The sequence below is a fragment of the Streptomyces tendae genome (assembly GCF_014650435.1).
Classification (GTDB): domain Bacteria; phylum Actinomycetota; class Actinomycetes; order Streptomycetales; family Streptomycetaceae; genus Streptomyces; species Streptomyces tendae.
In genome coordinates, this window is record NZ_BMUY01000001.1 from 1 (window position 1) to 57671 (window position 57671).

Annotated in this window: 50 protein-coding genes (1 of these 50 running past the window's edge); 28 read left to right on the plus strand and 22 right to left on the minus strand. The window is 72.7% G+C overall.

Annotation, left to right across the window (positions count from 1 at the left end):
* The 3 genes from IE258_RS00005 to IE258_RS00015 all read right to left on the minus strand — a co-directional run.
* Positions 1–247, minus strand: a 247-nt coding sequence (locus IE258_RS00005; RefSeq protein WP_189737288.1) for a DUF2637 domain-containing protein, incomplete at its 3' end; no start/stop codon positions are given.
* 88 nt (positions 248–335) lie between these two features.
* Positions 336–1226 carry a DUF3558 family protein gene (locus IE258_RS00010; protein WP_189737291.1) on the minus strand — a complete coding sequence of 297 codons (891 nt, stop codon included), beginning with the start codon at positions 1224–1226 and terminating at the stop codon, positions 336–338.
* Between the two features lie 117 nt (positions 1227–1343).
* The gene (locus tag IE258_RS00015; RefSeq protein ID WP_189737295.1) at positions 1344–2216 is read right to left on the minus strand and encodes a DUF3558 domain-containing protein; all 873 of its coding nucleotides are present in this window, start codon (positions 2214–2216) and stop codon (positions 1344–1346) included.
* 204 nt (positions 2217–2420) lie between these two features.
* On the opposite strand from IE258_RS00015, the gene IE258_RS00020 reads away from it, so the two are divergent.
* A complete protein-coding gene (locus tag IE258_RS00020) occupies positions 2421–3614 on the plus strand; it encodes an RtcB family protein (RefSeq protein WP_189737298.1) in 1194 nt (397 codons plus the stop codon).
* 33 nt (positions 3615–3647) lie between these two features.
* Here the strand turns inward: IE258_RS00020 and IE258_RS00025 are convergent, their stop codons facing one another.
* On the minus strand, positions 3648–4427 hold the full coding sequence (locus tag IE258_RS00025) for an SDR family NAD(P)-dependent oxidoreductase (RefSeq protein WP_127894624.1): 780 nt from the start codon (positions 4425–4427) through the stop codon (positions 3648–3650).
* Between the two features lie 108 nt (positions 4428–4535).
* Positions 4536–4874 (minus strand): YnfA family protein, encoded by a 339-nt coding sequence (locus tag IE258_RS00030; protein WP_007387504.1) that lies wholly within the window; start codon positions 4872–4874, stop codon positions 4536–4538.
* A 95-nt stretch (positions 4875–4969) separates the two neighbouring features.
* On the opposite strand from IE258_RS00030, the gene IE258_RS00035 reads away from it, so the two are divergent.
* Positions 4970–6100, plus strand: a complete 1131-nt coding sequence (locus IE258_RS00035) for an LLM class flavin-dependent oxidoreductase (protein ID WP_189737301.1) — start codon at positions 4970–4972, stop codon at positions 6098–6100.
* Entirely contained in the window at positions 6097–6750 is a 654-nt protein-coding gene (locus tag IE258_RS00040; RefSeq protein ID WP_189737304.1) for an FMN reductase, read from the plus strand. Before IE258_RS00035 ends, IE258_RS00040 begins: the two co-directional genes overlap by 4 nt.
* Positions 6751–6841: 91 nt before the next feature.
* Here IE258_RS00040 and IE258_RS00045 read toward each other — a convergent pair whose 3' ends face one another.
* Positions 6842–8302, minus strand: a complete 1461-nt coding sequence (locus tag IE258_RS00045; protein WP_189737308.1) for an AfsR/SARP family transcriptional regulator — start codon at positions 8300–8302, stop codon at positions 6842–6844.
* An 89-nt stretch (positions 8303–8391) separates the two neighbouring features.
* On the opposite strand from IE258_RS00045, the gene IE258_RS00050 reads away from it, so the two are divergent.
* Positions 8392–9348 carry a macro domain-containing protein gene (locus tag IE258_RS00050; RefSeq protein WP_229891888.1) on the plus strand — a complete coding sequence of 319 codons (957 nt, stop codon included), beginning with the start codon at positions 8392–8394 and terminating at the stop codon, positions 9346–9348.
* Between the two features lie 256 nt (positions 9349–9604).
* Here the strand turns inward: IE258_RS00050 and IE258_RS00055 are convergent, their stop codons facing one another.
* From IE258_RS00055 to IE258_RS00065, 3 genes are read right to left on the minus strand one after another with little or no spacing between them, the layout of a single operon-like run.
* Positions 9605–10354, minus strand: coding sequence for a TIR domain-containing protein (locus tag IE258_RS00055; RefSeq protein ID WP_189737310.1), 750 nt, complete (start codon positions 10352–10354; stop codon positions 9605–9607).
* Positions 10351–11955 carry an AbeC-like domain-containing protein gene (locus IE258_RS00060; protein WP_189737313.1) on the minus strand — a complete coding sequence of 535 codons (1605 nt, stop codon included), beginning with the start codon at positions 11953–11955 and terminating at the stop codon, positions 10351–10353. Before IE258_RS00060 ends, IE258_RS00055 begins: the two co-directional genes overlap by 4 nt.
* 6 nt (positions 11956–11961) lie before the next feature.
* Complete coding sequence (locus tag IE258_RS00065) at positions 11962–12681, minus strand: hypothetical protein (protein WP_189737315.1); 720 nt, start codon at positions 12679–12681, stop codon at positions 11962–11964.
* A 592-nt stretch (positions 12682–13273) separates the two neighbouring features.
* Here IE258_RS00065 and IE258_RS00070 point away from each other — a divergent pair.
* Both IE258_RS00070 and IE258_RS00075 read left to right on the plus strand, forming a co-directional pair.
* A complete protein-coding gene (locus tag IE258_RS00070) occupies positions 13274–15307 on the plus strand; it encodes a flotillin family protein (RefSeq protein WP_159328549.1) in 2034 nt (677 codons plus the stop codon).
* 86 nt (positions 15308–15393) lie between these two features.
* On the plus strand, positions 15394–20727 hold the full coding sequence (locus IE258_RS00075; RefSeq protein WP_229891889.1) for a DNA repair ATPase: 5334 nt from the start codon (positions 15394–15396) through the stop codon (positions 20725–20727).
* 76 nt (positions 20728–20803) lie between these two features.
* Here IE258_RS00075 and IE258_RS00080 read toward each other — a convergent pair whose 3' ends face one another.
* The 3 genes from IE258_RS00080 to IE258_RS00090 form a co-directional block, all read right to left on the minus strand.
* Positions 20804–22897, minus strand: a complete 2094-nt coding sequence (locus IE258_RS00080; protein ID WP_189737317.1) for a SpoIIE family protein phosphatase — start codon at positions 22895–22897, stop codon at positions 20804–20806.
* A 131-nt stretch (positions 22898–23028) separates the two neighbouring features.
* Positions 23029–23487, minus strand: coding sequence for a DUF4396 domain-containing protein (locus tag IE258_RS00085; protein WP_189737320.1), 459 nt, complete (start codon positions 23485–23487; stop codon positions 23029–23031).
* 104 nt (positions 23488–23591) lie between these two features.
* Positions 23592–24812 carry a cation:proton antiporter gene (locus IE258_RS00090; protein WP_189737323.1) on the minus strand — a complete coding sequence of 407 codons (1221 nt, stop codon included), beginning with the start codon at positions 24810–24812 and terminating at the stop codon, positions 23592–23594.
* Positions 24813–25110: 298 nt separating this feature from the next.
* Between IE258_RS00090 and IE258_RS00095 the strand changes: the two genes are divergently transcribed.
* Positions 25111–25455 carry an ANTAR domain-containing protein gene (locus IE258_RS00095; protein ID WP_189737326.1) on the plus strand — a complete coding sequence of 115 codons (345 nt, stop codon included), beginning with the start codon at positions 25111–25113 and terminating at the stop codon, positions 25453–25455.
* 114 nt (positions 25456–25569) lie between these two features.
* On the opposite strand, the gene IE258_RS00100 is transcribed toward IE258_RS00095, so the two are convergent.
* Positions 25570–25992 carry an arsenate reductase ArsC gene (locus tag IE258_RS00100; RefSeq protein WP_189737329.1) on the minus strand — a complete coding sequence of 141 codons (423 nt, stop codon included), beginning with the start codon at positions 25990–25992 and terminating at the stop codon, positions 25570–25572.
* 95 nt (positions 25993–26087) lie between these two features.
* On the opposite strand from IE258_RS00100, the gene IE258_RS00105 reads away from it, so the two are divergent.
* Positions 26088–26396, plus strand: coding sequence for an ArsR/SmtB family transcription factor (locus IE258_RS00105; protein WP_189737332.1), 309 nt, complete (start codon positions 26088–26090; stop codon positions 26394–26396).
* Positions 26393–27502 (plus strand): ACR3 family arsenite efflux transporter, encoded by a 1110-nt coding sequence (gene arsB / locus IE258_RS00110; protein WP_189737337.1) that lies wholly within the window; start codon positions 26393–26395, stop codon positions 27500–27502. Before IE258_RS00105 ends, arsB begins: the two co-directional genes overlap by 4 nt.
* Before the next feature lie 31 nt (positions 27503–27533).
* Here the strand turns inward: arsB and IE258_RS00115 are convergent, their stop codons facing one another.
* Positions 27534–27899, minus strand: a complete 366-nt coding sequence (locus tag IE258_RS00115; RefSeq protein WP_189737340.1) for an ArsR/SmtB family transcription factor — start codon at positions 27897–27899, stop codon at positions 27534–27536.
* A 222-nt stretch (positions 27900–28121) separates the two neighbouring features.
* On the opposite strand from IE258_RS00115, the gene IE258_RS00120 reads away from it, so the two are divergent.
* The 4 genes from IE258_RS00120 (at position 28122) to IE258_RS00135 (ending at position 30810) form a co-directional block, all read left to right on the plus strand.
* A complete protein-coding gene (locus IE258_RS00120) occupies positions 28122–29519 on the plus strand; it encodes an NAD(P)-binding domain-containing protein (RefSeq protein ID WP_189737343.1) in 1398 nt (465 codons plus the stop codon).
* A gap of 67 nt (positions 29520–29586) precedes the next feature.
* Positions 29587–29922: an ArsR/SmtB family transcription factor gene (locus tag IE258_RS00125; RefSeq protein ID WP_189737346.1), complete on the plus strand. Its 336-nt coding sequence runs from the start codon at positions 29587–29589 to the stop codon at positions 29920–29922.
* A gap of 2 nt (positions 29923–29924) precedes the next feature.
* Positions 29925–30608 (plus strand): cation efflux transmembrane domain-containing protein, encoded by a 684-nt coding sequence (locus IE258_RS00130; RefSeq protein ID WP_189737349.1) that lies wholly within the window; start codon positions 29925–29927, stop codon positions 30606–30608.
* Between the two features lie 10 nt (positions 30609–30618).
* A complete protein-coding gene (locus tag IE258_RS00135) occupies positions 30619–30810 on the plus strand; it encodes a hypothetical protein (RefSeq protein WP_189737353.1) in 192 nt (63 codons plus the stop codon).
* A 31-nt stretch (positions 30811–30841) separates the two neighbouring features.
* On the opposite strand, the gene IE258_RS41040 is transcribed toward IE258_RS00135, so the two are convergent.
* Complete coding sequence (locus IE258_RS41040) at positions 30842–30991, minus strand: hypothetical protein (protein WP_229891890.1); 150 nt, start codon at positions 30989–30991, stop codon at positions 30842–30844.
* Positions 30992–31221: 230 nt separating this feature from the next.
* Positions 31222–31659, minus strand: coding sequence for a hypothetical protein (locus IE258_RS00145; protein WP_003974483.1), 438 nt, complete (start codon positions 31657–31659; stop codon positions 31222–31224).
* Positions 31660–32177: 518 nt separating this feature from the next.
* Here IE258_RS00145 and hemL point away from each other — a divergent pair.
* The 9 genes from hemL to IE258_RS00190 all read left to right on the plus strand — a co-directional run bounded on the left by hemL (position 32178) and on the right by IE258_RS00190 (position 44837).
* Positions 32178–33494, plus strand: coding sequence for a glutamate-1-semialdehyde 2,1-aminomutase (gene hemL / locus IE258_RS00150; protein ID WP_189737356.1), 1317 nt, complete (start codon positions 32178–32180; stop codon positions 33492–33494).
* Positions 33491–34198 carry a histidine phosphatase family protein gene (locus tag IE258_RS00155; RefSeq protein ID WP_189737359.1) on the plus strand — a complete coding sequence of 236 codons (708 nt, stop codon included), beginning with the start codon at positions 33491–33493 and terminating at the stop codon, positions 34196–34198. Before hemL ends, IE258_RS00155 begins: the two co-directional genes overlap by 4 nt.
* A 224-nt stretch (positions 34199–34422) precedes the next feature.
* On the plus strand, positions 34423–35721 hold the full coding sequence (locus tag IE258_RS00160; RefSeq protein ID WP_189737362.1) for a polysaccharide deacetylase family protein: 1299 nt from the start codon (positions 34423–34425) through the stop codon (positions 35719–35721).
* Between the two features lie 89 nt (positions 35722–35810).
* Positions 35811–36503, plus strand: a complete 693-nt coding sequence (locus tag IE258_RS00165) for a TlpA family protein disulfide reductase (protein WP_189737364.1) — start codon at positions 35811–35813, stop codon at positions 36501–36503.
* Position 36504: 1 nt separating this feature from the next.
* Positions 36505–37275: a cytochrome c biogenesis CcdA family protein gene (locus IE258_RS00170; RefSeq protein WP_127893924.1), complete on the plus strand. Its 771-nt coding sequence runs from the start codon at positions 36505–36507 to the stop codon at positions 37273–37275.
* A gap of 3 nt (positions 37276–37278) precedes the next feature.
* Positions 37279–39024, plus strand: a complete 1746-nt coding sequence (gene resB / locus IE258_RS00175; RefSeq protein ID WP_189737367.1) for a cytochrome c biogenesis protein ResB — start codon at positions 37279–37281, stop codon at positions 39022–39024.
* On the plus strand, positions 39021–40163 hold the full coding sequence (gene ccsB, locus IE258_RS00180) for a c-type cytochrome biogenesis protein CcsB (RefSeq protein WP_189737370.1): 1143 nt from the start codon (positions 39021–39023) through the stop codon (positions 40161–40163). The genes resB and ccsB overlap by 4 nt, the downstream gene beginning before the upstream one ends.
* A 218-nt stretch (positions 40164–40381) precedes the next feature.
* Positions 40382–42496: a serine/threonine-protein kinase gene (locus IE258_RS00185; protein ID WP_189737372.1), complete on the plus strand. Its 2115-nt coding sequence runs from the start codon at positions 40382–40384 to the stop codon at positions 42494–42496.
* A gap of 58 nt (positions 42497–42554) precedes the next feature.
* Positions 42555–44837, plus strand: coding sequence for a protein kinase domain-containing protein (locus tag IE258_RS00190; protein ID WP_189737375.1), 2283 nt, complete (start codon positions 42555–42557; stop codon positions 44835–44837).
* Here the strand turns inward: IE258_RS00190 and IE258_RS00195 are convergent.
* The 4 genes from IE258_RS00195 to IE258_RS00210 all read right to left on the minus strand — a co-directional run bounded on the left by IE258_RS00195 (position 44824) and on the right by IE258_RS00210 (position 49042).
* Positions 44824–46245, minus strand: a complete 1422-nt coding sequence (locus IE258_RS00195) for a condensation domain-containing protein (RefSeq protein ID WP_189737378.1) — start codon at positions 46243–46245, stop codon at positions 44824–44826. The genes IE258_RS00190 and IE258_RS00195 overlap by 14 nt on opposite strands.
* Positions 46246–46420: 175 nt before the next feature.
* Positions 46421–47137: a MerR family transcriptional regulator gene (locus tag IE258_RS00200; protein WP_189737381.1), complete on the minus strand. Its 717-nt coding sequence runs from the start codon at positions 47135–47137 to the stop codon at positions 46421–46423.
* A gap of 200 nt (positions 47138–47337) precedes the next feature.
* Complete coding sequence (locus IE258_RS00205) at positions 47338–48243, minus strand: alpha/beta fold hydrolase (protein ID WP_189737385.1); 906 nt, start codon at positions 48241–48243, stop codon at positions 47338–47340.
* 196 nt (positions 48244–48439) lie between these two features.
* Entirely contained in the window at positions 48440–49042 is a 603-nt protein-coding gene (locus tag IE258_RS00210) for a TetR/AcrR family transcriptional regulator (protein ID WP_189737388.1), read from the minus strand.
* 176 nt (positions 49043–49218) lie between these two features.
* Between IE258_RS00210 and IE258_RS00215 the strand changes: the two genes are divergently transcribed.
* Positions 49219–51081 carry a serine/threonine-protein kinase gene (locus IE258_RS00215; RefSeq protein WP_189737391.1) on the plus strand — a complete coding sequence of 621 codons (1863 nt, stop codon included), beginning with the start codon at positions 49219–49221 and terminating at the stop codon, positions 51079–51081.
* Here the strand turns inward: IE258_RS00215 and IE258_RS00220 are convergent.
* The gene (locus IE258_RS00220; RefSeq protein ID WP_189737394.1) at positions 51078–51971 is read right to left on the minus strand and encodes a LysR family transcriptional regulator; all 894 of its coding nucleotides are present in this window, start codon (positions 51969–51971) and stop codon (positions 51078–51080) included. The two genes, IE258_RS00215 and IE258_RS00220, sit on opposite strands and share 4 nt — an antisense overlap.
* 80 nt (positions 51972–52051) lie before the next feature.
* On the opposite strand from IE258_RS00220, the gene IE258_RS00225 reads away from it, so the two are divergent.
* Together IE258_RS00225 and IE258_RS00230 are read left to right on the plus strand one after the other, a co-directional pair.
* Positions 52052–52597 (plus strand): cupin domain-containing protein, encoded by a 546-nt coding sequence (locus IE258_RS00225; protein WP_189737396.1) that lies wholly within the window; start codon positions 52052–52054, stop codon positions 52595–52597.
* The gene (locus IE258_RS00230) at positions 52594–52956 is read left to right on the plus strand and encodes a DoxX family protein (RefSeq protein ID WP_189737400.1); all 363 of its coding nucleotides are present in this window, start codon (positions 52594–52596) and stop codon (positions 52954–52956) included. The genes IE258_RS00225 and IE258_RS00230 overlap by 4 nt, the downstream gene beginning before the upstream one ends.
* 14 nt (positions 52957–52970) lie before the next feature.
* Here the strand turns inward: IE258_RS00230 and IE258_RS00235 are convergent, their stop codons facing one another.
* Positions 52971–53978: a helix-turn-helix transcriptional regulator gene (locus IE258_RS00235; protein WP_189737403.1), complete on the minus strand. Its 1008-nt coding sequence runs from the start codon at positions 53976–53978 to the stop codon at positions 52971–52973.
* A gap of 107 nt (positions 53979–54085) precedes the next feature.
* Between IE258_RS00235 and IE258_RS00240 the strand changes: the two genes are divergently transcribed.
* The 3 genes from IE258_RS00240 to IE258_RS00250 all read left to right on the plus strand — a co-directional run.
* On the plus strand, positions 54086–54493 hold the full coding sequence (locus IE258_RS00240; RefSeq protein ID WP_189737406.1) for a VOC family protein: 408 nt from the start codon (positions 54086–54088) through the stop codon (positions 54491–54493).
* A 59-nt stretch (positions 54494–54552) separates the two neighbouring features.
* The gene (locus IE258_RS00245; RefSeq protein WP_189737409.1) at positions 54553–56328 is read left to right on the plus strand and encodes a protein kinase domain-containing protein; all 1776 of its coding nucleotides are present in this window, start codon (positions 54553–54555) and stop codon (positions 56326–56328) included.
* Between the two features lie 127 nt (positions 56329–56455).
* Positions 56456–57671: the 5' portion of a serine/threonine protein kinase gene (locus tag IE258_RS00250; protein ID WP_189737412.1), read on the plus strand. Its footprint extends 734 nt past the window's final position; the window shows 1216 of its 1950 coding nt (coding positions 1–1216); its start codon is at positions 56456–56458; its stop codon lies off the right edge, out of view.

The window sequence follows — 57671 nt, forward strand, 5'->3', positions numbered from 1 at the left end:
GCCGCAGCAGCGGGAAGGGGATGCGGATCCAGGTCAGCAGCAGGTCCAGGGCGAGCAGCACGCAGATGCCCGCGTCGATGCCGATCGGGAAGACGTAGCTGAAGTTCCCGAAGCCCTTCTTCAGGGCCAGTTCGCGCACCGCGGCGTACGAACCCGCGAAGCCGATCCCGGCGATGATGACGGCACCGAAGACGACCAGGCCGATGAGGACACGATGCGTCCGTGTCAGCTGAAGTGGCGCGGCCACCCGTACTCCCCTCCCATTGCGTGTTGTTGCGCGCAACAGAGTGGCACATGTGTGCGGGGGACGGGTGGCCGGTGGGTCGAAGAGACCGTCAGCTGTCCTTCGCGGGCGCCTTCGAGGACGACTTCGACGGAGACTGCGACGACTCCTCGGAGGGCGCCTTGGAGGACGACTCGGAGGGTGACGGCGCACCGCTCGACGTGCCGCCGGCAGCCGACCCGTTGGCCTTCGTCACCGCGGCCACCGCCTCCTTGGCCGCCTTCTGCGCGTCCTTCACCAGGTCGTCGGCGTCCGGGGTCTTGTCGCCCGCCAGGCCCGCGCCGTTGAGGTCGACCGTGACGACGACGTTCTCGACCCGTGCCACGACCGTCTGCTGCTTGAAGGTGCCTTCCTTCTTCTTCAGGTCGTAGCGCACCACCGACGCCTCGTCGCCCATACCGCTCACCGGCGCGGTCTTGACGCTCTTCGCGCCCTCGGCGCCCTGCGCGTCCTTGAGCTGCTTCCGGTAGTAGTCACCCGCCAGCTTGTCGCCCTCGCCGCGCGTCACGTCCGACTCGAAGCGCAGCATCGACACGCTCAGCCAGCGGAACTGGGAACCCTTCACGCCGTTGTCGTCGAGGCTGTCCCAGGAGCAACTGGCCCGCATCGCCGTGTCGTTGGACGCGCCCTCCTTGCCGGAGTCGGCCTTCGGCACCAGGTCGTCCAGCGTCTTCTTCGTCACCGCCGAACACGGCTCCGGAAGCTTGCGGAACGCCGCCGCCTGCACCGTCGGGGACGGGCTCGCGGACTTCGACGCGGCGGACTCCTCCGCGGCCTTGTCCTTGCCGTCGTCGGAGCCGGAGTCCGAGGAGCAGCCGGCTGCCACCAGCATCACGGGTACGGCGGCCGCGCCGACAAGGACGCGGGTGAGTCGCTTCGCTCGCTTCGCTTGCGGGTCTCGCTGGTCACGCTGGGCTCGTAGCTGCATGGTTCCTTCACTCATGGCACTCGTGGTTCCTGCGTTCGGAACGGGTCCGAGGGGCCACCGTACGCGGTGAAGAAATCGTGCGGTCCCGCTTCGGGGGCACCGCGCGCGGGCGCGGGCGAGCCCCGCCGGGACTCAACCGCCCAGTGAATCCGCCAGCTGGGAAGCCAGTTTCCGCGCCATGTCCTGCATTTCCTCACTGTCCGGCACGACGCCGAGTGTCGCCGACTGCTCCGCGTACTCGATGGTCACCATGACGTTCGACGTGCGGAACGCCACAGTCACCGTGCGCCGCTTCGCCGTGGAACCGGAGCTGCTGAGCGCGTCGTCGACGAACGCCTCGTCGCCCAGATCGTCCAGGAGCCGGGGCTGAACGTCGGTGGGCGTCGCGTCGGGGGACGCGGTCGACGAGGACGAGGACGAGGAGGACGCGGGGGCGGAGGAGGGCGACGAGGGCGTACCGCCCGCGCCGGCGGCCGGCTCACCGGATTCCCCGGGGGACGCCGACGGGCTGCCGGACGGGGAGTCCGCGCCGGACCCGGACTCGGAGACGACCGGTTCGGGCAGGTCGGCGGCCTCCACCTGCTGGGCGAAGAGCTGCTCGGCCTCGCTGTCGTCGCTCACGGAGTTGTCGTACGACACCACCCGCTCGAAGTCGACGAAGAGATGGTCGGTGGCCTCGGCCGACTCCACCTTCCAGCGGCAGCCGACCTTGCGGTCGGTGTCGTACGCGAGCGTCGGCTCGCCCGCGTACGCCTTCTCGCGCTGCTCCTCGTCGGTGATCTCCTCGATGCCGGGCAGGAGGGAGTCGAGCGTCTTGTGGCCGACCACCGTGCACGGCTCCGGAAGGGTGCGGTACTTGCCGGGCTCGGCCGCCTCGGTCGCGACCCCGGGCTGCCCCGGGTTCGAGTCGTCCGCGGTGGCGCCGCCGTCCGAGCCGCCGGTGCAGCCGGCCAGCAACGCCGCCAGGAGGGCGGCGACGCCGGGTACGTAGGCCTTCCGCTGCACGGTGCGGCTCCTCTCGCCGGTGTGGCTGTGGTCGGTACTCCAGTGTCCCCGCTGGTTATTCGCTTGCCGCGCGGGGGCGTCCCCTGGAGACAATGTGTATCGCACGCGCCGCCGTGAACGCCGGTCAGCCGTCCGTTTGGCTGCCCTTGGCGCCGGTTTTGCGCTTTGAGACTTCTGTTGGTTTTCCGGGGGAATGAGGACGATATGTCGTACGTGGAGATGCCGGGCGCGAAGGTGCCGATCCGGATGTGGACCGACCCGGCGACGGTCGAGGAGGGCGCGCTCCAGCAGCTGCGCAACGTCGCGACCCTGCCGTGGATCAAGGGCCTCGCGGTCATGCCGGACGTGCACTACGGCAAGGGCGCGACGGTCGGCTCCGTGATCGCGATGCGGGGCGCGGTGTGCCCGGCGGCGGTGGGCGTCGACATCGGCTGCGGCATGTCGGCGGTCAAGACCTCCCTGACGGCGAACGACCTCCCGGGCGACCTCTCCCGCCTCCGCTCGAAGATCGAGCAGGCGATTCCGGTGGGGCGGGGGATGCACGACAGTCCCCTTGAACCGGGACGCTTCCACGGGCTGGCGACCGGCGGGTGGGACGACTTCTGGGGGCGGTTCGACGGGGTGGCGGAGGCGGTGAAGTTCCGGCTCGAGCGGGCCGGGAAGCAGATGGGAACGCTCGGCGGAGGGAATCATTTTGTCGAAGTGTGCACGGACGCGACCGGTTCCGTCTGGCTGATGCTGCACTCCGGTTCCCGCAACATCGGCAAGGAACTGGCCGAGCACCACATCGGCGTCGCCCAGAAGCTCCCGCACAACCAGGGCCTGGTCGACCGCGACCTCGCGGTGTTCGTCGCGGACACCCCGCAGATGGCGGCGTACCGCAACGACCTGTTCTGGGCGCAGGAGTACGCGAAGTACAACCGCACGCTCATGATGGCGCTCCTGAAGGACGTGGTCCGCAAGGAGTTCAAGAAGGCCAAGCCGGCCTTCGAGCCGGAGATCAGCGCGCACCACAACTACGTCGCCGAGGAGCGGTACGACGGGATGGACCTGCTGGTGACCCGCAAGGGCGCGATCCGTGCGGGTTCCGGGGACTTCGGGATCATCCCCGGTTCCATGGGCACCGGTTCGTACATCGTGAAGGGTCTCGGCAACGCCAAGTCCTTCAACTCCGCCTCCCACGGCGCCGGTCGGCGGATGAGCCGGAACGCCGCCAAGCGGCGCTTCTCCACCAAGGACCTGGAGGAGCAGACGCGGGGCGTGGAGTGCCGCAAGGACTCCGGCGTCGTGGACGAGATCCCGGGCGCGTACAAGCCGATCGACCAGGTCATCGACCAGCAGCGCGACCTCGTGGAGGTCGTGGCGAAGCTGAAGCAGGTCGTCTGCGTGAAGGGCTGACGCCCGGACGCGCCAGGTGCACCGGGGGCGGGTCTACGCCTCCCGGTGCACCTTCGTGTTCGATGCCTGGGCGCGGGGGCGGACGACCAGGAGGTCGATGTTGACGTGGGCGGGGCGGGTGACCGCCCACGTGATGGTGTCGGCGACGTCGTCGGCGGTCAGGGGGGCGGCGACGCCCTGGTAGACCTTGGCCGCCTTGTCCTGGTCGCCGCCGAAGCGGGTCAGGGCGAACTCGTCGGTCTTGACCATGCCGGGCGCGATCTCGACGACGCGGACCGGGCGGCCGACGATCTCCAGGCGGAGGGTCTCGGCAAGGACGTGCTCGCCGTGCTTGGCGGCGACGTAGCCCGCGCCGCCCTCGTAGGTGGACAGGCCCGCGGTCGAGGAGACGACCACGACCGTGCCGTCGCCGCTCGCCTCCAGCTTGGGGAGCAGGGCCTGGGTGAGGTTGAGGGTGCCGATGACGTTCGTCTCGTACATGCGGCGCCAGTCGTCCGGGTCGCCGGTGGCCACCGGGTCGGCGCCGAGTGCGCCGCCCGCGTTGTTGACGAGGACGCCGACCGTCTTGAACGCGGTCGCGAACTCGTCGACGGCCTCGCGGTCGGTGACGTCCAGGGGGTAGGCCGTCGCCTTGTGGCCGGCCGCCTCGATCTCCTCGGCCAGCGCCTCGATGCGGTCCTTGCGGCGGGCGGTGAGGACCACCCGGTACCCGGCCGCGGCGAGCTGCCGGGCCGTCGCGGCGCCGATGCCGCTGCTCGCACCGGTGACGACGGCGATACGGGAGGCGGCGGACGGGGCGGCTGCGGTGGCCATGGGCTGCTCCTGGTGCGTACGGAGGGCGGTGCGGACGGTCGCCGCCCAGGGTAGTCAGCCGCCGTGGCCGGTCGCCGTGGCCGGTCGACGTGGTTGGTCCCCCGGTGATCAGCCGCCGTTGCGCGGGGCCCACATGATCACGGCCATCCCGGCCAGGCAGACCAGCGCCCCGGCGATGTCCCAGCGGTCGGGGCGGTAGCCGTCGGCGACCACGCCCCACAGGATCGAGCCGGCCACGAAGATCCCGCCGTACGCGGCGAGGATGCGGCCGAAGTGTGCGTCGGGCTGGAAGGTGGCGACGAAGCCGTACGCGCCGAGGGCGAGGACGCCGCCCGCGGCCCACAGCCAGCCGCGCTGCTCGCGCACCCCCTGCCACACCAGCCAGGCGCCGCCGATCTCGAACAGGGCGGCGACGACGAAGAGGGCGGCGGAGCGCAGGACCAGCATGCGGTCAGCCTCGCACGGACCTGCGGAATAACGGGTCGGGGGCCACCGTTAGGCGGGTATAGTTGAACCGTCAACAAAACGGAGGTTGAGCGATCATGCAGTTCGGCATCTTCACCGTCGGTGACGTCACGCCCGACCCGACCACGGGCCGTACGCCGACCGAGCGTGAGCGCATCAAGGCGATGGTCGCCATCGCGCTCAAGGCGGAGGAGGTCGGGCTCGACGTCTTCGCCACCGGCGAGCACCACAACCCGCCCTTCGTGCCCTCGTCGCCGACGACCATGCTCGGCTACGTCGCGGCTCGCACCGAGCGGCTGGTGCTGTCCACCTCCACCACCCTGATCACCACGAACGACCCGGTGAAGATCGCCGAGGACTTCGCGATGCTGCAGCACCTGGCCGACGGCCGGGTGGACCTGATGATGGGGCGCGGCAACACCGGCCCGGTCTACCCCTGGTTCGGCAAGGACATCCGCGAGGGCATCAACCTCGCCGTCGAGAACTACAACCTGCTGCACCGCCTGTGGCGCGAGGATGTGGTCAACTGGGAGGGCAAGTTCCGCACCCCCCTCCAGGGCTTCACCTCCACCCCGCGACCGCTGGACGGCGTCGCGCCCTTCGTCTGGCACGGCTCCATCCGCTCCCCGGAGATCGCCGAGCAGGCCGCGTACTACGGCGACGGCTTCTTCCACAACAACATCTTCTGGCCCGCCGACCACACCAAGCGCATGATCGAGCTGTACCGGGCCCGCTACGCCCACTACGGGCACGGCACGCCCGAACAGGCGATCGTCGGCCTCGGCGGCCAGGTGTTCATGCGGAAGAACAGCCAGGACGCGGTCCGCGAGTTCCGGCCGTACTTCGACAACGCCCCGGTCTACGGGCACGGGCCGTCGCTGGAGGACTTCACCGCGCAGACGCCGCTGACCGTCGGCTCGCCGCAGCAGGTGATCGAGAAGACGCTCGCCTTCCGCGACTACGCCGGCGACTACCAGCGCCAGCTGTTCCTGATGGACCACGCCGGGCTGCCCCTGAAGACCGTCCTGGAGCAGCTGGACCTGCTCGGCGAGGAGGTCGTGCCGGTGCTGCGCGAGGAGTTCGCCAAGAACCGCCCGGCGAACGTGCCGGACGCGCCCACCCACGCGTCCCTGCTGGCCGCGAAGGCCGCCGACCAGGAGAAGCAGGACAAGCAGGACAAGCAGGAGAAGGAAGGAGCGCGGGCATGAAGCTCGTCGTCGTCTCCGCGGGGCTGAGCGTGCCGTCGTCCACCCGGCTGCTCGCCGACCGGCTGGCCGCGGTCGCCGCCCCGGCCGCCACCGCACCCGAGCCCGCCCCGGCCGACGTCCGGGTCGTCGAGCTGCGCGACCTCGCCGTGGAGATCGCGCACACCTTCACCAACGGCTTCCCGGCCCCGGCACTCGCGGACGCGTTCGCCGAGGTCGCGGCGGCCGACGGGCTGATCGTGGTCACGCCGGTGTTCTCGGCGTCGTACAGCGGACTGTTCAAGTCCTTCTTCGACGCGCTGAGCGTCACCGACGAGGACGCCCTCACCGGGAAGCCGGTGCTGATCGCCGCCACCGGCGGCACCGCCCGGCACTCCCTGGTGCTGGAGCACGCGCTGCGGCCGCTGTTCGCCTACCTGAAGGCGGTCGTCGTCCCCACCGGGGTGTACGCCGCCTCCGAGGACTGGGGCGCGGAGGGGCTCGACGCCCGCATCGAGCGGGCAGGGGCCGAGCTGGCGGCGCTGATGGCGGGGCTGACCACGCCGTCGAAGGGGCGCACGCCGTCGCCGAAGCGGGACTCCTTCGAGGAGGTCACGCCCTTCGCGCAGCGGCTGGCCGCGCTAGGTGTCCCGGGCCCGAGCCCGGCACCGTAGGGCGGTCGGCCGCCGGACCGGAAGCGGGCCGGAAGCGGTCGGCCACTGGTGCCGGAAGCGGGACAGCTGATGCCGTAGGAGTATGTCGACGTCACCGGCGGCCGTACGCCCCACCGCTGTCGCCGGCGTCGGCACCGGTGTCCTGGCTCCCGGTGCCGACGTCGGCGCTGGTGCCGATGCCGGTGCTGTCGGGGCTCGTGCGGGAGGCGGGGAGCAGCGCCGTGCGCAGATACGTGCCGAGCACCGACAGGTCGGTCCGCTCCAGGTCGGCCGGGCGGATCACGACGCGCAGCTCCGGGGCGGTCGCCGGATCGCGGCGGCAGTGCTCGGCGAAGCTCTCCACGATCATGAGCAGCAGCCGGGTGCGGTCCAGCTCCACGATCCGGGCGAGCCCGGAGCCGATCAGGGGGATCGCGACCGGCCGGTACATGCCGTAGCGGGCGACGGCCGGCCACAGGGTGTCCAGGCTCGCCCGCAGGTCGGCGGGGCCGGAGCGGGCCACGAGGTCGTTGCCGAGCCGGGAGTAGGCCACGGCGAAGACCCGGCGGCCGTCCACCGTCAGCGGGACGGTGGTGCCGAGGGGGTAGCGGACCCGCCGGCCGCGCGGCTTGTCCTGGACCCGCTCGGTGCGCAGCGGCCGGAACGCGCGCAGCCCGGCCTGGAGCCGGTCGTCCAGCAGCTTGCGCTCGCCGCCGAACAACCGGTCCACCAGCTGCCCCTGGACGCTCTCCCGGCTGATCACCAGGTCCTGCTCGGTGGCGGTGTCGAAGGTGTCGGTGAAGCCGACCACCAGATTGGCGTCCTCCTGGTCGAACAGGTCGCCGCGCACCACCACGAGGTCCCCGGCGCCGGGGAACGGCTGCCGCAGCAGCTCCCGCCCGTGCCGCTCGCGCAGCCGGGCCCGCAGGCTGCCGAGCAGCTCGGCGACGTCCTGGTCGTCGGGCCGCTCCCGGGCCATCCGTTCGGCGACCGGCAGCGCGAGGTCGTGGCGGCCCAGGTCCATCCGGCTGCGGATCAGCTGGCGGCGGGCCGTCTCGTACAGCGCGGTGAGCCGGCGCACCAGCGGCCGGGCGAAGTCCTCGTCGCCCGCCTCGGCCAGCGGGCGGCCGCGCACCAGCGCGAGCGCCGCCGCCAGCCGGTCGGCGGCCGACGCGGGCGCCGCGAGCAGCGCCGAGTCGACCAGGTCGGTGAACTCCGCGCAGTCCAGCTCGTCGGGCGCGAGCACCAGCCGGTACGCCGTCTCGGGCGCCGGACCGGCCAGCAGTTGCTCGGTGCGCAGCACCCGGGCGCCGTCGCCGCGTTGCGCGGGATCGAGGGCGCGGCGCAGTTCGAGGACGCGTTTTTGCACCTCGTTGCGGTGCCGCTGAGCCGCGTGCGGCTGCTCGCCGTCGAGTGCCCACACGTCCCGGTGCAGTCGGCGCACCGGGACGGGCTCGCCGTCGGCCGCCACCAGGCGGACCAGCAGCCGTGTCGTCAGCGGGGTCAACCGGGCGGGTACGCCGTCGACTTCGAGCCTGGCCGGGCCCAGGACGCTCACACGGATGCGCGCCATACAAGTGGTCTCCACTCGCTTCGCCCTCCCTCGACCGGTGGTCGCGGGGCGGGTTTCGGCAGCGTATCAATTGTCCGTTTGGGGGAGTTGTGGTTTCGGTCGGTTCGCGCGGGACCGGTCCGGTCGTCCGTCCGCCGCGGGGGAGCGGGCGGCTGAGCCGCCGGGGCCGGCGCGGCGCGTTCGGCGGCGCGCGGACCCGGCGGCTGTTCGTCGGCAGCCTGATGGCGGCCTTCGGCGGGGTGTCGGCGGTCCTGCAGTTCGTGGGGCAGCTGTGGCCCGCGGCCATTCCCGGCCCGGCGCCGGTGACCGCGGCGTCGGTGCTGCTGTGCCTGGCCTGGGCCGTGGTGCGCAGCAGGCCCACGGTGGTCGTGCACCAGGAGTTCGTACGGCCGCGGATGTCCGTGACGGTCGGCCCGGGCGACCTCTTCGACGAGTCCGCCCACCTCGTCGTCGGGTTCTCGGACACCTTCGACACGGACGTCCGCGACGGTGTGGTGATCAGCGGGACCAGCGTGCAGGGGCAACTGCTGGAGCGCCGCTACGACGGTGACGTGCGGCGGCTGGACGACGAGCTGGACGCCGCCCTCGGCGCGGCCGTGCCGGTGGCCAGGGAGACGCGCGCCGACAAGCCGTACGGCAAGCTCGACCGCTATCCCGTCGGCACGGTGGCGGTGCTCGGCAGCCGGCCGCGGCTGGTCTTCGGGGTCGCCCACAGCAGGCTGGGCAACGACTGCGTGGCCCGCTCCAGCACCGAGGAGCTGTGGCTGAGCCTCGGCCGGGTCTGGGACGCCGTCTACCGGCACGGCCAACTGGACCGGGTCGCCGTGCCGTTGATCGGCTCGGGCCTGTCCCGGTTGCACGGGCTCGACGAGGAGAGCCTGCTGCGTCTGATCCTGCTGTCCTTCATCACCCACTCCCGGGAGCGGGTCATCTGCCGCGAACTGCGGGTCGTGCTGCGCCCCGCCGAGCTGGAGCGGGTCGACCTGACGGAGGTGGCGGCGTTCCTCGGGGTGCTGGCGGCGGCCGACTCGGGGGCCGCGGGCTAGGGGGTGTCGTATGGATCAGGCCGGCTCCGAGCGACGGCGCCTTGTGGCCGACCCGAGCGGGGCAAGATGCGCGTGCCAGGGCCCGCGACCCCGGCAAGATCCGAACGACACCCCCTGAGGCCCGGCCGGCCCCGGGACGGCGCCGGCCCCCGGGACACGTACCGCGGTGACGGGACGTGCCCCGGGGGCCGGTTGCGCCGGTCCCCCGAGCGGCGCCGGATCCGCCGGACGCGTACGGCCGGCGGTGGCAGGGTGCCTACGGCCGGCGGTGGTAGGCCGACAGGTGGCGGAAGGGGTAGGTCTGGCGCCAGTCCGAGCCGGTGTCGTTGACCGTGCAGCCCGCCAGCTTCAGCCGCTCCACGACCTTGCCGAGCGCGGTGTCGGAGCCGTCGAAGCGGATGACGTTGCGGCCCGCGATGTCGGCGATCGGCCGCACCCCGCCGACCTCGACGATCAGGGTGCGCTCCGGGTAGGCCATCAGCACCATGCCCAGCTCGATCAGGACGTTCGGGCGCGGCTGGCACACCGGCCGGGTCTCGTGGTCGGGTTCGTTGTGGCCGCGCAGCTCGGGGTGGAGGGTGACGACGTCGTCCGGGGTGAGCAGGACCAGTGCCGCCTGCGCCTGGGCGGGGGCGGCGGCGACCACGTCACCGAGGAAGGGGGAGGCCTGGCCGGTCGCCCGGACCAGGTCCTCCCACTCCTTGGGCCGCAGATCGAGCCGGCGCAGCAGCTCGTACATCTCGCGCCGCACCTGGTCGTCGCGGCCGTGCACGACGAAGACGCTCCGGGCCCGCTCGGCGTCCCCGGGTCCCGCGGCCGCCGGGCGCCGCCACCCGTCGGCGTACGGCTGCGCGGGCGGGGTGGCCGGCGCGGGCGGCGCGGCGTGGATCGGGGAGTTGTCGCCGAAGGTCTGGGTGGTGTCGGTGTTGCCGGAGCTCTGGTTGCCGCCGAAGTTGTTGGTGCTGCCCTGGCCGAAGCTGTTGCCGTGGAACTGCTGCCCGCTCATCCTTGCCGTGCCTCCCTGGTGACGCCGGAGTTGTTGCCGAAGGTCTGGGTGGTGTTGGTGTTGCCGACGCTCTGGTTGCCGCCGAAGTTGTTGGTGCTGTTGGCGCCGAAGTTCTGCTGGAGGATGTTGGTCTGGTTCGCGTCGTGCTCACGGGTGTCGACGTCGTGGTCGCGCAGGAAGTCGCCGACGATCTGCAGCAGGTGCCGCTCGATGATCTGGATGTACTTGATCGTGTCCGACTCCTGGAAGAAGTGGTGGAAGTCGTGGTTGGGCGCCAGCTCGCGGACGCTGGTGAGGGCGCCGCAGTCCACCGCGGTCAGGGCGTAGCGGCCGAGCCGGAACTCACTGGTGTCGGCGGGCTGGCCCACCAGCTTGCGCACGGTGTCGGTGCCGAAGCGGCTGGGCAGCCGTTCGCGCAGCGGGTTGGCGATCAGCCGCAGCAGTTCGCCGGGCGCGCTGCGGGTCACGTCCCAGGCGATGCGCAGCATGAGCTTGCCGTCGATCGTGGCGGGCAGCCGGTCGGCGAGGTGGAAGCTCTCCGGCAGCGGACCGAGCACGTAGGTGTAGAACTCGGTGTGCAGGGTGCTGCCCTTGATGTCGAACCCGATGAATACCGAGGTGACCAGCTCCTGTTTCCAGGCGCCGATGCGGACGCACAGGTACTCGCGGCGGGCGTCGTAGTCCTCCCGCCAGTGTCCGGCGGTGTGGTCGGGGTCGCCGGGGTCGGGCGTGTCCAGGAGCACCGCGACGGGGTCGCTGCCCTCGGCGGTCCGCACCGCCTTGGTGAACCGGCGCCGGTCGACGGAGAGCAGCTCGACGCGGTCGCTGGGCGCGGGCTTGTCGCGCAGTTCCGCGAGCATCTCCTCGCAGACCCGGGTGGTGATGTCCTCGACGGTGAAGGGAATGATCGGCTTGCGTTCCGTCCGCCCGGCCCCGCCCGTGCCGTCCGCGTCGTCCGCCGGTCCGTGCTGGGCGGGGACGTGCCCGTTGAGCAGGCCCTGGGCGAACGCGCCGGTCCGGGACTTGGGGACGCCGAGCAGCAGTTCCGCGTTGGCCCACCGCTTGATCGAGTGGCCGGCGCCGACGAACGGCTTGTAGCCGCCGTAGTACACGGTGTCCGATGCCTGCTCCCGGTTGATCTTGCCGACCAGTTCCGGGGTGAGGCGCGAGGTGATCGGGTGGGAGCCGTCGAATGCGGCGCGGTCGTCCGCCCGGTCCTCCGCCGGACGTGCCAGGTGCTCGGCGAGGGTCTGGAGGATGGCGAGCCGGCGCAGGAACATCGTGGCCCAGGCGAGCCAGAAGACGAACAGGGCGGCCGTCCAGCCGCCCAGCACGTCCGCGGCCATGAGCAGCGCGATGACCACCGCGCCCGTCCCGAGGGCGATCAGCTGGTTGCGGCGCAGGTTGTGGGCGGCCAGGGCGTGCGCCAGGACGGGCGCGGCGTCGTAGCCGTAGGAGGGGGCCACCACCCGGTAGCGGTGGGTCAGCAGCTCCCGGATGACCCCCTTGCGGTAGACGGGGTCGAGATAGGTGCCCGCGCACATCAGGCGGGTGGCGTTGCTCGTCGCGTCCGGGGGCGGCGGGGCGGCGTGGGTGGTCATGGCTGCTCAGTTCCCTTCGCGCATGTCGGCCGAGGTGATGACGCCGCCGCTGACCGTGTAGGTGCCCTCGAACGTCGTCTGCGTGCCGTCGGTCTCCCAGGCCACGACCGTGACCGAGACGTCGTCGCCGGACGTGCCGGTCACGGTGAGGTCGTCCCGCTGGGTCGTGGCGAAGCCGGCGACGAAGGTGTCGTAGTCCTGGTTCAGGTTCTTGCCGCCCAGTTCCCACGCGGCCGCGAAGTCGCGGTTGTTGATGGCGTCGAAGTACGCCGTCACGGTCGCCTCCGGGCCGGTCTCGTCGGTGGTGGCCCCGTCGGTGGCCGTGTCGTCGGTCGTGGGGTCGTCCGTGGCGGTGTCGTCCGTGGTGCCGTCGCCGTAGGGGTCGTCGCCGTACGTGCCGCCGTCGTAGGTGTCGTCCGCGTACGGGTCGTCGCCGTACGTGCCGTCGGGGTTGGTGCCGTCGTCCGATGTGCCGTCGTCCGATGTGCTGTCGTCGGTCGTGCCGGATCCCCAGTCCGGCAGCGCGCCGCTGCCGTAGAGCCCGTCGGTGGACGGTGCCCCGTCGTCCGGGCCGGTCGTGGCGAGCACGACCGCCAGCACGACTATGAGGACGAACGGGATCGCGATCACGGTCAGTGCCTGGTTGCGCAGGGGGCCGGGCGTGAGTGCGAGCCCCGGTGCGGGGTAGGAACCCCGGGCGCCGGACGGGACGCGGGTACTGCTCATCTGTCACCTCATTGCCGCCGGTATCCGGCCGGGCGGATACGGCACGCGCCCCGAGTGGGCCGATGTGCCATGTGCATCGACCGATCCGACCAGTGGCGGCGCTTCCGGAACCAGATTTCTGGAGTTCCGATGCGCTTCCGATCGGCTTCCGGTATGGCCTCCCGTCGGCCGGCCCGGAGGCGGCTCACCGGCATCCAAGCCCTGGTGAACGCTTCCGGAAACCGGCAATGCGGATAGGTGGCACCGTCACACATCATGGGTGCACGGGGAGCACTGCGGAGGGGGCCGGACGATGAGGACGATGACGACGCACAGTCCGTTCGTCCGGCCCCTCCACCGCCTGCGCCCCCGCCCCGACGAACCCGGCCGCGCCCCGCGCGCCGCCGGTGCCGCGGCCTGAGCCGCCGCGCCGTCCGGAAGCCGCATCCCGCCCCTCTGCCGGGGCCCGGCAGGGGCACGGTCCCTCCGAAGACCCGCCCCCCCCGGCACCACGCCCGTGCGTACGGGCGCCACCACACCCGCACCCGCGTCGGCCGGCCGCGCTCGTGACCGGCCGCCGCGACCGCCGCCTCATGCCGTAAGGACGTATGCCATGGAAGTCATCGGTGTCCTCGCCGTCGTCTGCTTGCTCCTCGTCGCCGTCGTGCTGTTCGGCGTCTCGCGGCTCTTCCGCAAGGTGGAGCAGGGCAAGGCGCTGATCGTCTCGAAGATGCGCAAGGTGGACGTGACCTTCACGGGCCAGGTGGTGCTGCCGGTGCTGCACAAGGCCGAGGTGATGGACATCTCGGTGAAGACGATCGAGATCACCCGGGCCGGCAAGGAGGGGCTGATCTGCCGGGACAACATCCGGGCGGACATCCGCATCTCGTTCTTCGTCAAGGTCAACAAGACCGCGGAGGACGTCGTCAAGGTCGCCCAGGCGGTGGGCACGGCCCGCGCCAGCGACCGGGACACGCTGCAGGAGCTGTTCCACGCGAAGTTCTCCGAGGCGCTGAAGACCGTCGGCAAGCAGCTGGACTTCACCGACCTCTACACCAAGCGCGAGGAGCTGCGGTACCGGATCATCGAGGTCATCGGCGTCGACCTCAGCGGGTACCACCTCGAGGACGCGGCGATCGACTACCTGGAGCAGACGCCGCTGACCCAGCTCGACCCGGCGAACGTCCTCGACGCCCAGGGCATCCGGAAGATCACCGAGCTGACGGCCGTCGAGCACGTGCGCACCAACGAGGCCAGGCGCACCGAGGAGAAGGAGATCACCCGGCAGAACGTCGACGCGCGCGAGGCCGTACTGGAACTGGAGCGCCGCCAGGCGGACGCCGAGATCAAGCAGAAGCGCGAGATCGACACCACCCGGGCCCGCGAGGAGGCCGAGACGGCACGGGTGGTGGAGGAGGAGCGGCTGCGCGCACAGACGGCGTTCCTGCGTACCGAGGAGCAGCTCGGCGTGCAGCGCGAGAACCAGGCCCGGGAGGTCGCGGTCGCCGCGAAGAACCGCGAGCGGGTCATCGCCGTGGAGAACGAGCGCATCGAGAAGGACCGCATGCTGGAGGCCATCGGCCGCGAGCGGGAGACGGAGCTGACCCGGATCTCCGCCGAGAAGGAGGTCGAGGCGGAGCGGCGGGACATCGCCGAGGTCATCCGCGAGCGCGTCGCCGTGGACCGCACGGTCGCCGAGCAGGAGGAGTCCATCAAGAAGCTGCGCGCCGTGGAGGAGGCGGAGCGGGACCGGCAGACCGTGATCATCGCTGCCGAGGCCCAGGCTCAGGAGCGGCTGGTCAAGGACATCAAGGCCGCCGAGGCCGCGGAGGCGGCGGCCACCCACCGCGCCGCCGAGGAACTCACCATGGCCGAGGCCCGGTTGAAGAGCGCCGACCTGGAGGCGCAGGCCAAGCTGCGGATGGCCGAGGGCATCCAGGCCGAGGCGGCCGCGGCGGGCCTCGCGGCGGTCCAGGTCCGCGACAAGGAGGCCGACGTCATCGAGAAGGCCGGCCGCGCCGAGGCGGAGGCCACCGAGGCCCGGTTGCGCGCCGAGGCCGAGGGTGCGCGGGCCAAGGCCCTCGCCGAGGCGGAGGCCATCGGCGGCAAGCTGAAGGCGGAGGCCGCCGGCCTCACCGAGAAGGCCGCGGCGATGGCCGCCCTGGACGACGCCTCGCGCGGCCACGAGGAGTACCGGCTGCGCCTGGAGGCGGAGAAGGACATCCGGCTGGCCGGGCTCGACGTGCAGCGGCAGGTCGCCGAGGCGCAGGCCACGGTGCTCGCCACCGGTCTGGAGAACGCCGACATCGACATCGTCGGCGGCGACACGGTCTTCTTCGACCGCCTGATGTCCTCGGTCGCGCTCGGCAAGGGCGTCGACGGGTTCGTCAAGCACTCCGAGACCGCGCAGGCTCTCGCCGGGCCCTGGCTGGACGGCTCGTCGAGCTTCACCGACGACCTGACCCGCGTACTGGGCTCCTTCTCCACGGCCGACGTGCAGAACCTGACGGTCTCCGCGCTGCTGATGAAGCTGATGAAGTCGGGCGGCACGGACGCCGGGCAGGTGCAGCGCCTCCTGGACCGCGCGGGCGAACTGGGCCTCGCAGACACGCCGCTGACCGCCCTGAACGGCACGGCCAGGGTCTGACCGGCCGCCACCGACCGGGGTGCCGGGACCGCCGTACGGGGGTCGGCGGTTCCGGCACCCCGCATCCTGGAAGGGAACCACCGCTCATGGCCACCGCTCCGGAGACGGCCACGACGTCCGGCACGGGCTCGGCGTCCGCCGCGGCTTCGACGTCCGCCACGGGCTCGGCGTCCGCCACGGTCACGTACGACACCGCCGATGCCGGCGCGTACGAGGTGCTGCGCGACCGTCTCGCCGCGCAGACCGCCGACCTCGCCCGCCGGGCCGAACTCCTCAACGCCCGCCGGGTGGAGGAGTTCGGCTCGGCACGGCTCGAACTGGCCTCCACCGAGCGGCTGCGCACCGAACACCCGGGTGTGCCCTGCGACCTCGCCGCCGTCGGCGACAGCCTGCTCCTGGGCTCCACCGGCCGCCCGGGCGACCGGCGCACGCGGCCCGCGGCCGTGGCCGACGTCTTCACCCTGTACGACCGCGATCTGAACCCGCTGCCCGAGTCGGCCGTGCCCGGCCTGCTCGACGACCCGGCCTTCGTACGGGAGTTCGCGGACCTGCACCGCTACTACCGGCAGGCCCGGCTGCTGCGGCTGCGCCCCGTCGGCGGCAGGCTGCTGGCCGTCTTCCGCACCGGCGAGAAGGCCGACGACATCCGCGTCCTGCGCTGGGAGCTGACCGAGGACGGACGGGCCGCCTTCCTGGACGCGCGCGGCGAACGCGACGACGTGTTCCCGCCGTCCCACGACTTCGAGTGGACCGCCGCGACCCGCGAGGACCACGTCCTGGGCCGCCACCCGCACGTGTCGGTGCGCGGCGAGTTCCACGTCAGCGCGGTGGGCGGCGCCCTCACCGTCAAGCTGGAGGACGACACCGAGACCGCCGAGGGCGTCTACTCCGAGCCCGTCGACGAACCCCTCCAGTCTCTGGCCGACGCCGGCATCGCACACGCCCGGGTGGGCGCCCTGATCCTGCTGCGGATCCGGCCCTACAAGGAGGACACCGACCGGCACCTGGTGTTCAACACCCTCACCAAGTCGGTGGTCCGCCTGGACGGCATCGGCCTGGCCTGCCGCCGCCTGCCCGACGACCAGGGCATCGTCTTCCCCGGCGGCTACTGCCTGGCCACCGGCGCCCACAAGACGTACGAACTCGACGCGGCGGGCCTGGAGTTCGAACGCGAGGTGCGCTCGCCCAACGGCGAGGACGTGCTGTACGCCTTCCACGCGCGCGGCGAGAGCCGGGGGCTGCTGCTGTCGTACAACACCATCCGCAAGGAGGTCGCGAACCCGCTGCCCTGCCGGGGCTGGGCGCTGGCGGAGGACGGCACCTTCACGGTCCTGCGGGCGGACGGCGACGAACCCGCGCAGGTGCACCCCGTGCAGCTGTGGCACTCGCCGTACGTCTCCGACACCCACGCCGCCGCCGCGCCCACCGGGAGCGGACCGCTGGCGCGCGTGGGCAACGCCGACCTGGTGCGCGGCATCTCCGCCTGCCTGTCCGTCGCCGGGGCCGTCGGCGAGGGCATCACCACCGCCGAGGGCTACCGGGCGCTCGCCGCCTCCTGCGTACGCGCGGCCGACGCCCACCACTGGCTGGGCGAGGCGGACCTGGGCGACCTGGCCGGCGCGCTGGCCGCCGTACGCGAGACCGCCGAGCAGGTGCTGGCCGAGTTCGAGACGGTACGGGACCTGACCCGGCGGGCGGCCGAGGCCCGCGACGCGGCCGCCGAGCGGATCGCGTCGGTGGTCCGGCGGCTGCGCGGCGAGGCGCCCAAGGAGGCCGCCGCCTGGGTACGGGGCCTGACCGAACTGCGGCACGCGCACGGGCATCTGCTGACCGTCAGAGAGATGCGGTATGCCGACGCCCCGGGCATCGGCGCCCTCGCCGAGGAGGCCGAGGCGTCCCTCGCCGACCTCGGGCAGCGGGCGGTGGCCTTCCTCGCCCGCGAGGACGCCTTCGACGCCCAGCGCGCGGACGTCGAGGCGCTCGTCGCCGACGCGGAGGCCATCGCCACCGTCGCCGAGGCGGGTCCGGTCGCCGCCCGGCTCGACGAACTCGCCGACGGGCTGCGCACGGTCACCGACGTCGTCGCCGAACTCGACATGGGCGACGCCACCGTCCGCACCGCCCTGCTGGAACGCGTCGCGGCCGTCCTGGGCGGCGTCAACCGCGCCCGCGCCACCCTCGACGCCCGCCGCCGGGCCCTCCTCGACCGGGAGGGCCGCGCCGAGTTCACCGCCGAGACGGCCCTGCTCGGCCAGGCCGTCACCGCCGCGCTCGCCGCCGCCGACACCCCGGAGCGCTGCGACGACCAGCTGGCGCGGCTCCTTGCCCGACTGGAGGACCTGGAGTCCCGCTTCGCTGAGTTCGACGGCTTCCTCGGCGAACTCGCCGACAAACGCACCGAGATCTACGAGGCGCTCGCCGCCCGCAAGCAGTCCCTCTCCGACACCCGGGCCCGCCGCGCCGAGCAACTCGCCGCCTCCGCCGCCCGGATCATGGAGACGATCAACCGGCGGTGCGCGACGCTCGCCGACGCCGACGCGGTCAGCACGTACTTCGCCTCCGACCCCATGCCGGCCAAGGTCCGCCGCACCGCCGAGGAACTGCGCGCCCTCGGCGACAGTGTCCGCGCCGAGGAACTGGACGGGCGCCTCAAGTCGGCCCGCCAGGAGGCCGCCCGCGCCCTGCGCGACCGCACCGACCTGTACGCCGACGACGGCCGCACCCTGCGCCTGGGCGCCCACCGCTTCGCCGTCAACACCCAGCCCCTCGACCTCACCCTCGTCCCCGACGGCGACGGGCTCGCCTTCGCCCTCACCGGCACGGACTACCGCTCGCCGGTCACCGACCCGGACTTCGCGGCCACCCGCGCCCACTGGGACCGCACCCTGCCCTCGGAGTCCCCCGGCGTCTACCGCGCCGAGCACCTCGCCGCCCGCCTGCTCCGGGAGCACGGCGCGAGCGCCCTCGCCGACGCCGACGACCTGCCCGCCCTCGTCCGCGAGGCCGCGCAGGAGGCGTACGACGAGGGCTACGAGCGGGGCGTGCACGACCACGACGCGACGGCCGTCCTGACCGCGCTGCTGCCCCTGTACGACAGGGCCGGGACCCTCGTCCACGAACCGGCCGCCCGCGCCGCCGCCCAGCTCTTCTGGGCCCACGGCACCACGCCGGAGACACGCGAGTCCTGGACCCGGCGCGCCCGCTCCCTGGCCCGCGCCCGCGACACCTTCGGCCTCTCGACCGCCATCGGCGCCCTGGAGGACGAACTGGCGGGGGCCGTCGACGCGTGGTTGGGGTCGGGTTCGGGGCCGGCGTCGGCGGAGACGGTGGCGGTGGCGGGGGTGGTCGGCGGCGCGGGTGCCGGTTCGCCGACGGGTGCTTCCGGCGCGGTGGCCGCGGCGGCCGGGGTGGCTGATTCGGCCGCCGGAGCGGCCGGGGCCGGTTCGCTGGTGGGGACGGCCGATTCGGCCGTGGGGGCGGCTGGTCCGGCCGCCCCCACGGCCGGGGGCGCCCGTCGGGCGGCGGGCGTGCTCCCGGCCGCACGAGGGAGGGCCCGCACGGACGAAGGCTTTGCGGGGGCGGCCGGGGCCGTCGGCCCTCCGACCGGCGCGCTCGGCCGGCCCGCAGAGCCCTCGGGCTCCGGTGGGCAGCCTGCCCACGCGGCCGCCGCGTACCTCTTTCACGAGCTGACCACCGGCCCCGGCGGCTTCGTTCTCGGTGCCGGGACGCGCACGCTCCTGGAGAAGTTCCGCCGGACCGTGGGCAGCCCGGCCTACGACGAGGATCTGGCCGCGCTGGACGACCTGGCCGCCCGGGGGCAGCTCGCCGAGGCGTGGATCTCGTCGTACGCCGCCGCCACCGGCGCCGACCTCACCCCCGGTGAACTGGCCGAGGCGGTCGCCGCCGAGCTCTGCCCGGACCTGCCCCGCTATGACGGGGACGCCCCGCCGACGGCCACGGCCGAGGGCCTGCTGGGCAGTCACCCGCGCGTCACGGGCGGCCGACTGCCGCTGCGCCTCGACGAGTTCCTCGCCCGTACCGCCCGTTTCGCCGCGCACGACGTCCCCGCGTTCCGCGCCTACCAGCGGCGCCGTACCGCCCTGGTGGGCGCCGAACGGGACCGCCTGCGCCTGGACGACCACCGCCCGCGCGTCATGTCCGCCTTCGTCCGCAACCGCCTCGTGGACGAGGTCTACCTGCCGCTCGTCGGCGACAGCCTGGCCAAGCAGCTGGGCGCCACCGGCGACGGCAAGCGCACCGACACCGGCGGCCTGCTGCTGCTCCTGTCCCCGCCCGGCTACGGCAAGACGACCCTGGTGGAGTACGTCGCCGAGCGGCTCGGCCTGATGCTGGTGAAGGTCGGCGGCCCCGCGCTCGGACACGCCGTCACCTCGCTCGACCCGGCCGACGCCCCGAACGCCACCGCGCGCCAGGAGGTCGAGAAGATCAACTTCGCGCTGGCGGCCGGGAACAACACGCTGCTCTACCTGGACGACATCCAGCACACCTCCCCCGAGCTGCTCCAGAAGTTCATCCCGCTGTGCGATGCCACCCGCCGCGTGGACGGCGTGTGGGACGGCCGCCCCCGCACCTACGACCTGCGCGGCAAGCGCTTCGCCGTCTGCATGGCCGGCAACCCCTACACCGAGTCCGGCGCCCGCTTCCAGGTCCCCGACATGCTCGCCAACCGCGCCGACGTCTGGAACCTGGGCGACGTCCTGACCGGCAAGGAGGACGCCTTCGCGCTGAGCTTCCTGGAGAACGCGCTCACCGCCAACCCGGTCCTGGCCCCGCTGGCCGGCCGCGACCGGACCGACCTGGAGCTGCTGGTCCGGCTCGCCACCGGCGACCCCACCGCACGCGCCGACCGCCTCGCCCACGCCTGCCCACCGGCCGAACTGGAGCGGATCCTGTCCGTCCTGCGCCACCTCGTGGCCGCCCGGGAGACGGTGCTCGCCGTCAACGCCGCCTACATCGCCTCCGCGGCCCGGTCGGACGACTCCCGTACGGAACCCGCCTTCCGGCTCCAGGGCTCCTACCGCAACATGAACAAGATCGCCCAGCGCATCCGCCCCGTCATGAACGACGCCGAACGCGCCGCCGTCCTCGACGACCACTACACCGCCGAGGCGCAGACCCTGACCCACGGGGCCGAGGCCAACCTCCTCAAGCTCGCCGAGCTGCGCGGCACACTCACCCCGGAGCAGGCCGCCCGCTGGGCCGAGGTGCGCACCGCCCACGTCCGCGCCCGGACCCTCGGCGGCCCCGGCGACGACCCGCTCACCCGTGCCGTCGCCGCGCTTGGCCTCCTCGCGGACCGGGTCGCCGCCGTCGAGTCCGCCATCACCCGCGTCGCCGATCCCCGCCGCCTCCTGGCCAACCCGCACGCGCGGGACGCCGCCGGCGGGACGGAGCGGTGACCGCAAGGGCGGACGGAGCGGTGACCGCGGGCCGCGGGGGCCGCGGGGGCGCTCGCAGCCCCGCTCGCAGTCCCGCTCACAGACCCGCGGTGTCCGGCACGTCGAATGCCTCCAGCAGGTCGGACGTGTCCGGCGGCCCGCCGTCGAGCCGCTGCTCGGACCAGATGGTCTTGGCGTGGCGGCTGTGCCGGACGCCCCAGTGCGTGCTGAGCCGCATCACGATGAACAGGCCGCGGCCGCCCTCGTCGTTCTCCCGGGCGCGGCGCAGATGGGGGCTGGCGCTGTTGGCGTCCGTGACCTCGGTCAGCAGCCGGCCCCGGTCCCGGATGAGCCGCAGCCGCACCGGGCCCTTGCCGTAGCGGATGGCGTTGGTGACGAGTTCGCTGACGACGAGTTCGGTGGTGTAGACCGCCTCGTCGAGGTTCCAGGCGGCGAGCTGCCGGTCGACGAGCCGGCGGGCGGTGCCCACCACGGAGGCGTCGGCGGGCAGCGTCCAGTCCGCGACGTGCTCCGGCGGCAGGACACGGGTGCGGGCGAGCAGCAGGACGGCGTCGTCGTGGCGGGAGGGCGCCATGTGGTACACGGCGGTGTCGCACAGCTCCTGCAAGGGCCGCGTGGTGGAGGCCAGGATGTGTTCGAGGCGGCGCCGCGCGGCGTCCCCCTGGTCGCCGTTGCCCCGGGTGAGGCCGTTGGTGTGCAGGGCCAGCAGCGTGCCCGGCGCCAGTTCGAGCACGGCCGGGGTGAAGACGTGTCCGCCACCGGTCCCGAGCGGCGGTCCCTGCGGGACCTCAACGGTGCGGGGGACTCCGTCGGGGTCGATGACGACGGGGGCGGGGTGGCCCGCGCGGACCATGGTGCAGTGCCGGGAGACGGGGTTGTAGACAGTGACCGCGCAGCTCGCCACCGCCCGGTTCGGACCCGGCCCGGAGGCGTTCGCCAGCTGGGAGGCGACCTCGTCCAGGTGGGTCAGCAACTCGTCCGTCTCCAGGTCCCGCAGGGCCAGGGTGCGCAGCGCCAGGCGGAGCTGGCCCATCGTGGCCGCCGCCTCGATGCCGTGGCCGGTGACGTCCCCGACGACGAGGGCGACGCGCGTACCGGAGAGGGGCACGACGTCGAACCAGTCGCCGCCGGCGCTCTCCGGCAGGTACACGTGGGCGGTCTCCACCGCCGAGAGCAGCGGGATCGCGCCGGGCTGGAGCCTGCGCTGGAGGGCGGCCGCCACGGTGTGCTCGCGCCGGTAGCTGTGCGCGTTGTCCAGGTGCACGGACGCGGTGAACGCCGCCTGCCGGGCCACGTCCAGGTCGGCTTCCTCGAAGGGGTCGGTCCGGTGCCGGTACAGGGTCAGCAGCCCGAGCACGGTGTCCCGGGCCAGCAACGGGGCGACGATCATGGAGTGCACGCCCGCCCGGACCAGCGGCTCGAAGCCCTCCGGGTCGGTGGACAGCCAGGGGTCGTCGGAGGAGACGCGGACCAGCCGGGCCCGCATGTCGTTGAGGACCTGCGTGTACGGGGTGGGGAAGGGCAGCGGACGGCTGTCGCCCTCCCTGCGGCTCACCTCCGCGGACGGCGGGGCGAAGGCCACCCGGCGCAGGGGAACCTCCGTCGGCGGGGGACCGGCAGCCCGCTCGGCCGCGACGGCACCGTCGTCCAGCAGGTCGACGGTGGCCGCGTCGGCGAAGGCGGGCACCAGGGCCCGCACCAGCTCGTCGCCCGTGGTCCGGACGTCCAGCGTGGAGCCGACCGTCGCGTGCACCTCGCTCAGTACGGCGAGCCGGTCCGCCGCGGCCTGCCGCTCGGTCACGTCCTCGACCACGCCCACCAGGCCGGGCCTGCCGCCACCGAGGTCGTGCAGCGGGAAGAGGGACACCTCGACGGCCAGCGCCTGGTGCGGGTCGGACGGCGACTTGCCGCGGACCAGGCGGCCCCGCAGCGCCTCGCCGGTCGCCAGGACCTCGTCGATCAGGCCCTGCAGTACGTCCGCCTCGAACCCGGGGGCGAAGTCGGCGATGCCCTGTCCGAGGACGTCCTCGTCGGACAGGCCCCGCACTCCCCGGCCGGCCGGGTTGTAGCGGGTGACCCTCTGCTCGGAGTCGAAGACGAACAGCCCCTGGGGCGAGTTGGCGAACAGCGCGTTGAGCACCGCGGCGTCGCCGATGGGGTCGCCTGTCACCGCACGCTCCCTTCGCGGCCCTCCCCTCACCTTCTCGCATCGGCACCGCCCGGCAACTCGGCCGGAGGGTGGCGTGCGACGAACCGCTCGCCGGCCTCGACCGAGACCGGCGAGCGGTGTGCCGGGGGCGGTCAGTGGTAGGCGTGGACGACGGCGTGGCCCTTGCCGCGGCCGATCATCCACTTGTTGACCGGCGTGGTGATCAGGAACGCGACGGCGAAGCCGCCGAGCAGGGCGTACCAGAACAGCCCGTCGGACAGGTGCGCGTCCATCGCGCCCGGGACGAGGGCGATGATGCCGTTGTCGACCAGCTCCATCACGGCGATGGAGACGGTGTCGGCGGCCAGCGCCACCTTGACCGCGGCCTTCATGGACACCCCGGCGCGCACCACGGCGAACAGGGTGAAGGAGTAGCCGAAGACGAAGGCCAGGGCGATGGCCAGCACCATGGTCGGCACGTTGCCCCACATCAGCGCGGTGCCGATGACCATGCCGAGAATCTCGCCGACGGCGCACCCGGTGAGGCAGTGCAGGGTCGCCCGCATGGCCGTCGCCCACGTGGTGCCGTGTTGGTGCGTGTTGTGGTCCATGACCGCCAAGATATACCCCCTGGGGGTATCTAGGCCAGTCGTTCAGGCACTCGTCCGCGCAGCCCGAGCCCGCCGCGCACACTCGTCCGCCCAGCCGTCCGCCGTCACCATGCCTCCGAGTCCCGCGCCCCGTCCGCCGGGGACACCGCCCCGGCCGTCCGGCCCCTCGCCCGCACCCGCGCGGCGACCAGCGGGAACACGAGTACGGAGATCATCGCGGCGCCCACCAGCGAGGCCGCCAGGTCCGTGCCGATCAGCTTCTGGTCGACGCCGATGGTGGTGATGGCGACGACCAGCGGCAGGCACGTCGAGGTGAACAGCGCCAGCGCCATCCGGTCCGCGCGACCGAGGTCCCTGGGCGCGAGGAGGTACACCGGGACGCCGTGCACCAGCAGGAAGAGCAGCAGGAACCCCGGCAGCAGCAGCAGGGCGCCCGGGTCGTGCAGCAGCGCGTCCAGGTCGAACTCGATGCCGGTGACGACGTAGAAGAGGGGCACGAGGAAGCCGAACCCCATGGCCTCCACCTTGCCGAGGACCTCCCCGCTGCTCGCGGGCGCGGCCCGGAGCAGTACGAGCCGGGTCAGGACCCCGGCGGCGAACGCGCCCAGCAGTACGTCGAGGCCGAAGACCTCCGCGAGGCCAAGCATGCAGGCGAGCAGCAGCATCACGAACCGGACGGCGAACTGGCCGCTGCTGTGCAGGGTCAGCTCGGTCAGCCGCGCGAACCACGGCGGCCTCGGGCGCAGCGCCCAGAACACGGCGGCGGCCGTGATCGCCCCGAACGCGGCCAGCAGCGCCGCCGACTCGGCCGGCCGGCGCCCGCTGAGCAGCAGCGCCACGGCGATCACGGGCCCGAACTCGCCGACCGCGCCGAACGCCGAGATCACCGTCCCGAACCGGCTGCGCAGTTCGCCGCTGTCCCGCAGCATCGGCAGGACGGTGCCGAGGGTGGTGCTGGTGAGGGCGGTGCCGACGACGAACGCCTCGAAGACGTCCCCGCGGCTGATGAGCAGCGCCAGCGCGATCCCGGCGACCAGGGCGAGGGGCCACGACCACAGGGAACGGCGCAGGGTGTCGCCGCGGACGGCGGCGAAGTCGATCTCGTAGCCGGCCAGGAAGATCAGCATGGAAAGGCCGAGATCGGCGAGCGTGTCGACCACCTCGCCGGGACGGGCCCAGCCGAGCACGTCGGGCCCCATCAGGATGCCGAGGACGATCTCGAAGATGACCAGCGGGACCCGGACCCGCCGGCCCGTGGCGTGGACGAGGAGCGGCGCCAGCACCGCGGCGGCCATGATCAGGACGAGGGTCCCCGGATGGCTCATGAGGCGCCGCCGCGCCGCCGGACCACGGACCGGCGCGCACGTCGGAGACCCGCGTTCCGTGCCATCGACGCTCCCTCGCGAACGGCGTGCGGGGACGGGGCACCGGGCGGCACCCGCCCCCCGCGCCCGCCACTTGTCACTGTCGCCCGCCGGACGGGCCGGGACCACCGGGCGTACGCCGGAAGGGGGGAGCGGGACGCTGCCGCCGGGAAGACGGGTGGGCGCCCGGACGGATGCCGGCACGGAACGGGGGCAGGCGTGAGGATGTCCCTACCCGCCGTCCACACCGGTGAGTGCCATGACCTCCTCCACGCGTCGCAGCCCCGAGTCCCCGTCCACGACGACCGACGAGCTGGTGCGGGAACTGCGGCAGGTGCGCGCGGAGAACAGACAGCTCAAGCAGGCCCTCGCCTCGCACGCCGCGGTCGACCAGGCCATCGGCGTGCTGACCGTCCTGGGCCGGATCAGCCCCGCCGACGGCTTCACCGTCCTGCGGGAAACCTCCCAGCACACCAACGTCAGACTCTCCGTCGTGGCCGAGTACCTCCTGGACCACGCGCGGGGCGCGACGCTGCCCGCCGTCCTGCACGGCGAACTCCACGCGGCCCTCTCCCGCCACGCGGGCCCCCGTGCCGACCCCTGACCGAGGTCGGCACCGTTCGTTCCGAGCGGGCTCAGGACGTCAGGGCATCAGGGCATGACGATGGGGGAGTTGGGGGCTGACCGGAGCCGGTGACGACGACCTCGCGTATCTCGCTCATGCCGTCGCCCCCGGCTTCGGCGGGGCGATCTCGGCGATCAGGCCCTCGACCAGGGTCTTGATCTCGTCACGGATGGGGCGGACGGCCTCGACGCCCTGGCCTGCCGGGTCGTCGAGCTTCCAGTCGAGGTACCGCTTGCCGGGGAAGACGGGGCAGGTGTCGCCGCAGCCCATGGTGATACAGACGTCCGACTCGCGCACCGCGTCGACGGTGAGGATCTTCGGCACCTCTGTGGAGATGTCGATGCCGACCTCGGCCATGGCCTCGACGGCGGCCGGGTTGACCTGATCTCCGGGGGCGGAGCCGGCGGAGCGGACCTCGACGCGGTCTCCGGCCAGGTGAGTCAGCCAGGCGGCGGCCATCTGGGAGCGGCCGGCGTTGTGGACGCAGACGAACAGGACGGACGGCTTGTCGGCCATGGTGATCGTTCTCTCTCGTCGCACGGCGGAACCCAGCGGCCAATGACTTCAGCTCCTGCTGATGTCAGCAAGCGGTGATGTGACAGTATCAGTGCATGCTGACTTCAGTCGATCCTGATGTGATGCGGGTGCTGGGTGATCCGCTCCGCCTGAAAATCGTGACTCTCCTGGCGTCCGAGACGCTCTGCACGACGCACCTGGTCGAGGAGACCGGAGCCAAGCAGACCAACCTCTCCAACCACATGAAGGTGTTGCGCGAGGCCGGGATCGTGGAGACCGAGCCCTGCGGCCGCTACACCTACTACAAGCTCAAGCCCGAGGTCCTGGCCGGCCTGTCCGACCAGTTCGCCGAACTCGCCGCCGCCGCCCGCACCGCCGCCGGGAACAAGAGGGCCTGCCCGTGACCTCCACCGAGCCCACCGCCTCCGTGCGGGCCGAGGACGGCGACGACTCGATCGTCAAGAGGCTCTCCACCCTCGACCGCTACCTCGCGGTCTGGATCCTCATCGCCATGGCCGTCGGCCTCGGGCTCGGACGGGCCGTTCCAGGGCTGAACGACGCGCTGGCGAAGGTGGAGGTCGGCGGTGTCTCCCTGCCGATCGCGCTCGGCCTGCTCGTGATGATGTACCCGGTCCTCGCCAAGGTCCGCTACGACCGGCTGGACGCCGTCACCGGCGACCGGAAGCTGATGATCTCCTCCCTGGTCGTCAACTGGATCCTCGGACCCGCGGTGATGTTCGCCCTGGCGTGGATCTTCCTGCCGGACCTTCCCGAGTACCGCACCGGCCTGATCATCGTCGGCCTGGCCCGCTGCATCGCCATGGTGATCATCTGGAACGACCTCGCCTGCGGCGACCGCGAGGCCGCGGCCGTGCTCGTCGCGCTGAACTCGGTCTTCCAGGTCCTGGCGTTCGGTCTGCTGGGTTGGTTCTACCTCGACCTGCTGCCCGGCTGGCTCGGTCTCGGTGACGGCGAACACCTGGACATCTCGATGTGGGAGATCGCCCTGAACGTGGTCGTCTTCCTCGGAGTCCCGCTGCTTGCCGGCTTCCTGACCCGCCGGATCGGTGAGCAGAAGATGGGCCGCGAGGGCTACGAACAGCGCTTCCTGCCGAAGATCGGGCCGTGGGCGCTGTACGGGCTGCTGTTCACGATCGTCATCCTCTTCGCCCTTCAGGGCAAGACCATCACCTCGCAGCCGCTGGACGTCGCCCGGATCGCGCTGCCGCTGCTGGTCTACTTCGCGGTCATGTTCTTCGGCACCTTCCTCCTCGGCAAGGGCCTTGGGCTCGCCTACGACCGCACCACCACGCTGGCGTTCACCGCGGCGGGCAACAACTTCGAGCTGGCCATCGCGGTCGCCATCGCCACCTTCGGTGTCACCTCCGGCCAGGCCCTGTCCGGCGTGGTCGGCCCGCTCATCGAAGTCCCGGTGCTGATCGGCCTGGTCTACGTCGCGCTCGCCTGGCGAAGGAAGTTCGCCGCCGGCACGGTGACGACGGCACCGTGAAGCAGGACACGGATGCGGTGGTGGCAGGCGGTCAGGCGCGCAGGTCGAGCATCGCGGCCATGGCTGCCACCACCGACGGCGCGACCCGGTAGTAGACCCAGGTGCCACGCCGCTCGGAGGTCAGCAGGCCGGCCTCGCGGAGCTTCTTCAGGTGGTGGGACACGGTCGGCTGGGACACGCCGACGTCGGCGATGTCGCACACGCACGCCTCCCCGCCCGGATGCGAGGCGATCTTGGAGAACAGGCGCAGGCGCACCGGGTCCGACAGTGCCTTGAACATGGCGGCCATCTTCTCCGCGTCCGCCGGGGCCAGCTCACCGGCGGTGATCGGCGGGCAGCACGGCACGACGTCACCGTCCTGCAGGACGGGGAGTTCCACGACCTCTGATTTCGACATGCTTCTATGTTGACACTCGTCGATATGGGAGGCAAGCTCCGAGGTGCGGATAGACATCGACAGACATCGAAGCAAGGAGTCGTCGTCGGCGCCGGTTTCTGCGGCACCTGTGCCCAGGTCAGCGGCAGCGCCACCCCGGCCGCCGAACGCCGGCAGCACACCCGGCCGGCCGCCTTCACCCACGCGCGCTGCCCCCTTCGCCCCTCAAGGAGACCGAGCATCATGAGCACCCAACAGCTCCCTGTCGTCGTCATCGGGGCCGGCCCCGTCGGGCTCGCGGCCGCCGTCCACCTCGTCGAGCGCGGCATCGAGCCCCTCGTCCTGGAAGCGGGCGGCCGCGCCGGTGCGGCCGTGCGCGAGTGGAGCCACGTGCGTCTGTTCTCCACCTGGGGCGAGGTCGTCGATCCGGCCGCCGAGAAGCTCCTCGCCCCCACGGGCTGGACCCGCCCCGACCCGGCGACGTACCCGTCCGGCGGAGACTGGGCCGAGCGGTATCTGCAGCCCCTCGCGGACGCCCTCGGCGACAAGGTCCGCACCGGGGCCACCGTCACCGGTGTCTCCAGGGCCGGCCGCGACCGGATCGTCGACGCCGACCGGGACCGGCAACCGTTCGTCGTGCACGTCGAGTACGCCGACGGCCGTGAGGAGCGCGTCTTCGCCCGCGCCGTGATCGACGCCTCCGGCACGTGGGCCACGGCCGGCCCGGCCGGCGGTAGCGGACTGCCCGCGCTCGGCGAGCAGGCGGCGGCCGACCGGATCACCTACCGCGTACCGGACCTGAAGGACCCGGCCGTACGCGCCCGTTACGCGGGTAAGCGCACGGCCGTGATCGGCTCGGGTGCCTCCGCCTTCACCGCGCTCGCGTACCTCGCCGAGCTGGCCCGGTCCGAGGACGGTACGGGCACGCATGCGGTGTGGGTCCTGCGCCGCGGCATCTCCGGCTCCACCTTCGGCGGCGGCACCGCCGACCAGCTGCCCGCCCGCGGCGCCCTCGGCCTCGCCGCGAAGGCCGCCGTCGACAAGGGGTACGCGGACGCGGTCACCGGCTTCCGCACCGAGGCGTTCGAGCGCGACGGTGACGGCCGTCTGGTCCTGGTGGGCGAGGACGGACGTCGCCTCGAACCGGTGGACGAGGTCGTCGCCCTGACCGGCTTCCGCCCCGACCTCTCCTTCCTGGACGAACTGCGCCTGGGCCTGGACGAACGCCTCCAGGCCCCGGTGGGACTGGCCCCGCTGATCGACCCCAACCAGCACTCCTGCGGCACCGTCTACCCGCACGGCCACCGCGAGCTCTCGCACCCGGAACGGGGCATCTACCTGGTCGGCATGAAGTCCTACGGCCGCGCCCCCACCTTCCTGGCCATGACCGGCTACGAGCAGGTCCGGTCCGTCGCCGCCGCGATCGCAGGCGACCTCGACGCCGCCGACCGCGTGGAACTCACCCTCCCGGAGACCGGAGTCTGCGGCGGGGCGGGCCTGTTCGACACCCCCGACACGCGGCAGGCCGACGGTGGCGGATGCTGCGCTGCCCCGGAACCGCAGCTCGTGCAGCTCGAGACGCGCCCGGCGGTAGGCACGGCTGCCGAGGAAGCCCCGGCGGGCGGCTGCTGCGGCTCGTGACCTCCCTGGCCTCAGCTCCTCGCGATACACGATTCCCTGAATTCACGAATCCCTGTATCCTCGCGGTGTGCTGACTGTTGCTCCCGACATCGAGGTGCTGGCCCGGTTCGGCCGTGCGCTGGCCGATCCGATCCGCTGCCGTGTCCTGCTCGCCCTGCGCGAAGCCCCCGCCTATCCGGCCGACCTCGCCGACGGGCTCGGCGTCTCGCGGACCCGTTTGTCGAACCACCTGGCCTGCCTGCGCGACTGCGGCCTGGTCGTCACGGTCCCCGACGGCCGCCGCACCCGCTACGAGCTGGCCGACGAACGACTCGGCCACGCGCTGGACGACCTGCGCACCGCCGTGGTGGCCGTGGAGGGCGACCGCACGTGCGTCGACGCGGACGAGAAGGGGTGCTGCTGACCATGAGCGCGGGCATACCCGTGGCTCTCGGCCCTTCGGCCGCCCGCCGGGAAGCGCTGGTACGGCGGATACGGCTGCTGGTCGCCGCGACGATCGCCTACAACGTCGTCGAGGCGGCCGTCGCCCTCACCGCCGGCACGCTGGCCTCGTCCACCGCGCTGATCGGTTTCGGTCTGGACTCCGTGATCGAGGTGTCCTCCGCGGCCGCGGTCGCCTGGCAGTTCTCCTCGACAGACCACGCGGTGCGAGAGGCCCGGGAGAAGAGGACGCTCCGGATCATCGCTGGGTCGTTCTTCGCGCTCGCCGCGTACGTCAGCGTCGACGCGGTTCGGGCGCTGGCCGGAACCGGCGAGGCCGGGCGTTCCGTCCCCGGCATCGTGCTCGCCGCGCTCTCGCTCGCGATCATGCCGTTCCTGTCCGCCGCTCAGCGCAAGGCCGGGCGCGAACTCGGATCTGCCTCGGCAGTGGCGGATTCGAAGCAGACGTTGCTGTGCACGTACCTCTCGGCGGTGCTGTTGGCGGGCCTCGTCCTCAACGCCACCCTCGGCTGGTCCTGGGCCGACCCGATCGCCGCGCTGGTCATCGCGGGCATCGCCGTCAAGGAAGGACGCGACGCCTGGCAGGGCAAGGGCTGCTGCGCCCCCGGCCCCGAGCGGACCGACACCGGCAGTTGCTGCGGCAGGTAAGAATGAGGGCATGGCGACATGCAAGAAGTGCGGTGCGGACAAGCGCCGTTGGCCCCGGTCCTGCCAGCGGTGCGGATCCGGCTCGGACCGGATTGACGCCGCCGCGGACGTCGCCGACGTAGCCGTGCAGAGCGGACTGTTCGGTTGGATCTGGCGCGGGGTCGTGAGCATGGTGCGGCTGGTGCTGCGCGCCCTCAACTGACGAGCTCGCGACCCGTCGTCCTCACGACCGCCTACAGGATGGGCCGTTCGCTGATGATGGTGGTGCCGTCAGGATTCCGTCCGAAGGCGGCCTCCAGAACGTCGGGGAGGTCTTCCTCGGAGACCGTGGTGCGCACCTCCGCCAATACCTGGGGAAAGTCGTCATCGTCGATGACGCCCAACGAGATCCAGCTCCAGGTACCAGGCGTCATCGGGCACGGAGTACATCGCAGTGATCGCGTAGTCGCCGTCGGGGTGTCGCAAGACCATCGCCGCATGCTGTCACGCCAGCCTTTCCGACCGACCAACAGCGCCGCGTTCCGTTGGTGGGCTTGATCGCCGCACGGCAAGCCGTTCCTCCAGATCGCGGTCTGCACGGCCGGGGCCGCCGCCGACGTCGGAGAAACCCCGGCTAGGGCCACACCAGGCAGTACGGCTGATGCCCCGCCTCATGCAGCCGGTGGCTGAAGTCCTGCCACTCGTGCAGCAACTGGTACACGTTGAACGCGTCCCGGGGGCCGCCGCGGTCCGGGACCGTGGACCATATGAAGGCGGCCGCGCCGACCGCTTCCTCGCCGATGCCGCGCAGGGGGTCGACGACGGTCATCGGGAGCTTCACGACCGCGTAGTCGGGGTGCAGGACGACCAGTTCCAGCGGGGGGACCTTGTGCAGGGGGACGCCCTCGATGCCGGTGAGGACCATGGCGGCCATGGTCTCCGGCTTGATCTTGGTGAACATGCCGTTCATCCCGAGCTCGTCGCCGCCCAGCTCCTCGGGGCGCATCGAGATCGGGACGCGGGCCGCGGTCGCGCCGTCGGGCGCGCCGAAGTACTTGTAGGTCACCCCCACCCGACCACCATTCCTGCTCCCCGCCCCCAGCCGGTCGGCCCGCCCGGAGAGCCGGTCGGGCTCGCTCGGTGTGCCGTGTGTCTGACGTGCTTCGGACGCTTCCTCCGCCTCGCGTCGGTGCCTTCCCCGCCGGGCACGTCGAGGACCCAGGTCATCGGTCCCCTCGCCCAGTCCGCCACCGCGATGCATATCTCCACCCGACTGCTTTTCTAGGACGCGTGGCCCCCGCCGCGCAACCCGATCATCGTGTCAGTGACCTCCCCCACGGCCGCTCGCCGAAACGTGCGGTGAAACATATGTACGTCATATGTCCCTCGTCCGTTCGCGGGACGGCCGGGAGCCGCGCCCGCGTCGTCCCGGTGAGCTGCGTGGATGGGTTCCAGTCTGGCAGACGGTACGGCGTTCGGGGCGGTTGTCTACCCTTGTCGAAGTCACCCTGGGCAACCAGCGGCCGAGCGGGACCCGCACAGGGTCCGATACGTCGGAGAAGGTCGAGAAGGTCGGAGAAGTCGCAGGTCATGAGCGAACTGGCATATCCATACGAAGCACCGGCCTCGCAGGCTCTGTTCGACCGCGCCGCGGCCGTCACGCCCGGCGGCGTGAACTCCCCGGTGCGCGCCTTCCGCGCCGTCGGCGGCACGCCCCGGTTCATGGTGTCGGGCACCGGGCCGTACCTGACGGACGCGGACGGGCGTGAGTACGTCGACCTCGTGTGCTCCTGGGGGCCGATGATCCTCGGGCACGCGCACCCCGAGGTGATCGCTGCCGTGCAGGAGGCCGTGGCCCGCGGCACGTCCTTCGGCACGCCCGCCGAGGGCGAGGTCGCGCTCGCCGAGGCGATGGTCGAGCGGGTCGCGCCGCTGGAGGAGGTCCGGCTCGTGTCCAGCGGGACCGAGGCCACCATGTCGGCGATCCGGCTCGCCCGCGGATTCACGCAGCGCACCAAGGTGATCAAGTTCGCCGGGTGCTACCACGGCCACGTCGACTCGCTGCTGGCCGCCGCGGGCTCAGGCGTCGCCACCTTCGCGCTGCCCGACACCCCCGGCGTCACCGGCGCCCAGGCGAGCGACACGATCGTGCTGCCGTACAACGACCTGGAGGCCGTGCACGCCGCCTTCGCCGCCCACCCCGGCGAGATCGCCTGCGTGATCACGGAGGCGTCGCCCGGCAACATGGGCGTCGTGCCGCCGCTGCCCGGGTTCAACCAGGGGCTCAAGGACGCCTGCGCGGCCAACGGCGCGCTGTTCGTGTCCGACGAGGTCATGACCGGCTTCCGGACCAGCCGCGCCGGGTGGTACGGCGTGGAGGGCGTCGTGCCCGACCTCATGACCTTCGGGAAGGTGATGGGGGGCGGGTTCCCCGCCGCCGCGTTCGGGGGGCGGGCGGATGTCATGGCGCACCTCGCGCCGGCCGGGCCCGTCTACCAGGCCGGCACCCTCTCCGGGAACCCGGTCGCCACCGCCGCCGGGCTCGCCCAGCTGCGGCTCCTCGACGACGCCGCGTACGAGACCGTCGACGCCGTGTCCGCGCGGATCCAGTCGCTCGTGACCGAGGCGCTGTCCAAGGAGGGCGTCGCGCACACGGTGCAGAACGCCTCCAACATGTTCTCCGTGTTCTTCACCGACCGGCCGGTCCGCAACTACGAGGACGCCAAGGCGCAGGAGTCCTTCCGGTTCACCGCCTTCTTCCACTCCCTCCTCTCGAACGGCGTCTACCTGCCGCCGTCCTCCTTCGAGTCCTGGTTCGTGTCCACCGCCCACGACGAGCGGGCCGTCCAGCGCATCGCGGACGCCCTCCCGGCGGCGGCCCGCGCGGCAGCGGAGGCGACGGCATGAGCAACGAGAACCACGAGAACCACGAGGACGACGCGGAGCTGACCGTCGTCTACGTCATGCGGCACGGCGAGGTGGAGAACCCCACCGGTGTCCTGTACGGGCGGCTGCCCGGGTACCACCTCTCCGAGCTGGGCCGGCGGATGGCCGAGCGGGTCGCCGAGCACCTCGCGCCCCGCGACGTGACCTACGTCGTCGCCTCCCCGCTGGAGCGGGCGCAGGAGACGGCCACCCCGATCGCCAAGACGCACGGGCTCGACCTCGACACCGACGCGCGCCTCATCGAGGCCGCCAACGTCTTCCAGGGCAAGACCTTCGGCATCGGTGACGGCGCGCTGCGCCGGCCGGCCAACTGGAAGCACGTGGTCAACCCGTTCAAGCCGTCCTGGGGCGAGCCGTACGTCGACCAGGTCGTCCGGATGAAGGGCGCGATCGACGCCGCACGGGACCGGGCGCGCGGCCACGAGGCCGTGGTCGTCAGCCACCAGCTGCCGATCTGGATCCTGCGGTCGTACGTCGAGCGGCGGCGGCTGTGGCACGACCCGCGCAAGCGGCAGTGCACGCTGGCGTCCCTGACGACGTTCACCTACCGGGGCGACCGGATCGTGTCCGTCGGCTACACCGAGCCCGCCCGCGATCTCGTCCCGGCCCACCTCCTCGCCGGGGCCAAGCCCGTGAAGGGGCAGGGGAAGGCGTACGGGGCCTGACGGCCGCCCGGGGCGCCCGGGCCACGGCCTCCGGGCCTCCGGACCGCCCTGGCCCCGGCCCCCCGGGCCCAGACCCCTGCCCCCGGCCTCCGGCCTCCGGGCCCAGACCCCTTCCTGTGGGTCCGCTGTCCGCTGTTACCCAACCCGCACAAATTTCCGGAACCCGCTCGTTCGTCGCGTCCTCTCACCTAGTGACCACCAAGGACGCGACGAACGAGGTTGCGATGCGCACTTCCAACCGCACTCTCACCCGCAGGGGGATGCTCGGACTCGGCGCGGGGGCCGCGGCGGCGGTCGGGCTCGCGGGCTGCGGCACCGGTTCCCACCCCTCGTCGGACGGCTCGCACCAGGCCGGCGGCGCCGGGAAACCGTCGCCCTCCGGCAACAGCAAGGCCCCGGCGAAGCCCATCGGCGACGGCTCCACGTCGTACACCGGCAAGCAGCCGCACCAGCCGGACGCACCCGTGCCGCTGGAACCGGGCCAGACGCCGCCGCAGTTCGTCGTCTTCTCCTGGGACGGGGCCGGCGAGGTCGGCAACGGGCTCTTCCCGCGCTTCCTGGACCTCGCCCAGGAGCACGGCGCGCACATGACGTTCTTCCTCTCGGGCCTGTACCTGCTGCCCGAGTCGAAGAAGCGCCTCTACGACCCGCCGAACAACCCCCGCGGCGCCTCCGACATCGGCTACCTCACCGACGAGCACATCAAGGCGACGCTCACCAACGTCCGCCGGGCCTGGCTCGACGGGCACGAGATCGGCACCCACTTCAACGGCCACTTCTGCGGAGGCGGCGGCAGCGTCGGCAACTGGACGTCCGCGCAGTGGCGCAGCGAGATCGACCAGGCGAAGTCCTTCGTCAAGGAGTGGAAGACCAACAGCGGCTGGACCGACCTGCCGTCCCTGCCCTTCGACTACGACAAGGAACTCGTCGGCGGCCGCACGCCCTGTCTGCTCGGCCAGGACAAGCTGCTGCCCACCGCCCGCGAGCTGGGCTGGCGCTACGACGCCTCCTCGCCCGGCGGACGCCAGGTGTGGCCGGTGAAGAAGGACGGGATCTGGGACCTCCCGCTGCAGCAGATACCGTTCCCCGGGCACTCCTTCGAGGTCCTCTCGATGGACTACAACATCCTCGCCAACCAGTCGGTCAACTCGACCAAGGCCCCCGCCCACAACTACCCGGGCTGGCGCGAGCAGGCCACGAACGCGTACATATCCGGCTTCAAGCGGGCGTACGAGACGAACCGGGCGCCCTTCTTCGTCGGCAACCACTTCGAGGAGTGGAACGGCGGCATCTACATGGACGCCGTCGAGAACGTCCTCAAGCACATCGCACGGGAGAAGGACAAGGGCGAGGACATCCGGCTGGTCTCCTTCCGCCAGTTCACCGACTGGCTGGACGTGCAGAAGCCCGAAGTGCTCGCCAAGCTGCGGACCGTCGAGGTGGGGCAGCGGCCGGCCGGTGGCTGGAACGCCTTCCTCAAGGAGACCCCGGCCTCCTCGGGCGCCCCCGCGAACGCCGCCTGAGGCGACCGCGAAACGGCGCCTGAAATGCGGGTTTCCGACCGCGAGGGGGGTGCGCAAGATCCTCGGAACGGACATGCGAAACTTTTCACATGAGTGCCGCCAGCCGCGCCCCCCTGCGCTCGAACCGCTCGAACCGCACCGCCGAGCGCTCCACCGAGCGCACCGCCGACGCCCGCGCCCGGGTCCGTAGCCGGGCCGCCCGGGCCGCCGTCGGCGCGGCCGTCGCGGCACTGCTCGTGTCCGCGTGCAGCTCCGGCGGCACCTCGGGCGGCGGCGGCCAGACCGGCTTCATCACCGGCTCCGACGGCATCGCCACCGCGAAGAAGGGCCAGCGCGCCGACGCCCCCGAGCTGTCCGGCGAGACCGTCGACGGCGGCCAGGTCGACGTCGCCGACTACAAGGGCAAGGTCGTCGTCCTCAACGTCTGGGGCTCGTGGTGCCCGCCCTGCCGTGCCGAGGCCAAGAACTTCGAGAAGGTCTACCAGGACGTCAAGGACCAGGGCGTCCAGTTCGTCGGCATCAACACCCGCGACACCTCCACCGGCCCGGCCCGCGCCTTCGAGAAGGACTACGGCGTCACCTACCCGAGCCTGTACGACCCGGCGGGCAGACTGATGCTCCGCTTCGAGAAGGGCACCCTCAACCCGCAGGCCGTCCCCTCCACGCTCGTCATCGACCGGGAGGGCAAGGTCGCCGCACGCACCCTCCAGGCGCTCAGCGAGGAGAAGCTGCGCAAGATGCTCGCCCCGTACCTCGCCGACGACGGCAAGCCGGAGAAGTGACGTGTCCGCAGCGATCACCCTCGCGGCCGAGGGCTACAACGGCACGGTGCTGAACGGCGCCCTGCTCGTGGCCCTCCCCATCGCGCTGCTCGGCGGCCTCGTCTCCTTCTTCTCACCCTGCGTCCTGCCCCTCGTCCCCGGCTACCTCTCCTACGTGACCGGCGTCACCGGCACGGACCTCGGCGAGGCCCGGCGCGGCCGGATGGTCGCCGGAGCCTCCCTCTTCGTCCTCGGCTTCACCGCCGTCTTCGTCTCCAGCGGGGCGCTCTTCGGCTACTTCGGCTCCACGCTCCAGGAGGAACGCGGCACCCTGACCAAGGTGCTCGGCGTGCTCATGATCCTCATGGGCGTCTTCTTCGTCGGCCTCATGCCCTGGTTCACCCAGCGCGAGTTCCGCTTCCACAAGCGCCCCGTGACCGGCCTGGTCGGCGCGCCGCTGCTGGGCGCGCTGTTCGGCATCGGCTGGACGCCCTGCATCGGTCCGACCCTCGCGTCCGTCCTCGCGCTCTCCGCCGACCAGGGCACGGCCGGCCGCGGCGCCATACTGACCGTCGCGTACTGCGTCGGCCTCGGCGTGCCCTTCGTGCTCGCCGCGGTCGCCTTCCGCAAGGCGCTCGGCGCCTTCGGCTGGATCAAGCGCCACTATGTCTGGGTGATGCGGATCGGCGGCGCCATGATGATCGCGACCGGCGTGCTGCTGCTCACCGGCGCGTGGGACAGCATCGTGCAGGACATGCAGACCTGGTCCAACGGCTTCACTGTAGGGATCTGACCGATGAGCAACACCACGACGGGCAAGACCCCGGCGGACAAGACGGCCGGTGACGACCAGGACCTCGGCGCCGCCGGCTCCCAGCTGTCCACCGCCCCCAAGGAGGAGGCCCCGAACCTCCCCTCGCTCGGCGTGATCGGCTGGGCCCGCTGGTTCTGGCGCCAGCTCACCTCGATGCGCGTCGCACTGCTCCTGCTCCTGCTGCTGTCCCTGGGCGCGATCCCCGGCTCGCTCATCCCGCAGGACGGCGTCGACGCCATGAAGGTCCAGGAGTTCCGGGACAACCACGACCTCCTGGGGCCGGTCTACGACAAGCTCGGCCTCTTCCACGTCTACAGCTCGGTGTGGTTCTCCGCGATCTACATCCTGCTGTTCGTCTCCCTCATCGGCTGCATCGTCCCGCGCACCTGGCAGTTCGTCGGCCAACTCCGCGGCCGTCCGCCCCGCGCCCCCCGGCGCCTTGACCGGCTGCCCGCCTACACCACCTGGCGCACCGGCGCCGAGCCCGAGGAGGTCCGCGAGGCCGCGCTGAAGCTGCTGAAGAAGCGCCGCTTCCGCGCGGACGCGGACGCCGCCGGTGACGCCGTCGCGGCCGAGAAGGGCTACCTGCGCGAGGTCGGCAACCTCGCCTTCCACATCGCGCTGATCGTGATGCTGATCGCCTTCGCCTGGGGCCAGCTGTTCAAGTACGAGGGAAACAAGCTGATCCTGGAGGGCGACGGCTTCTCCAACACCCTCACCCAGTACGACGACTTCAAGTCCGGGAACCTCTTCGACGCGGCCCACGACCTGGCCCCCTTCAGCTTCACCCTGAAGGACTTCCACGGCACCTACGAGGCGACCGGCCCCAACCGCGGCACCCCGCGCGTCTACGAGGCCAAGGTCACCTACAGCGAGGGTGCCGACGGCGCCGAGAAGACGAAGACCATCGAGGTCAACAAGCCGCTGGACATCGACGGCTCCAAGGTCTACCTCGTCAGCCACGGCTACGCCCCCATCCTGACCGTCAAGGACGCCAAGGGCGACGTCGTGATGGACAAGCAGGCGGTCGCCCTGCTGCCGCTGGACGCCAATGTCACCTCCTCCGGCGCCGTCAAGGTCATGGACGGCTACCGCAACGCCAAGGGGGAGAAGGAGCAGCTCGGCTTCAACGCGTTCTTCCTGCCGACGTACGGCGGCAAGGGCAGCACGATGCTCTCCAGCTTCCCCGCGCTGATCAACCCGATGCTCGCGCTCTCCGCCTACCACGGCGATCTCGGCGTCGACGCGGGCATCCCGCAGAGCATCTACCAGCTCGACAAGACCAACCTGGAGGAGTTCAAGGGCTCCGACGGCAAGCTGTTCAAGCAGCAGCTCAAGGTCGGCGACACCATGACCCTCCCGAACGGCGCCGGCTCGGTCACCTTCAACGGCGTCCAGGAGTGGGCCGGCTTCCAGGTCACGCAGCAGCCCGGCAGCGGCTGGGCGCTCGGCGGTGCCGTCATCGCCATCCTCGGCCTCGCCGGTTCCCTGTTCATCCGGCGCCGCAGGGTCTGGGTGCGGGCCGTGCGCGGCGCCGACGGCGTCACCGTCGTGGAGATGGCCGGCCTCGGCCGCAGCGAGTCCGCGAAGGTCCCCGAGGAACTGGGCGACCTCGCCGGTGCCCTGTACGACCAGACCCCCGAGGCGCCCGACGCGCCCGAGAACGACGACACCCCCGATTCCCCCGACACCCACGTCGTACCTGCCGAAGGGGCTGAGACGAAGTGACTCTCGCCGCCGCAACCGAGTTGGCCGCCGCGACCAACGAGCATCTCGCGAACGTCAGCAACACGCTGATCTACTCCTCGATGGCCGTCTACACGCTGGCCTTCTTCGCGTACATCGCCGAGTGGCTCTTCGGCAGCCGCAGCAAGGTCGGCCGCACCGCCGCCGCGCTCACCACCGACCAGGCCGGGACCAAGGCCGGCGCCAGGTCCGGTCCGGCCGTCACCGTGAAGAAGGCCGGCGGCACCGCCGTACTGGAGCGCCCCGCGGTCGTCGTACGGTCCGCGACCGGCACCCGCGACGTGCCCGACGGGCCCGGCGCGCACGGCGGCACGGAGAAGGGCGACCTGTACGGACGGGTCGCCATCTCGCTCACGGTGCTCGCCTTCGCCATCGAGGCGGGCGGCGTCCTCACCCGCGCCCTGTCGGTGGAGCGGGCGCCGTGGGGCAACATGTACGAGTTCAACATCACGTTCACGACGGTCGCCGTCGGCGTGTACCTCGCGCTGCTCGCCCTGAAGAAGAACGTCCGCTGGCTGGGCCTGCCCCTGACCACCACGGTCCTGCTGGACCTCGGTCTCGCCGTCACGGTCCTCTACACCGCCAGCGACCAGCTCGTCCCGGCCCTGCACTCGTACTGGCTGTACATCCACGTCTCCACGGCGATCTTCTGCGGCGCGGTCTTCTACGTCGGCGCGGTCTCCACGATCCTGTACCTCTTCAAGGACGGCTTCGAGAACAAGCTCGCCTCCGGCGGCACGCCCGGCCGCTTCGCCAGCTCCGTCCTGGACCGGCTGCCCGCCGCCGCCTCCCTCGACAAGTTCGCCTACCGCGTCAACGCCGCCGTCTTCCCGCTGTGGACGTTCACGATCATCGCGGGCGCGATCTGGGCGGGCGACGCCTGGGGCCGCTACTGGGGCTGGGACCCCAAGGAGACCTGGTCCTTCATCACCTGGGTCGCCTACGCCGGCTACCTGCACGCCCGCGCCACGGCCGGCTGGAAGGGCCGCAAGGCCGCCTACCTGGCCCTGATCGCCTTCGGCTGCTGGCTGTTCAACTACTACGGGGTCAACATCTTCGTCTCCGGCAAGCACTCCTACGCCGACGTGGGCCTGGGCGCCCTGCAGTCCGTCGGCTTCTGAACAAGGCACGGCCAAAGGCCGGTTCCCGTGACCCAGGTCACCGGGACCGGCCTTTCGCCGTGCCGTCCGCAGACGTGACGTTTCCGGGGAGAGTCCGCCGTACGGGGGATGGCCGGTGGGCCGAGTGGGAACCGTGGGGGTGTTACCCGGAGTCCGATGCGGGGAGGGCCCGTTGAGACGGCGGGCCGCGGGGTCGCGGGCGTGGGGAGGGCGGGGCGGTGGCGTCGGTACCACTGACGGCGGGGGATCCGGAACGGGTGGGGCGGTACCGGCTGCTGGCCAGGCTGGGCCAGGGCGGCATGGGCCGGGTGTACCTGGCCCGTTCGCCCGGTGGGCGTGCGGTGGCGGTGAAGGTGGTGCGGGAGGCGCTGCTGCGGGACGAGGGGTTCAGGCGGCGCTTCGTGCGGGAGGTGGCGGCGGCGCGGCGGGTGACGGGATTCTTCACCGCCGCGGTGGTGGACGCCGATCCGGAGGGCGACCCCGCCTGGCTGGCCACGGAGTACGTGCCCGGACTCTCCCTCCAGGAGGCGGTGGCCCGGCACGGGGTGTGGCCGCAGGCGGCGGTACGCGGCCTCGGCGCCGCCCTGGCGGAGGCACTGGCCGCGGTGCACGCCGCGGACCTGGTGCACCGGGACCTGAAACCGTCCAACGTCCTGCTGGCACCGGACGGCCCCAGGGTCATCGACTTCGGCATCTCCGCGGCGGTCGGCGACACCGCGCTCACCCAGACCGGGACGGTGATCGGCACCCCCGGCTTCATCCCTCCCGAACAGCTGCGCCACGAGGGCTCGGGACCGGCCGGTGACGTGTTCGCCCTGGGGGCGGTGCTGGCGTACGCGGCGGCGGGCGTCGGCCCGTTCGGCGGCGGGGCGTCCCACGCCGTCAACTACCGCGTCGTGCACGAGGACCCCGACCTGCGGGCCCTGGCCCCCGCGCTCGCGGACGTGGTGGCCCGGTGCCTCGCGAAGGACCCGGCGCAGCGGCCGACGGTGGAGTGGCTGCTGGACGAACTGGGCGAGTCGGAGACCCCCGTACCGGCCGGGGACGTGACGACCGCCGGGTGGCTGCCGGGCCCGGTCGCCGACTCGGCCGCCCGGCTGCGGGCCGGAACGCCCACCGAGCCCCTGCCCCGCCCGGAGGACACCCCCACCCGGACCGCTCCCGCCCCGGCCCCGGCCCCGGCCCCGGCCCCGCCCGGACCCCGGCGCCGCCGCCTGCGGACGGTGCTCGCCACCGCGACCGCACTCGCCGTCACCGCGGCCGGTGCCGTGCTGTGGAGGGTGGCCGCCGACGACGACGGGCCCGCCCGGCCGCCCAACCTGGAGCAGCTCTGGACGCACACCCTGGCCGACGGACAGCAACTGTCCGCCTCCTCGCAGGAGATGCTCTACCTCGCGCACGAGAAGGACCACCGGATCTCCGCCCTGGACGTCACCGACGGCTCGCGGCGCTGGGACCGCCGGGTACGGGTCGACGACGTCAGCCAGGACACGGGCCACCTGAAGAGCGTTGGCAACGACATCCGGATCACCGCCGTCTCGGGCGGGCTCCTGTTCTACGGCAGCAACGACCACCTGTACGCGGTGGACGCGGACGACGGCGAGCACCGCTGGCGGTACATGGACGACAGCTTCCACCCGTCCCCGGTGGTCGTCGGCGACATGGCCTACGCGGACATGGTCTCGTTCTTCTACGTCCTCGACACCCGCACCGGGGACAAGCTGTGGGACTACGGGTTCGGAGTCAACGCCGACGGCAGCAACATCGCCGTCACCGACGACGTGCTCCTCATACACAGCAAGAAGAAGCTGATCGCCGTCGATCTCCGTACCCGCAAACAGAAGTGGACCCACCAGGCCGCGAGCGAGGCGGAGACCGGTCTCGTGGTGGCGGACGGCAAGGTCTACTTCGGCACCCTGGACGGCGCCCTGTACGCCGTCGACGCGCGTTCGGGCGAGGAGGAGTGGCGCCGCACGTTCGAGGGCGAGCTGTGGGACGGCAGGCTCGGCGAGGGGGCGGGCATGCCCCAAGTCGCTGACGACACGGTGTACTTCGAGAACGACGCCTACATCTCCGCCTTCGACGCGGACACCGGATCGCAGCGGTGGCGGCGGAAACAGGAGGCCGACGAGGTGACGTCCCTGGACGTCGTGGACGACACCCTCCTCGTCGGCGCCTCGGACGGCGGACTGACCGCACTGGACACCGGCAGCGGGGAGCCCGGATGGCGGGAATCGCTGGGCGGGGGCGACGAGACGGACGTCCGGGTCGTCGGCGACGTCGTGGTGACCGAGATCAACGGCCGGCTGACCGCCTACCGGGCAGCGACCTGATCCCGCCCTCGCACGGGCGGACGGCCGAGAGAGACCGGCACGAGGGAGGAACGGCGGAGTGCAGGCGTACGTACCGCTTCAGACGGGCGATCCCGAGCGGGTCGGCCCTTACCGGATCGTCGCCCGGCTCGGCTCGGGCGGGATGGGCCGGGTGTACCTGGCCGGTTCGCCGGGCGGCCGGGCGGCCGCCGTGAAGGTGGTGCACGAGGATCTGGCCGAGGACCCCGCCTTCCGCAGGCGGTTCGGGCGGGAGGTGGCGGCGGCGCAGCGGGTCGCGGGGCCGTTCACCGCGCCCGTGGTCGACGCGGACCCGGACGCGGACCTGCCGTGGCTGGCCACCGCCTTCGTGCCGGGCGTCGCACTGGGCACGGCGGTCGCGGCGCACGGCGTCTGGCCCGAGAGGTCCGTGCGGGCCCTGGGGTCCGGGCTGGCGGAGGCCCTGGACGCGATCCACCGGGCCGACGTGGTGCACCGCGACCTGAAGCCGTCGAACGTGCTCCTGGCGCCGGACGGACCCCGGGTGATCGACTTCGGCATCTCGGTGGCCGCCGACGACACCAAGCTCACGACCACGGGCGCCGTGGTCGGCAGCCCCGGCTACCTTCCGCCCGAGCAGCTGGTCGGCCGCGAGGTGGGGCCGCCCGGCGACGTGTTCGCGCTGGGCGCGCTGCTGGCGTACGCGGCGACCGGGACCGGCCCGTTCGGGGGCGGGCCCGCGCACGGCGTCAACTACCGCGTGGTCCACGAGGATCCCGACCTGGAGCGCGTGCCGGACGGACTCGCCGAGGTCGTCGCCCGGTGCCTGGCCAAGGACCCGCGGCAGCGGCCCGAGGTGGCCGAACTCGTCGGGGAACTGGGCCGCTGGGAGGCGGCCGACGGCACCAGGGGCACGTTCACCGCCGGTATGTGGCTGCCCGCGCCGGTCGCCGCCGACGTCGCCGCCCTGGGTGTCGAGCCGCTGCCGCAGGCGCCTGCTCAGGCGACCGCAGCGCCGCCCGCGGACGCCGACCTGCCGACCGTCACGGTGGGTCCGGCGCCGACCGCCGTCGCCACGGCCCGGCTCGGCACGCAGCCCACGGGCCCCTCGTCCGACGCCCGGTCGCGGGGGGCGACCCGGCGGCGTACGGCGGTCCTCGCCGCGGCCGGCGCCTTCGTCGTCCTGGCCGTCGTCGCCGGCCTGCTGCTGCCGCGTGCCTTCTCCGGCTCGTCGGGCCGCGGCAACGGCACCGAGAGCAGCGGCAGGCCCACGGCCGCCGCGAAACAGTTGGCGGTGCGGGAACAGTGGTCGTCCGACCAGGACCTCTGGCAGCCGGTGCTCGCCGACGGCAAGGTGGTCGGCAAGGGCAAGGACGACCTGCTGCACGCGGTGGACGCCGAGAGCGGCGATGCCGTGTGGACGTACCCCGATCCGAGCGCGTCGTCCCTCGAAGGCGTGAGCGACGGAGTGGTCGTGGCCACCGGCGGGGAGAAGGGCACGATCCGGGGCATCGCCCTGGACGGCGGCAAGCAGGTCTGGAGCGTGCCCGCCGAGGCACACACGGCGCCCGGCACGACGTTCCACCTCTACCTGCGGGTCCTCGTGGCCGACGGAACCGTCTACGTCAACGCCATGTACGACCTGCCCGAGGGGTCCGAACGGTCCGGCAGGTACGCGGTGTCGGCGCTGGACGTCGCCACCGGGCGGCTGAAGTGGACCCGGCCGGTCGAGTACGGCCTGTCCCACGCGCTCGCGGTGGAGGACGGGGTGCTCTACGGCGGGATGTGGGAGGAGGGCGGCACCTTCTTCTACGCCCTGGACGCGGAGACCGGGGAGCAGCGGTGGCGGTACCGCGCGAGCCAGGAGATCGGGGGCGGGGCGACGGCGATCAAGGTGGCGGGGGACACGGTCTACTTCGGCGCCGAGCGCGGTGTCCTGCACGCCGTGGACGCCCGGCGGGGCACCCGGCTGTGGACCTACGAACCGGACGTCGAGGTCCGGGACTGGCTTGAACCGCTCGTGGTGACCGACGGCATGGTCCTCGGCTGCACCGGCGAGAACAACGGCAGCGTGTCGGGCTCGGGAGACGTGCACGCGGTCGCCGCGGCCACCGGCAGGCCGCTGTGGTCCGCGCACACCGGAACCGAGCCCGAACTGCACGGTCTGCTGGACGGCTCGGTGCTCTTCAGTACCGAAGCCGGCACACTGCACACCGCCGACGCGCGTACCGGCGAGTCCGCGGCCCAGGTGCGTCTGTCGTCCGGAGACCCCGACGTGGCCGCCGCCGGCGATGACGACCGGGTGTACTTCGACGGCGGCGACGGGCGCCTGCACGCGGGCCGGATCTCCCTCACCGACCGGTGAGCGGCGGCCCGAAGTCCCCGCGGGCGACGCCCGTGACGACGTCCCGCAGCCGCTCGACGTACAGCCGCAGGTTCTTGTGGGCGACGTCGGTGTCCGGGTAGCGGCTGGCGAACCACAGGCCCTCGGGGAGCCGGGTGATCCAGGCGCACACCTGGTCGCCGTAGGAGACCCGGAGCAGTGCGTACGCCGTCCGGTCCGGCCAGCTGTCGGCGCCCGGGACGTCACGGGCGTCGACGTACGACACGATCGAGTACAGGTCGGGCGAGGTCGGCCTGAAGTCCGTGCCGAGCAGCCGCAGCACGCGGTCGATCGGCATGCGGGACAGCCGCCGGTTGGCCTGGAGTTCGGCGCGGACGGTGCCGAGGGCGCTGGGGAAGTCGTGGGCCCGGTCCACCGGGACCTCGATCGGCGCGCCGCCCACGTACCAGCCGACGGACTCCGCCCACTGCGACCGTGACCGGGTGTGGAAGGGCACGACGGTGCGGTAGACGGGCTCGCCGCCGATCTCGTGGACGATCAGCGCGGTCGCGGCCAGCACACCGACCAGGCTGCCGCCGTAGGGACGGCAGTACGCCTCGAACGCGGCGGCGTCGGCCGCGTCCACCAACGGCTCGCGCAGCATCCGCTGTTCGGGCAGCGGGCCGCCGGTCCTGACGCCGAGGTCGACGGGGAAGGAGGGCAGCCGGCCGTCGCAGCGCCGGATGAACTCCCGCCAGCGGGCCACGATGTCGTGGTCGCCGTCGATCCGGTCCGCCTCCGCCCGCTCGGCCTCGCAGAAGTCGACGTAGGAGCCGACCCGGGGACGCGGCACGGTCCGCCCGGCGACGCCCGCGGCGTACAGCTCGCCGACCTCGGCGGGGATGCGGTAGATGGAGTAGGCGTCGACGTTGCTGTGGTCGAAGGCCATGTAGACGCTGACGCCGTCGTCGCGGACGACCGCCGTGTAGATGAGGTTGGGCCAGCGCAGCGCGTCCGCGACGCGGTCGAAGCGGTCCTGGAGGTGCCGGGCGAGGTCCGTCGCGTCCGGGAAGTCACCGACGTCCTCGCGGTGCAGGGCCACCGCGTCCGCGTCGAGCGTGAACCGGCGCATCGTGTCCCCGTGTTCGCCGCTCCACCGGAAACCGCTGCGCAGCGTCTCGTGCCGCAGCGTCCAGGCCCGCAACGCCTCCTGGAGCACGTCGAGATCGACCGGTCCCGGGATGTCGAAGGCGGCCCCGAGCCAGGTCGGCACGAACAGGCCGTCCTCGCGCACCGACCGGGCCGTCCGGATGTGCGACTCCTGGATGTACGCGGGCGGGCGCGCGTCCTCCGGCAGCGCCGCCGCGATGTCGAGCGTCGCCGGACTGAGCGTCCACTCGACGAGGCGCCCGGGCCGGATCTCGCAGCGCTGGATGTCGGTCATTCGCACGAGGAGGTCTCCGTTCGCAGATGTACAGACCCGACCAAGGGAATGCCGTCCGCGCGGCCGCGCACCCGCCGTGTCGGCACTGTTCAACGGAACGGATGGCCTCTCGAACGCCGATACGCCCCAACCGCCCGGCCGCCCTTCACCCTTCCCCCGTGCACCCTTCACGCCTCGCCCGTCACTCCAGATACGCGTGCAGGGCGCCCGCCCCCGCCAGCATCGACCGCGTCCGCGCGGTGAGGGCCCGCCCGCGCGCCTCGACCGCCGCCCGCAGCGCCTCGCTGCTCCCCGCGCGCCGCAGGTCTTCCAGCACGGGCCGGATCTGCTCGAGGAGGTGGTGACTGCGGCGCAGCGCGCGCACCACCCGCGCGTCCCGCACGTCCGCGGGCCCGTACACGCGGTACCCGGTGCCGCGCTCCCGCCCGGGCACGAGCAGCCCCGCGTCCTCCCACACCCGCAGCGCGGACGTCCGTACGCCGACCAGCGCGGCCACCTCGCCGATACGCAGCCCGGACGGCTCGCCGGAACGCGGCGGCGGCGCGTCGGCATCCCGACCGGCCAGCGCCTCCAGTGCCTCACCGGCGGCCCGCAGCGACACCCGCTCCTCGTGCAGCTCGGCGTGCGCCGCGTCCACCAGGGCGAGGGCACCGGCCACGTCCCCGTCGTGCGCGGCCCGCATCACCCGCGTCGCCGTCACCGCCCCGTACCCCGGCTGCAACGCCCGGTACGTCAGCAGCGCGTCCCGGTGCCGCTCGCCGAACACCCGGTACCCGGCGTCGGTCCGCCCGGCCGGGGGCAGGACACCGGCGCCCTCGTAGTTGCGCACCTGCTGCGTCGACAGCCCGACCGCCCGGGCCAGATCGACGGTACGCAGACGACGCTCGCGATCGCTCACCGGGCGCAGCCTATGCGGGACCCGGCGGCCATCAGTACCTGACCAGGGGAGGCCCGAACAGGGCCGCCTGCTCCGCCTGCTGGCCGCGGGAGCATCGCGGGGCATCGCCGAGACCGGCACGGGCTGCGGGCAACGGGGGAGGCCCTGGGTCGTGGCGGGGGAAGCCACGGCCCAGGGCCGGTCTGGGGAGGGAGGGGGTGCTAGTGGGCGTCGGTGGCGCGGGCGGTGACGCTCTGGACGGCCTTGAGGGCGAGGTCGGGGCGGTCGGTGTGGATGTAGTGGCTGCTGCCCTCGGCCGTGGTGACCTTGCTGTCGGTGGACAGCTTCAGCCACTCCTGCTGGCCGTCGGCCCACATCTTCTCCAGGGCGGCCTCGTACTCGGGGACCACGGAGTACTGGGACTCGTGCTTGAGGATCTCGACCGGGATGTCGCCGGCCGAGTGGACCGGGCCGTCGGCGATGACGAACTGCTCCGGGTTCTGGCCGGCGTTGCCCCCGATCGCGCCGTCCCGGGCCTGGGCGGACGCGCCGGTGGCGTCGGCGGGAATGGTGCGCTTCATGTCACGGGTGAGGTGGGGGACGGTGGCGTCCAGGAGGACCAGGCCCTTGACGCGGTCGGTGTGGTCCGGGGTGTAGCGGGCGGCGATGTAGCCGCCCAGGGAGTGCCCCGCCAGGACGACCGGGCGGTCGCCCGCGAGGTGGTCGAGGAGCTTGGTGAGCAGGACGCTGGCGTCGTTCATGGTCTGCAGTTCGCCCTTGGCGGGCTTGTCGCTCTTGCCCTCGCCGAGGCGGTCGTAGGAGCACACCCGGTCCGTCTTGCTCAGGGACTTCTGCAGGGCGGCCATGTTGCCCAGGCCCTCGCCGCCGCCCGCCATCAGCACCACCAGCGGCTGGTCCGCGTCCGAGTGGCCGGAGCAGGAGACGTTGACCGTGTGGCCGTCGACGTCGATCTTCTTCGTGCCGGTGAAGGAGGCTCCCGCGGAAGCGGCGGTGTCCTTCGCGTCGGAGTCGTCCTTGCCGTACTCCTCGTTCAGGACGAGTCCCGCGCCGGCCACGGCGCAGACGACGGCGATCGCGGCAATCGCCTTGGCGAAGGTGCGGAACATGGGGGGCCTCCAGCAGGCAAGGGTGGGGTAGGGACGCGGTGTTGGGGGGATTTCTCTCGGTCGGCCTGTGGTGCTCGGCGACTGATGAAGACTCTATGGATCCACCGGTCCCGGATCGTCACCCCGCGGTGGACACCTGCCCGTAGCTCCCTCGGGGGACAACCACCACCGCCGCGGGCCCCGCCCCGCGCACCGCCTACGCCCCGTCCGCGCTGATCGACCGCCAGATCCGCTCCGGCAGGATGCGCGCGGCCTCGTCCAGGTCGACGTCCCGGACCCCGGACAGGCGGCGCCGGGCGACGGCCACGACCGGGCCCAGGACCAGGGACTCCAGCAACGGCATGGGGAGCGGGGCGATTTCACCCGCGTCGATGCGGGGCTGGATCCACCCGGCCATCGCCGAGACGGTCGGCTGCTGCGCGTCCCGCACCTCCTGGCCGTGCGCCATCAGGCGCCGGTCGGCGCGCGGGGAGTGCACGAGGAGCGCCGCGCCGGGGTGGTCGCGGACGAAGGCCAGATAGGCCCCGACGACGGCCCGGATCCCCTCCCGGGCGGTCCCGGCACTGGTCAGCGCGGTGACCAGCTGTTCCAGCAGCCGCCCGGTCCAGCGCTCGGTGAGCGCCGTGAGCAGGCCGTCGAGGCTGCCGAAGTGGTGGTAGAGGCTGCCGAGGCTGACCCCGCTGGTGCGGGTGACCGCGGTGACGGTGACGCCCTGTTCGCCCGACTCCGTGTAGAGGCGGAGCGCGGCGTCCAGGAGGAGGTCGGAGGTGACCTCGCCGCGGTGTTGTTTGGGGCTCATGGACAGGCGCGCTCTCGCTTCCTTTTCTAGAATAATTTTCTAGAAGATTCTTCCAATCCTAGGTCCGTCTGACTCACACTGTCCCCTGCGGGACGCGCGTGTCCGCCCGGACTTCGGAGGGGAGCGGGTGGGCCGCGGGTCCCCGGCCGTCGGGACAACGGGGGGACAGGGTCGACGTGTTGGAGCTGGACGGCAGCGGGGCGGAGCCGCTGAAGGACGGGGACCCGCGGTGGATCGGGCCGATCCCGCTGATCGGACGCCTCGGCTCCGGCGGCATGGGCCGCGTGTATCTCGGCGTCCACGAGGGCCGGTACGCGGCCGTCAAGCAGCTCCTGCCCTCGGTCGTCGCCGAGGACGAGGACTTCCTGCGCCGCTTCGGGCACGAGCTGGACAACCTCGCCCGCTTACCCGAGGAGGCGACCGCACCGCTGCTCGCGGGGGACCGGGAGGCCCGGCCGCCCTGGTTCGCCACCGCCTACGTGCCCGGCCTCACCCTGACCGAGGCGCTGGAGGTCCACGGCGGTCCGCTGCCCGCCGATGCGCTGTGGCTGCTCCTTCGGGAGGCCGCCGAGGGGCTGGCCGCGGTGCACGCGCTGGACATGGTGCACCGCGATCTGAAGCCGTCCAACGTGATGCTGACGCTGGAGGGTCTGACCCTCATCGACTTCGGGGTCGCCCGGGCCGCGGAGCAGAGCCGGCTGACGAGGACCGGCATGGTGGTGGGTACGCCCGCCTACATGTCACCGGAGCAGGCATCCGGGAGACGGGCGTCCAGTGGAGCGGTGGACGTCTTCGCGCTGGGCTCGGTGCTGGCGTACGCGGCGTCGGGGCGCCCGCCCTTCGGCGACGAGTCCGGGCACGCGGTGCTGTACCGCATCGTGCACGAGGAGCCGGATCTCGGGCCGTTGCGGGAGCTGGATCCGGAACTGGCCGAGGTGGTCGCGTCCTGCCTCGACAAGGACCACGAGGGCCGCCCCACCGCCGCCGAACTGCTCGAGACCGCCGAGCGGCACGGGCCGTACGAGCCGCCGCTGTGGCCGCAGGCCCTCACCGAGCGGCTGACCGAACGGGCGGCCTTCGTCACGAACCTGCCGGAGCAGGCGGACCTCCCAGAACCCGAACCCGAGCGCGTTCCCGATCCCGGGTCCGCTGTCGTCGGGCGGCGGGACCCCGGCCGGTCCGACCGGCGGCGCCGGCACCGCGTTCTCTTCGCCGTCGTCCCGGTCGTGGTGGCCGCCGGGGCGACCCTCGCCGTGCAACTCCTGCCGTACACCTTGGCCCCCGACGACCGTGCGGACGCGTCGCCGTCGTCGTCCGCACCGGTGTCGAGCGCGCCCGCGGCGTCCCCGGCCGGGCCGGGGAAGGCGTCGCGGACGGCGACGCCGGACCAGTCCGCGTCACCCTCCCGATCGCCCGGGGAGCAGGGCGACCGACGGGGCGACGCGGACGGTGGGGGCGGTGCCGCGGGCGGTTCGCAAGGGGGCGCGGATGCCGGTGGGGCCGGGCCGGGTTCCGGATCAGGTTCCGGTTCCTCCGATGACGGAGGTGCCGGTGCAGCTGCTGGTGCCGGTGCCGGTGCCGGCAGCGGCGATGGCGATGGTTCCGGCTCCGGTTCTGGCTCCGGATCTGGATCTGGATCCGGTTCGGGTTCCGGAGACGGCGACGCGTCCGGATCGGGCGTCTTCATGCTCAAGAACGCCAAGAACGGTCGGTGCCTGACCACCGCCCTCGCCGACGCCCCGTACGACGGCGACTGTACGGGCGACGCGGCCACCTGGACCTTCCGGAGCAGGCCGAACGGCACCGTGTGGGTCATCAACGGGCTTTCTGGCCAATGCATTTACACCGCGGCGATCGGGCACCCGGTCTTCTCGTTCCCCTGTGGCCGCACCACCGGGCAGGAGTGGCGGGTGGGGTCCGGCGGCACCCTCAAGAACGTCGCCACCGGCGGCTGCGTCACCGTCAGCGCGATGAGCGGCACCGGCGTGCGCAACGAGGCATGCGACCAATCCGCGTCCCAACGCTGGACGCGGAGCTAGGACAGGCCCTGCGAGGCGTCGTACACCGCGACCGCGAGCCGGACGAAGGAGCGGATCAGCGGGTTCGGGTCGGTCCGGGGCCAGGCCAGCACCACCTGGCTCGGCGGCAGGCCCGTCAGCGGGACCACGGTGAGCCCCTCCGCGGGCACGTGGTCGGCGAGGGTCATGCCGACCGTGCCGTTCCAGAGCACCACCTGCTGACACTCCCGCACCGTGCGCACCACCGGCCCCGGCCGCGGCTCCCCGCCGTTCCAGTACGCCTGCCACAGCGGATCCGTGCCCTCCGGGAAGCGGAACCAGCGGCGGTCGGCCAGCTCGGCCGGGGCCAGGCTCGCCCGGCCGGCCAGCGGATCGTCGGCGCGCAGCAGGGCGCCCACGGGGTCGGCGCGCAAGGTCTGCGTGGTCAGGCCGGTCGGGTCGAAGGGGCCGCGGGTGAGGGCCACGTCGACCAGCCCGGCGTGCAGCCCGCAGGTGGGGTCGGTCAGGTCGGTCTCGCGGACGGTGACTTCGACGTGCGGATGGCGCCGGCGGTAGGCGTCGGCCAGCCGGACCACGTCCGGGTCGGTGCTGTCGCCGAGGATGCCGACGGTGAGGGTCGCGGCACCGGCCGCGGCCGCCACGCGAGCGGGTACGCGTTCGGCCCGGTCGAGCAGGGCGCGCGCCTCGTCGAGCAGCACCGCACCGGCCCTGGTGAGGGTGACGCCCGCGGAGGTGCGGTGGAACAGCGTGGCGCCCAGTTCCGTCTCCAGCGCCCTGATCGCCCGGCTCAGCGGCGGCTGGCTCATGTGCAGGCGGACGGCCGCCCGGCCGAAGTGGAGTTCCTCCGCGACCGCCACGAAGTAGCGCAGCGTCCGCAGCTCGAGCCGGTCCCTCCGGTTCACCGGGTCCATCCTGCGACGATACCCGCGCGGTATCGAGTGTGCGGAACGGGTCTTGGACGCTCCCGGTGCCCCGGCGGTGGAATCGAGGCATGAGCGACGAACCGCGGAACAGCGAGAACGGCGAGAACAGCGAGGCGGGCGCGGACCCCGCCGTGTCGGTGGTCGGTCCGGGAGACGGCGAGACGATCCTCCTCGGCACCACCCGCATGCGCGTCCTGGAGGACGGCAGCCACACCGGCCACCGCCTCGGCATGGCCGAGTCCGTACTCGCCCCGCACACCCCCGGACCGCCCCAGCACCGTCACGCCCGCCACGACGAGGGTTTCTACGTCATCTCCGGCACGGTGCGGTTCACGGTGGGGGACGAGGACATCGACGCGACGGCCGGCACCCTCGTGATGGTCCCGCCCGGCGCGCCGCACACTTTCGCCAACACCACCGGCGAACCGGCCCGCATGCTCAGCACCTTCACCCCGGACCTGTACGTCCAGTACTTCCGCGACCTGGAGGAGCTGTACGCCGACGGCCGCACCCCGACCCCGCGGGACGCCCTCCGGACGATGAGCCGTTACGCGACCGAGCCGGCCACCGACTTCGCCCCTCTGCCCCCGTCGGCCCGGGGAGCCGGGTCGTGAACGTCGCCTACTGGATCGTCGCCGGACTCCTCGCCGCCTTCTACCTCTACGGGGGCGCGGTGAAGGTGGCGCGCAGCCGGGACGCGCTCCGGCCGATGATGGCCTGGGTGGACAGCACGCCGATGCCCGCCGTCCGCGCCATCGGCGTGGTCGAGGTGCTCGGCGCGGCCGGGCTGGTCCTCCCGCCGCTGACCGGCGTCGCGCCCTGGCTGGCCACGGCCGCGGCCGTCGGGTTCGTGGTCCTGCAGATCGGCGCGACCGGGGTCCACCTGCGTCTCGGGGACCGGCAGGTCGCCCTCAACCTCACCCTCCTGGTCACCGCCGCCGTCACGGTCTGGCTGGCCGCCGCCCGGCTGTGACCCGGCGGCCGCCGTCAGTCGTGCGGTGGGGTGCCCCGGGCCGCGTCCATGAGCCGGTCCGCGAGGTCCGCGACGAGGCCGCGCAGCTCGTCCGGCCGCTCGACGACGAAGGGGCGGTCCAGCGACGCGAGGAGGCCCGGCAGCCAGTCGAGCCGCTCGGCCCGGATCTCGACCCGGCACCAGCCCTCGCCCTCGCCGTCGTCGCCGTCCGCCGCGGCGACGACGGCCACGCTGCGCGGCAGCCGGGCGCGGATCTCCTCGGCCGTCCCCCGGACCCGCACCGTGACCTCGTGCCGGTAGGGCGCGGTGGCCAGGGCCGTCAGCACGCGCTCCGCCGGACCGGGCCCCGGCGGCGGTTCGAAGGTGCCGGGCAGGACCCGCGCGCCGTGGATGCGGTCGAGGCGGAACGTCCGGTCCGCCCCGACCGAGAGGTCCCTGCCCGTCACGTACCACCGGCCGGCGTGCGCCACGAGCCCGTACGGGTACACGGCGCGTTCGCCGCTCCCGCTGCTCCCACCCCTCCCGCTCCCGCCGGTGTAGCGGATCGCCAGCGGCCGGTGATGGCGTACGGCGTCCGCGACCGGGAGCAGGACGGCGGCCTCCGGGGCGGCGGACCCGGCCGGCGCGGTCGTGAAGGTGAGCGAGTCGAGCACCGCGTCCAGGCGGTGGCGCAGCCGCTCCGGCAGCACCCGCCGGACCTTCGCCGCCGCCGTCTCGCCCGCCGTTCCCGCCGCCGCCGTGATCCCGGTCCGCCGGCCGGCGACCAGGCCAAGGAGTACGGCCAGGGCCTCGTCGTCGGTCAGCATCAGCGGGGGCATGCGGTGCCCGGGGGCGAGTCGGTAGCCGCCGTAGCGGCCGCGCACCGACTCCACCGGGACGTCGAGGTCGACGAGGTGGTCGACGTACCGGCGCACCGTGCGCTCGCCGACGCCGAGCCGGCCGGCGAGTTCGGCCACGGTGCGCACCCCGCCGGACTGGAGCAGTTCGAGCAGGGTGAGGACACGGGACACGGGACGTGACATGCCCGTAAGTCTGCCGCCGATACCGGTCGGATTGTGACCGGTATCGCTCCTAGCGTGGGTCCGTAAGCACTGATCGGCCATCGGCCATCGGCCCCCTGGAGGCACCCATGAACCTCGTCTCGCTCCGCGTCATCACGGACGACGTCGCCCGTCTCGTCGGCTTCTACGAGCGCGCCACCGGCCTGCGCGCGGCCTGGGCCACCGAGGACTTCGCGGAACTGCGCACCCCCTCCGGCACCCTCGCTATCGGCAGCACCCGCACCGTCCCCCTCTTCGCCCCCGGCTCCGCCCGCCCGGCCGACAACCGCAGCGCGATCCTCGAGTTCCTCGTCGAGGACGTGGACGCCGTGCACCGGAACCTGACCGGCTTCGTGGACGAGTTCGTCAAGGAACCCACCACCATGCCCTGGGGCAACCGCGCGCTCCTCCTCCGCGACCCCGACGGCAACCTGGTCAACTTCTTCACCCCGGTCACCCCGGCCGCCGTCGAGAAGTTCGCCGACGTCGCCCGCTGACGGCCCCCCTATGCTGGACCCGCCCGCAGGGGCGAGGAACCGCACGCCGGGAGGGATCTGTGTCAGCGCTGGAGCCGGACGACCCGCGCTCCGTCGGGGAGTACCGGCTGCTGAGCCGGCTGGGCGTGGGCGGCATGGGCCGGGTCTTCCTCGGCCGGTCCCCCGGGGGTCGGCTCGTCGCGGTCAAGGTGGTGCACGCCGAGCTGCTGCGCCGACCGGAGTTCCGCGACCGCTTCCGACGTGAGGTCCAGGCGGCCCGGATGGTCAGCGGCGCCTTCACCGCACCGGTCGTCGACGCCGACCCGGACGCGCCGCTGCCCTGGCTGGTCACCAGCTACATCGCCGGTCCTTCGCTGGAGCAGGCGGTGGCCGAGCGGGGGCCGTTCGACCCGCAGGCGGTGCTCACGCTGGCCGCGGGGCTCGCCGAGGCGCTGGTGTCGATCCACGCCGCGCACCTCGTCCACCGCGACCTCAAGCCCTCCAACGTGCTGCTCGCCGAGGACGGGCCGCGCGTCATCGACTTCGGCATCGTGCGCAGCGTCGACGCCGACTCCCTCACCGGCACCGGGCACATGGCGGGCTCCCCGGGCTTCATGTCCCCGGAGCAGGTCAACGGGGACGAGGTCACCTGGGCCAGCGACGTGTTCTGCCTGGGCGCGGTACTGGCCTTCGCGGCGACCGGCGCCAACCCCTTCGGCGCCGGACCGACGCCCGCGCTGCTCTACCGCGTCGTGCACAACGCCCCCGACGTGGACGCCGTCACCGACCCGGCGCTGCGCTCGCTGATCGCCGACTGCCTCGCCAAGGACCCGGCCCACCGCCCCGCCCCGCGCGAGATCCTCGCCCGCATCGGCCCGCTGGGCGGCGAGAGCGCCACCGCCCTGCCGCACGCCCAGCAGTGGACGCCGGCCGTCCGGCCGACCCGCGCGGACGCCGTGCCCACCCGGATCGTCCCGCCGGTCGCGGCGCCCCCGGCCCATCAGCACACCCGCGTCGACACCGCACCTCCGCAGGTGTACCCGTCGGCGCCCGCACCGGCGGACGTACGCCCGACGGCGACCGGAGACGGCGGCCGCCGCAGCCGACGGGCCTTCCTGCTCTCCGGCGCGGGCGCGCTCGCCGCCCTCGGCGTGGGGACCGGATTCTGGCTCAACCGCCCGGCGGACCCGGACCCGGCGGCCGGTTCCGCGCCCGCACCTTCGCCGTCGCCCTCGTCCGCGCCCTCCGCTCCCGCGGACCTGGTCGGCCTCTGGCCCCTCGACGAGGCCACCGGCCAGGTCGCCCGGGACACCGCGGGCGGCCACGACGGCACCGTGACCGGCGTCGCCTGGCAGGGGGCCGGGGATGGCGCCGCCTTCGACGGGACCGGCAGCCAGATCGTGACCGCCGGACCGGTGCTGAAGACCGGCGAGGGCCGCAGCTTCACCGTCGCAGCCTGGGTCCGTCTCGCCACCCTGCCGGACACCTTCGCCACCGCCGTCAGCCAGGACAGCGCCGACGCCAGCGGCTTCTACCTCCAGTACTCCAGTGAGGACCACGGCTGGGCCTTCTCCCGCCCCGGTCTGCGCGCCGTCGGCCGCACCGCGCCCGCCGCGCAGGTCTGGACCCACCTGACCGGCGTCTGCGACGGCCCGGCCCGCAAACTGCGCCTGTACGTCAACGGCGTCCAGGAGGCGGTCGTCGAGGACACCGGCCCCGCCCCCGCCACGGGCCCCTTCGTCATCGGCCGCGCCTCCTTCGACGGGCAGCCCCGCGACTTCTTCCCCGGCGCCATCCGCGACGTACGGGCCTTCGACCGGGCGCTGGCCCCGGCGCGGATCGCACATCTCGTGTGACAGGTCTGATGAGATCTCACCACCGTTCCACGGCACGGGAGTTGGGGCGCTCGTGCTAAAGATGTAGCTTCCAGGAACGGCCGCGGCACCCGCACGGAGCACGCGGCGCCGGAGAACGGGGAGAGAGTTGAGCGGGGAAGCCGGATCCGGCCTCACGGGCAGTGGTGCCGAGCCGTTGGAGGACGACGACCCACGCCGGATCGGACCGATCCCGCTGCTGGGCCGGCTCGGGGCCGGCGGCATGGGCCGCGTCTATCTCGGCGTCCACGAGGGCCGGTACGCGGCCGTCAAACAGGTGCTGCCGTCGGTCGCCGGGGAGGACAAGGACTTCCTGCGCCGCTTCGGGCACGAGCTGGACAACCTCGCCCGGCTGCCCGAGGAGGCGACCGCGCCGCTGCTCGCGGGGGATCGGGAGGCCCGGCCACCGTGGTTCGCCACCGCCTACGTGCCCGGCCTCACCCTGCGCGAGGCCGTCGACCTGCACGGGCCCCTGCCCGCCGAGGCGCTGTGGCTCATCCTGCGGGAGGCCGCCACCGGGCTCGCGGCCGTGCACGCCCTGGACATGGTCCACCGGGACCTCAAGCCGTCCAACGTCATGCTGACCCTCGACGGCCTCACCCTCATCGACTTCGGCGTCGCCCGGGCCGCCGACCAGAGCCAGTTGACCAGGACCGGCATGGTGGTGGGCACGCCCGCCTACATGTCGCCCGAGCAGGCATCCGGGAAGCGGGCGTCCAGCGGCGTCGTCGACGTCTTCGCGCTGGGCTCGGTGATCGCGTACGCGGCGTCCGGCCGCCCGCCCTTCGGCGACGAGTCCGGGCACGCCGTGCTGTACCGCATCGTGCACGAGGACCCCGATCTCCAGCCGCTGCGGGACCTGGACCCCGAACTCGCCGACGTCGTCGCGTCCTGCCTGGACAAGGACCACGAGGGCCGGCCCACCGCCGCCGAACTCGTCGAACGCGCCACGGCACACGGCACGTCGGCCGCCGCGCCGTGGCCGCAGGACGTCACCGAGCGGCTGACCGAACGGGCGACCTTCGCCGCCCGGGCCCCGGAGCCCGTACCCCTGCCCGAGCCGGACGAGCAGGGCGAGCAGGGCCAGTCGGGAGAGCAGGCCGAGACGGGCGAGTCGGGAGAGCAGGGCGCGGCCGGCAAGGCGGCGCCCGCCGCGTCGTCCGTCCCCGTGGTCACGGGCGGCGGCCGGCCGGAGAAGCGTGAACGGCGGCCCCGTACGAAGGTGCTGGCGTTCGTGATCCCGATCGCCGTGACCGGGGCGACGCTCGGATTCACGCTGCTGCCGTACGCGATGGACGACGCGGAGGGGGACGGGAACGCGGCCG

What these genes read in the sequence shown, in the direction of transcription:
- IE258_RS00010 (WP_189737291.1), bottom strand. Translation starts at nt 1,226, where the DNA reads ATGAGTGAAGGAACCATGCAGCTACGAGCCCAGCGTGACCAGCGAGAC.
- IE258_RS00020 (WP_189737298.1), top strand. Translation starts at nt 2,421, where the DNA reads ATGTCGTACGTGGAGATGCCGGGCGCGAAGGTGCCGATCCGGATGTGG.
- IE258_RS00025 (WP_127894624.1), bottom strand. Translation starts at nt 4,427, where the DNA reads ATGGCCACCGCAGCCGCCCCGTCCGCCGCCTCCCGTATCGCCGTCGTC.
- IE258_RS00030 (WP_007387504.1), bottom strand. Translation starts at nt 4,874, where the DNA reads ATGCTGGTCCTGCGCTCCGCCGCCCTCTTCGTCGTCGCCGCCCTGTTC.
- IE258_RS00035 (WP_189737301.1), top strand. Translation starts at nt 4,970, where the DNA reads ATGCAGTTCGGCATCTTCACCGTCGGTGACGTCACGCCCGACCCGACC.
- IE258_RS00040 (WP_189737304.1), top strand. Translation starts at nt 6,097, where the DNA reads ATGAAGCTCGTCGTCGTCTCCGCGGGGCTGAGCGTGCCGTCGTCCACC.
- IE258_RS00045 (WP_189737308.1), bottom strand. Translation starts at nt 8,302, where the DNA reads ATGGCGCGCATCCGTGTGAGCGTCCTGGGCCCGGCCAGGCTCGAAGTC.
- IE258_RS00055 (WP_189737310.1), bottom strand. Translation starts at nt 10,354, where the DNA reads ATGAGCGGGCAGCAGTTCCACGGCAACAGCTTCGGCCAGGGCAGCACC.
- IE258_RS00060 (WP_189737313.1), bottom strand. Translation starts at nt 11,955, where the DNA reads ATGACCACCCACGCCGCCCCGCCGCCCCCGGACGCGACGAGCAACGCC.
- IE258_RS00065 (WP_189737315.1), bottom strand. Translation starts at nt 12,681, where the DNA reads ATGAGCAGTACCCGCGTCCCGTCCGGCGCCCGGGGTTCCTACCCCGCA.
- IE258_RS00070 (WP_159328549.1), top strand. Translation starts at nt 13,274, where the DNA reads ATGGAAGTCATCGGTGTCCTCGCCGTCGTCTGCTTGCTCCTCGTCGCC.
- IE258_RS00075 (WP_229891889.1), top strand. Translation starts at nt 15,394, where the DNA reads ATGGCCACCGCTCCGGAGACGGCCACGACGTCCGGCACGGGCTCGGCG.
- IE258_RS00085 (WP_189737320.1), bottom strand. Translation starts at nt 23,487, where the DNA reads ATGGACCACAACACGCACCAACACGGCACCACGTGGGCGACGGCCATG.
- IE258_RS00090 (WP_189737323.1), bottom strand. Translation starts at nt 24,812, where the DNA reads ATGAGCCATCCGGGGACCCTCGTCCTGATCATGGCCGCCGCGGTGCTG.
- IE258_RS00095 (WP_189737326.1), top strand. Translation starts at nt 25,111, where the DNA reads ATGACCTCCTCCACGCGTCGCAGCCCCGAGTCCCCGTCCACGACGACC.
- IE258_RS00100 (WP_189737329.1), bottom strand. Translation starts at nt 25,992, where the DNA reads ATGGCCGACAAGCCGTCCGTCCTGTTCGTCTGCGTCCACAACGCCGGC.
- IE258_RS00105 (WP_189737332.1), top strand. Translation starts at nt 26,088, where the DNA reads ATGCTGACTTCAGTCGATCCTGATGTGATGCGGGTGCTGGGTGATCCG.
- IE258_RS00115 (WP_189737340.1), bottom strand. Translation starts at nt 27,899, where the DNA reads ATGTCGAAATCAGAGGTCGTGGAACTCCCCGTCCTGCAGGACGGTGAC.
- IE258_RS00120 (WP_189737343.1), top strand. Translation starts at nt 28,122, where the DNA reads ATGAGCACCCAACAGCTCCCTGTCGTCGTCATCGGGGCCGGCCCCGTC.
- IE258_RS00130 (WP_189737349.1), top strand. Translation starts at nt 29,925, where the DNA reads ATGAGCGCGGGCATACCCGTGGCTCTCGGCCCTTCGGCCGCCCGCCGG.
- IE258_RS00135 (WP_189737353.1), top strand. Translation starts at nt 30,619, where the DNA reads ATGGCGACATGCAAGAAGTGCGGTGCGGACAAGCGCCGTTGGCCCCGG.
- hemL (WP_189737356.1), top strand. Translation starts at nt 32,178, where the DNA reads ATGAGCGAACTGGCATATCCATACGAAGCACCGGCCTCGCAGGCTCTG.
- IE258_RS00155 (WP_189737359.1), top strand. Translation starts at nt 33,491, where the DNA reads ATGAGCAACGAGAACCACGAGAACCACGAGGACGACGCGGAGCTGACC.
- IE258_RS00160 (WP_189737362.1), top strand. Translation starts at nt 34,423, where the DNA reads ATGCGCACTTCCAACCGCACTCTCACCCGCAGGGGGATGCTCGGACTC.
- IE258_RS00165 (WP_189737364.1), top strand. Translation starts at nt 35,811, where the DNA reads ATGAGTGCCGCCAGCCGCGCCCCCCTGCGCTCGAACCGCTCGAACCGC.
- resB (WP_189737367.1), top strand. Translation starts at nt 37,279, where the DNA reads ATGAGCAACACCACGACGGGCAAGACCCCGGCGGACAAGACGGCCGGT.
- IE258_RS00205 (WP_189737385.1), bottom strand. Translation starts at nt 48,243, where the DNA reads ATGTTCCGCACCTTCGCCAAGGCGATTGCCGCGATCGCCGTCGTCTGC.
- IE258_RS00210 (WP_189737388.1), bottom strand. Translation starts at nt 49,042, where the DNA reads ATGAGCCCCAAACAACACCGCGGCGAGGTCACCTCCGACCTCCTCCTG.
- IE258_RS00220 (WP_189737394.1), bottom strand. Translation starts at nt 51,971, where the DNA reads ATGGACCCGGTGAACCGGAGGGACCGGCTCGAGCTGCGGACGCTGCGC.
- IE258_RS00225 (WP_189737396.1), top strand. Translation starts at nt 52,052, where the DNA reads ATGAGCGACGAACCGCGGAACAGCGAGAACGGCGAGAACAGCGAGGCG.
- IE258_RS00235 (WP_189737403.1), bottom strand. Translation starts at nt 53,978, where the DNA reads ATGTCACGTCCCGTGTCCCGTGTCCTCACCCTGCTCGAACTGCTCCAG.
- IE258_RS00240 (WP_189737406.1), top strand. Translation starts at nt 54,086, where the DNA reads ATGAACCTCGTCTCGCTCCGCGTCATCACGGACGACGTCGCCCGTCTC.